The following is a 56,460-nucleotide window of genomic DNA, read 5'->3' as shown; positions in this document are numbered from 1 at the left end:
GATGCGTCACCGCCCATGTCGTGGGCCATGGACATGGGGTGCATGTCTGTGTCGGCTGCACCCATCTCGTCCAGGGACATGTGGTCCAGCGACATGTGGTCCGGGGGCATGTGGTCCCCGGCCATGTGATCCCCGACCATGTGGTCCCCGGCCACGCGGCCACGCCCCGCCAGCTCGAACACCGCGTGCAGCCCGCCCTGGGCGACGACCACGACCGACACGACGAGGGGCAATCCCCGTTCCCGGCCGGCGAGGCACCAGCCCGCGAGACAGGTCGCCGGCGCGCCGGCGACGAGCGTCCACCACGGCACGGCGGCACCGGACATCAGGGTGTGCCCGAGGGCGGCGAGCAGCACGCAGACGGACGCGAACACCGCGGCCCGTATCGCGCGCACGCCCCACCCAGCAGTCATGACGGCCCTCATCCTCGCATCCGGGGCCCACTCGTCAAGGGTGGGTACGCGGGACGCCCCCTCCCCGCACTCACGCCACGGCGGGTGAGACGGGACACATCACGGGGGGACGGAACGACGATGCCGATGCACCAGGCACGAGGCGACGACCACGAACGGCCACACGGACTGAATGGCCGTCACCAGGCGTTCGGCCACTCCGGCGGCCCCGTCGTGCTCCAACTCGATCACGAACCAGGCGGCGCTGCCCAGCATCACGGCGGTCGCCGTGAACGAAGGGGCAGGGCGCAGTCCCCAGGGGGCCGCCGTCCTCCGGTCGGCGGCCAGCACCGGCCACACCGCGAGGAGGGCGAACGCCAGCCCGGTGACCGTTCCATGACGGAGGGAGCCGCCGCTGCTCGGTGGTGGCAGCATCGCCACCACGACCGCCGTGACGCCGCCGGCGCCGAGGGCGAGCCGGCCGGGGAGGGCCGCGGGGCGCAGTCCCAGGGCGGTACAGAGATGGCAGACACCGAGAGCGGCGAACGCCGAGGTCATCACCCAGAACCCTTGCCCATCGTAGGCCGCTAGGACGCTGATGGTCTGGGTGACCGGGTCGTATGCGGACCCTTCGAGGTGCGCCGCGATCAGCCAGCCGCCGATCAGCACGACTGGGGCGGATCCGGACGACAGCAGAGCCCACCTAGGCACACGTCGCATTGAATAACCGTAAAGCGCCCTATTCGCCTGATTCGCGACGTACACGCGAAGGGCCGACCGCCCGTGCGCAGGGGGCGGCTCAGTCGTCCTTGGCAGGAGGGACCACGCTGACGTGCCCCTCGGCACCGTCCCACTCCCACAGGTTCACCGGGCCGGGAAGCCCTCGGGGGACGATCACGGCGGGGATCGGTGCGACGGTCGCGAAGGACCGTTCGGCCCCCTGGCCCGGTTCGGGGGCGCCGGCCGGGCCGCGCCACCTTCCCGCCGCCCAGGAGGTGACGGCGGTCCCGAGGCCGGTGGCGGCGGAATCCCGCCGCGTGTCCAGACGCTGGGGGACCGCGCGGCCACTGGCCCGCCACTCCGCGACCAGGGCGGCGTAGATCGAGGGGCGGCCACCGGGAGCGCCGGTGGGCGGCACGACGTATGACAAAGGCGCGGAATCGTTGCCCAGGACACTCCGCGCCGTGTCTCTGTTGTCCATGCCAGAGCAAACGCCTCGGTGTGCGCCGGTGGTACGCGGAATGGCACCGCCACCACCCGGTCGGGTGAGACCGTCGCCCGAATGGCGCACAGGGATCGAGCCATAAGGTGCGGGCCGGGCGCGCACGGCCCGGTCCGAGGCGCGCGTCCCACCCTCTGCCTGTTTGGCGCGCGGGCGCTCACCCCATACGGGGAATTGCGCTCCGCCGTCTGGCCGCGGCACCCGACACCCGGTCCACTGAGGCCTTCACCGGTCACATCGGGAGGCTTGTTTCATGGCACTGACGGAGTGGACGAGATCGATGGAGTGGCTGGCCGCGGCGTCGGAGGACCCCGGCGCGTGCAAGCACGAGTGGCAGAACGGCACCACCGGCGTCACCCTCCTCGCGGCCGGGCGCTTCTGGGACGTGCTGATCGTGCCGGAGGAACTGGGGCTGCGCGTGGCGGACCTGCTGGACGAGTTGCCGCTGCTCGACCGCGGCCCCTGCCTGCTGGACACCCGGCGCCGCCGGGTGGGCTTCCTGCTGCCGCCGGAACCGCGGACCGTGTGGGTCGGCACCGGCGTGCGCCTGCTCGGGGCGGGTACGTGGATCGCCGCTCCCGCCCCGCACTGCCGCTGGGGTGCCCTGCGCTGGCTGATCCCGCCGGACGGCACCGGCACGCTGAACATCCCGGAGGTCATGGAGGTGGCCCTGGAACGCTGCGCGGGCGAGCTGTCCCGCCTCCAGGGCCGTGGCGCTCCGGCCGCGCGGGAACAGGGGCCGGCCGACACCGGAAGGCCGGCCGGCCCCTGCGCGGTGGGACACGGATACCGCTGAACCGTTCCGCGAATGGCTCAGCCCAGGAAGCTCAGGCGTACCTGCCGGTTCGGGTTGTCGCGGTTGGTGTCCACCAGGCAGACCGACTGCCAGGTGCCGAGTTCGAGGCGTCCGCCCACGACCGGCAGCGTCGCGTGGGGCGGCACGATCGCCGGGAGGACGTGGTCGCGGCCGTGGCCGGGACTGCCGTGCCGGTGCTGCCAGCGGTCGTCGGCGGGCAGGAGGGTGTGGAGGGCGGTGAGGAGGTCTTCGTCGCTGCCGGCGCCGGTCTCGATGATCGCGATGCCGGCCGTCGCATGCGGCACGAAGACGTTCAGCAGGCCGTCGCGGCTCCCGGCCGCCTCCCGCAGGAAGGACTCGCAGTCGCGGGTGATGTCCACGACCCGCTCCGAGGAGCCGGAGGCGACGTTCAGGACTCGGGTGGTGAAGGCGTCTGACATGCCGTCCATCCTCGCTCATCGCACCGCCGCGGGGCCCGCGCCCCGGCGTGCGCGGGAAGATCCGGGCCCACCGGGCCGTTGGTCGGGATGTGAACAGCATCGAGGCGGTCGGGACAGTCGACGTGGTGGTCATCGGCGCGGGCCAGGCGGGCCTGTCGAGCGCCTACCACCTGCGGCGCACCGGGTTCGGGCCCGGGCGTGACTTCGTGGTGCTCGACCACTCCCCCGGCCCCGGCGGCGCCTGGCAGTTCCGCTGGCCCTCGCTGACGTACGGCAAGGTGCACGGGATGCACGCGCTGCCCGGCATGGAACTGACCGGCGCCGACCCCGAGCGGCCGTCGTCCGAAGTGATCACGGAGTACTTCGCGGACTACGAGCGGACGTTCGACCTGCGGGTCCGGCGCCCGGTGGAGGTCCGGGCCGTGCGCGAGGGCCCGGACGGGCGGCTGCTCGTGGAGAGCTCGGCCGGGACCTGGGCCACGCGGGCGCTGATCAACGCGACGGGCACCTGGGACCGTCCGTTCTGGCCGCGCTATCCCGGTCAGGAGACCTTCCGGGGACGGCAGTTGCACACCGCGCAGTACCCGGGGCCCGAGGCCTTCGCGGGGCTGCGGGTCGTGGTGGTCGGCGGCGGCGCGTCGGGGACCCAGCACCTGCTGGAGCTCGCGCCGTACGCGGCGGCCACGACCTGGGTGACCCGGCGTCCTCCGGTGTTCCGTGAGGGGCCCTTCACCGAGGATCTGGGCCGGGCGGCCGTCGCACTCGTCGAGGAACGGGTCCGGCAGGGGCTGCCGCCCAGGAGCGTGGTCTCCGTGACCGGGCTGCCACTCAACGAGCCGGTGCGGCAGGGGATAGCCGACGGCGTCCTGGACCGGCAACCGATGTTCGACCGGATCACCCCGGACGGCGTGGAGTGGAAGGACGGACGGCACGTCGCCGCCGACGTCATCCTGTGGGCGACCGGCTTCCGGGCCGCCATCGACCACCTGGCGCCGCTGCGGCTGCGTGAGCCCGGCGGCGGCATACGGGTGGAGGGGACACGCGCGGTCGCCGACCCCCGTGTCCATCTCGTCGGCTACGGGCCGTCCGCCAGCACCATCGGCGCCAACCGCGCGGGCCGTGCGGCGGTCCGGGACATCAGGCGGCTGTTGTCCGGGCAGCCGGTCGCGGCGTGACCGCCGCGCGGCCGGTCACCGGGCCGCTGAAGGGCTGGCCTTGCGCAGCGCGTTGGCCTCGGCCACATTGCGCTGGTGTACTGCGTAGTCGGCCGTGAAGCGCGTGTCGCCGGGCTTGACGGTGACGAAGTACAGCCAGTCGCCGGCGGCCGGGGTGACGGCGGCGCGCATGGCGTCGGCCCCCGGGCTGCCGATCGGCGTGGGCGGCAGCCCCATGCGCTGGTACGAGTTGTAAGGGCTCTCGATCCGGGTGTCCGCCTCGCTCGGGGCGCCGGAGGAACGGTTCAGCGCGTAGTTGACCGTGGAGTCCATCTGGAGCGGCATGCCGCGCGCCAGCCGGTTGAAGACGACCCGGGCCACCTTGGCCATGTCCGCCTTGGTGGCGGCTTCGGCCTGGACGAGGCTCGCGATCGTCACCGCCTGGTAGACGTTCATGGCGTTGCGCTGGGCCCCGGCGGCGATCGGGGCGCCGCTGAACTTCTGGTCGGCCTTGGCGACCATGTCGGCCAGCAGTGCCTCCGGGGTGACCCGGGTGCCGTCGCGCTCCAGCGGATACGTCGCCGGGTAGAGATAGCCCTCGGGGTTGCCGTCGGCCTCGTTCGGCAGTTTGAGGTTCGCCTTGCCGAGGGACTTCTTGGTGCTGCCGGGAGGCAGGGCGAGGGCCTTGTCGACCGCCGCGTAGACCTGGCCGGCGCGCCAGCCCTCCGGGATCACGAGGGAGGTGGGCAGCGCCGGTTCCTCCTCGCCCGTGATCAGCACCGGCACCGCCACGGCGGTGCCGGCCACGACGGCGCCTGCGGCGATGAGGGCGACGCGGCCCCGGCGCGTGAGTCGGATGGTGTTCCGTGACGGGGTGTTCAGGTACATGCGGGAACGGTAACCCGCACAACCTCACAAAAGCGGCATATCGTCACCTCGTCGGCTCCAGTTGCGCGTCCCTGCGGACCAACGCGGCATAGCGGCCGTCACGCGCCAACAGCTCCTCGTGGGTGCCGCGTTCGGCGACGTGCCCCGTGTCGAGGACCACGATCTGGTCGGCGCCCCGAATGGTCGACAGCCGGTGGGCGATGGTGACCGTGGTGCGGTTGGCCGACAGGGCGTCGATGGCCTGCTGGACGGCGTGCTCGGTGCGGGTGTCCAGGGCGCTGGTCGCCTCGTCGAGGATCAGCACCGGCGGGTCCCGCAGGATGGTGCGGGCGATGGCGAGGCGCTGCTTCTCGCCGCCGGAGAAACGGTGGCCGCGTTCGCCGACGACGGTGTCGTAGCCGTCGGGCAGCGCCGCGATGTGGTCGTGGATCTGGGCCGCCTTCGCCGCCGCGTGCAGTTCCTCGTCGGTGGCGTCCGGCTTGGCGAAGCGCAGATTGTCGGCGACCGAGGCGTGGAAGAGGTACGTCTCCTGCGAGACGACGCCCACGGCCCGGGCGAGGGTGTCGAAGTCGAGGTCGCGCACGTCGACCCCGTCGAGGGTGACGCGGCCGCCCGTCACGTCGTACAGACGTGGCACGAGGTGGCCCAGGGTCGACTTGCCGGCTCCCGTGGGGCCGACGACCGCGAGGCTGCTGCCGGCCGGGACGGTGATGTCGATGCCGTCGAGGATCGGGCCGCCCTTGCCGTCGTAGCGGAACTCGACGTCCTCGAAGCGGACCTCTCCCTTGACGCGGTCCAGGTGGACGGCGTCCTCGCGTTCGGTGATGTCGATGGGGAGGTCCAGGTACTCGAAGATGCGCTGGAAGAGCGCGAGCGAGGTCTGGATCTGCACACCGGTGGACAGCAGGCTGACGGCGGGCCGGAACAGGCCCTGCTGGAGCGAGACGAAGGCGACGATCGTGCCGATGGAGACCTGCGGGCCGCCGAACTGGAGCGCCAGGCCGGCGGTCCAGTAGATGAAGGCCGGCATGGCGGCCATGACGATGGTGATGACCGCCATGCGCCAGCGGCCGGCCATGCTGGAGCGCACCTCCAGGTCGACCAGTTGCTCGGACTCGTCGGAGAACGCCTTGGTCAGCGAGTCGGACCGGCCCATGGTGCGGCCGAGCAGGATGCCGCTGACGGAGAGCGACTCGGTGACCGTGGCCGCCATCGCGGCCATCTGCTTCTGCCGCTGGGTGGTGATCTTCTTGCGTTCGTTGCCGACGCGGCGGCTGATCCAGACGAAGACGGGCAGCAGGAGCAGCGACACCACGGTGAGCCGCCAGTCCAGCGCGATCATCGCGACGATCGTGGCGACCACGCTGGTGAGGTTGGAGACCAGGGAGGTGGCGGTGGAGGTGACGGTGGCCTGCATGCCGCCGATGTCGTTGGCGATGCGGGACTGGACCTCGCCGGTGCGGGTGCGCGTGAAGAAGGCGAGCGACATCCGCTGGAGCCGGCCGTAGACGGCGGTGCGCAGGTCGTGCATGACGCGCTGGCCGACCGTGGTGGAGATCAGGGTCTGCAGCACGCCGAAGACGCTGGTGAGGACGGCACTGAGGATCATGCCGAGCGCCAGCAGGCTGAGCAGGCCGGTGCGGCCCTGCGGGATCGCTACGTCGAGGATCTCCTTGAGCAGGAACGGCGTGGCGACGCCGACCAGGGACGAGGCGCCGACGAGCACGCCGACGACCGCGAGGCGGCCCCGGTACGGGCGGAAGAGCCGCAGGATGCGGCGGACCTGCCGCGGCTGCTCGGATGCGGCGGCGGGAGGCGTCCAGGCGGGTTCGCGGTCGGGATGCATGGGCTCCTACGGAGGTGGGCGGGCGAAGACTGACGGAGCTTAGCTCATTGTTACCTATGCTCACAATGAACGTCGTCCTGATATTGTTCCCGTATGACCATGCCCGATGCCGACGGCCCGCTCGCCGAGCAGCTGCTGCGCCTCACCCGCCGGGTGCACCGGATCCAGAAACGGCACCTGAAGGAGTGCGGCGTCGGGATCACTCCGGCGCAGTCCCGTCTGCTGCGCACACTCGCGCACTACGACGCGCCCCCGCGGATGGCCGACCTCGCCGAACGGCTGGAGGTGGTGCCGCGCGCCGTCACGACCCTGGTCGACGGACTGGAGTCGAACGGGAAGGTACGACGGGTCCCGGATCCGACGAACCGGCGGGTCATCCGGATCGAGCTCACCGACGACGGACGCAGCGCCCTGCGCGAGCTGCACCGGGCGCGCCGGTCGGCGGCTGAGGAGATCCTCGCGCCGCTGACGGAGGAGCAACGGTCGGTCCTGGGCGTCCTCCTGGACACCCTGGTGGACGGGGGCACCGGCCACGGGTGCTGAGAAGGACCCGAGGAGCGGGTCGCGTGGGGCGGGGGTGAAGTCGCGGAACCGCGCCTTCACGAGCGTGACGGTGCGGGAACGGCCCGACGGCCGCTCGACCGGGGGCGCGGCGGTGATCCGGCCGTGCCAGTCGCCCCGAACTCGGCGGGTGCGTCGGCGACTTGGATCGCGGGAGCCGGGCTCGCCCCGAGGGGAGTGCCCGCCGGCAGGGTCGCTGCGGTGAGCATCGACATGACCATCCGTCTCGTCATGGCCGTGTTCTACGGCGAGTCGGCCCCCTGCCGCGATGCGGCCTCCCGCGTCAGTGCGAGCGCCTCAGGTCGGCCCTGTCCCCCATCACCACCACAGGATGCCGAGCCGGGTCGAGCGTACGGAGCAGGAACCGCATCGCCGATTCGGACAGACTGACGCAGGCGGACGTACCACTGCCGTGATCCATGTGCAGCCAGATGCTCCCACCCCTGCTCCGACCCTCGGGACGGGTCGGGTCGTTGGGGGGCGTGCCCTTGACCCGGTTGTAGTCGATGGCGATGACGTAGTCGAAGTCGTGCCAGTGCGACTCGGCCCACGAGCGCGGCGCCGCGAACCCCGGCGAACGTGTGTACGGCAGCTTGGCCCCCGGGTCCGCCCGTACGCCGCCCGCGTCGCTCAGCGTGAAGACACCCACCGGGCTGCGGTTGTCGCCCTCGTGGTGGTCGGTGGTCCAGCCCCTCTTGCCGTTGTGCGCGGGCCAACTGTGGACCCGTTCCCAGGTGGAGCCGCGCTTCCCGTAGAACACGACCGTGGCGTCGGGTGAGTCCCTGCCGTCCCCGTAGACCGCCACGACCTGTTCGGACGTCGCGGGAATTCGCGCGTGCCAGCGGTCACCGACTCCGGGGATGCGCGTCACCTCCGCCGCCCCGGCCGAGGGGGTGCGGGTCGCCCTGCCGGCTTCCGCGCCCGCACTGGACCGCGCGCCGTCGCACGCGGTGAGGACCATCAGGAGGAGCGCGGCGGCCGCCGTCGCGGCCACCGCCCGTCGAGTACCGCTGGTGCGCATCGCTCCATCGTCGCACCGCGGGCGGGATGCGGCTGGGACCGGATCCGTGCGGCGCTGCGGAAAACCGTTTGCGCGCGACCACGCCACGACGTCAACCTGTCACGGTTTGCTGCCGCCGTGCGTGGTCGCTCTCCCCGCGCCGGCCCCCCTCCTCTCCCCCCTTCCCTGTCACGAGCCACTGGGACGTCATGCAGATTCAAGACCTTCCGTATCCCGACCCGGGAGTGCCCGACGCCCGCTCCGGTCCCCGCTTCCTGTGGTGGCTCTTCAGGAACCAGCTGGACGGCCAGTTCAAGGCCCTCGCCTGGGGACTGCTCCACTTCCTTTCGGTGTCCGCGCTGCCGTTCTGCGTGGGCGTGGCCGTGCAGGCCGTCGTCGACCGGTCCGGAGGCCGGCTCGCGCTGGCCGGCGGGCTGCTGGCCCTGTGCTGCGCGGGGAGCGCGCTCGGCGACACCTTCCTGCACCGCACCGCGGTCACCAACTGGATCACCGCGGCCGCCCGCGTCCAGCAGGTGCTGGCCCGCAAGGCCGCCCATCTGGGCTCGGCGCTGACCCGGCGGGTCGCCGCCGGTGAGGTCGTGGCCGTCTCGACCGGGGACGTCGAGAAGATCGGCTGGTTCGTCGAGGCCCTGTCGCGCTTCACGGCGGCGGCGGTCACCATCGTCGTCGTCTGCGTCGGTCTCGTCGTCTACCAGCCCGCGCTCGGCGTGGTCGTCGCGGTGGGCCTGCCCGTGCTGGCGCTCGCCGTCCTGCCGCTGCTCCCTCGTGCGACCCGGCGGGCCGACGTCCAGCGCGAGAAGGCGGGCCGTGCCACGGAACTGGCCTCCGACACCGTGGCCGGGCTGCGCGTCCTGCGGGGCATCGGCGGTGAGGAGCTCTTCCTCGACCGCTACCGCGCGGCCTCCCAGGAGGTGCGCCACGCGGCGGTGCGCAGCGCCCGCATGTGGTCCCTGATCTCCGCCATCCAGGTCCTGCTGCCGGGCCTGCTGCTGATCACCGTGGTCTGGTACGGCGTCCGTCTCGCCGGTGAGGGCCGCGTCGACGTCGGGGAACTCGTCGCCGTCTACAGCTCGGTCATGATCCTCACCTACCCGCTGCGGCACTTCGAGGAGATCGCGATGGCGTACTCCTTCTCCCGGCCGTCGGCCAGGCGGGCCGCGAAGGTGCTGGCGCTGGAACGGGCCACCGACACCGGTGGCACACGGGCCGCGACCGAACTGCCGTCCGGTGACCTGTACGACCCGGCGACCGGACTGCTCGCCCCGGCCGGCCGATTCACGGCCGTCGTGTGCGGTGATCCGGACGCCGCCGGACGACTGGCCGAACGGCTCGGCGGACACCCCTCGGAGAAGGGCGAGTCGGTCCTGCTGGGCGGTGTGCCGCTGGACGAGGTGCCGCTCGGCACCGCCCGTACGGCCGTCCTGGTGCAGGACAAGGACCCGGTGCTGCTCTCCGGCACGCTGCGCGACCTCCTCGACGTGCCCCAGTCGGGGGACGTCGGCCCCGAACCGGCGCTGGCCGCCGCCCAGTGCCAGGACGTCCTGGCCGCGCTGGTCCAGGGGTCGGTCGGCGCCGCGGACCCGATGGACGCCCGGATCACCGAACGCGGGCGGTCCCTGTCCGGCGGCCAGCGCCAGCGGCTCGCTCTCGCCCGGTCGCTGGTCACCGACCCGGAGGTCCTGGTCCTGGACGAGCCGACCTCGGCCGTGGACTCCCACACGGAGGCACGGATCGCGCTGGGCGTACGGGAGCTGCGGGCGGGGCGCACCACGGTGGTGTTCACCTCCTCGCCCCTCCTCCTGGACCGCGCCGACCGGGTGGTCCTCCTCCACGAGGGCGAGGTCGTCGCCGTCGGCGTCCACCGCGAACTGCTGCACACCGAGCCCCGGTACCGAGCCGTGGTGACCCGCGAACCCGACGAGGACCGGGACGAGAGCCGGGAGGAGGGCCGGAGCGAGGGCCGGCAGTCGACGGTTCCGGGCGTGCCCGGCATTCCGGCGGGAGCGCGTGCCCCGTCCGCTCTGGAGGACGTCATGAAGGAACTGGACGAGATCGAGGAGTCGGCATGATCGGCGTTGCGCCCCCGGCCTACGACCCGGCGGCCCCGACGACCGCGAACACGCTGCCGGTAGGCGCCCCGGCGACCGTACGCGCCTACGTGGCCGAGTTGTTCCGCCGGCACCGCCGCGCGTTCCTGCTCCTCGTCCTCGTGAACACCGTCGCGGTGGTCGCCTCCATGACGGGGCCCTGGCTGCTGGGCGGACTGGTGGAACGGGTGTCCGACGGCGTCGCCGGGCGCGAACTCCGTCTGGAGCTCACCGTCGGGCTGTTCGTGGCCGCGCTCGCCGTCCAGGCCGTGTTCGTCCGGCAGGTGCGGCTGCGCGGCGCGATGCTCGGCGAGCGGATGCTGGCCGATCTGCGCGAGGACTTCCTCGTCCGGTCGGTCGGGCTGCCGCCCGGTGTGCTGGAACGGGCCGGGACGGGCGATCTGCTCTCCCGGATCACCACCGACATCGACCGCCTCGGCAACGCGATGCGCGAGGCGGTGCCGCAACTCGCGATCGGCGTGGTGTGGGCGGCCCTGCTGCTGGGCGGGCTCGTCGTGACCGCGCCGCCGCTCGCCGCGGCCGTGCTCGTCGCGGTGCCGCTGCTGGTGGCGGGCTGCCGCTGGTACTTCCGGCGGGCGCCCGCCGCCTACCGCTCGGAGGCCGCCGGGTACGCCGCCGTGGCCGCCGCGCTCACCGAGACCGTGGACGCCGGGCGCACGGTGGAGGCCCACCGGCTCGGCGAACGCCGGACCGAACTGTCCGACCTGCGCATCAAGCAGTGGACCGCCTGGGAGCGCTACACCTTGTGGCTGCGGTCGGTGCTGTTCCCGGTCATCACCGTCACCCATGTGACCGTCCTGTCCTCCGTGCTGCTCATCGGCGGGGTGTTCGCCCTCCAGGGCTGGATCGGGGTCGGCCAGCTGACCACGGGCGCGCTGATCGCCCAGATGCTGGTGGACCCGGTCGGGCTCATCCTGCGCTGGTACGACGAGCTCCAGGTGGCTCAGGTGTCCCTGGCCCGTCTCGTCGGCGTACGGGACATCGAGCCGGACGCCGGCGACGCCCGGCTGACGCCGGACGGGCGGGACGTGCACGCGGACCGGGTCCACTTCGGCTACCTGGACGGCGTCGACGTGCTGCGCGAGGTCTCCCTGGAGGTCGCGCCCGGCACCCGGCTCGCCCTGGTCGGCCCCTCGGGCGCCGGCAAGTCCACCCTGGGCAGGCTGCTCGCCGGCATCTACGCGCCCCGGGACGGCCGCGTCACCCTCGGCGGCGCGGAACTGTCCCGCATGCCCGCCGAACGCGTCCGCGCCCATGTGGCCCTCGTCAACCAGGAGCACCACGTCTTCGTGGGCTCCCTGCGCGACAACCTGCTGCTGGCCCGCACCGGCGCGACCGACGCCGAGCTGTGGGAGGCGCTCCGCGCGGTCGACGCGGACAGCTGGGCCCGCGCGCTGGACGAGGATCTGGACACCGAGGTCGGCTCCGGCGGGTTCGCGCTCACCCCGGCCCAGGCCCAGCAGATCGCGCTGGCCCGTCTGGTACTGGCCGACCCTCACACCCTGGTCCTGGACGAGGCGACCTCGCTCCTCGACCCTCGGGCCGCCCGCCATCTGGAGCGGTCGCTTGCCCGGGTCCTCGACGGCCGCACGGTCGTCGCCATCGCCCACCGCCTGCACACGGCCCACGACGCGGACCTCATCGCCGTCGTGGAGAACGGCCGCATCAGCGAGCTCGGCAGCCATGCGGAGCTGGTGGAGGCTGACGGCGCTTACGCGGCGCTGTGGCAGTCGTGGCACGGGTGAGGGGGTGTCTCGAGTAGCCCCGCCCCGGGCGGCTCGGGCGACCCGGGCGTGCACGGCTCGGCCTGGGTGGTCCCGCCTTCGGTGGCTCGGAGGATGACCCGGCACGGGGCGGGCCGACCCCAGGTGGCTCGGATAGCTCGGCCTCGCGTGGCTCGGGTGGGCCGGGCTGCTCGGTTGCGGGCCTGAGGGTCGGCGGGGCCGTGAACCGTGGCCCGCGGCTGCCCCCGCTGACCGCGCTCGGCGTGGGCTCCTCCAGGTGGCGAGGCGCGCCGGCCGCCCGGAGGCCAGCCCTCCCCCCGGGTCGGCACGGCCGTCCCGGCGCCGGGGCTGCCGTCCGCTGCCCGTGCCCGGAAGGCCACAGCCTGGGGCCGTGCCGTTGCGCGGGGGCGAAAAGGGGTGGAAGGCTGGATATCGGCACCGGTTCGGGGAGCACCCGGGAACCTCGCGGTTCGCGTCGGGTGCGCCCTGTGTCCCGCGTCGCGGCGTCACGCCGTCGGCCGCGGTGACACCTCGGGCCCTTCCCCACCACCTGGAGGTACCCGTGAACAGCGCCGATGGATGGGGTGACGACGTCTACCAGCCCAACAACGACGAGCAGCGTGAGGACACGGGTGTCCTCGACGTCGAGGACACCCTGGAGGACGACGGCGTCGACGATCCGCTGGACCGCGGCTGGTCCCCTCCGGAACGTCCCTGGGCGGTGAACCACTACGGCGTCACCGCCGCCGAGGCCCGTCGGGGCGAGCCCCTCGACCTGCGGCTCGCCGAGGAGATACCCGACCTCACCCCCCCGGACGGTGACGACGTGGGGGACGCCAAGGACACGGACGGGGAACCGCTCGACAAGGAGGTCGGGTACAGGCGCTCCGGACGCCTCGTGGCACCGGACGAGGGTGCCCACGAGGACGAGGAGAGCGCGCTCGTCGCCACCGACGTCGGCATCGACGGAGCGGCCGCGTCCGCGGAGGAGGCAGCGGTGCACACCATCGACGGGGACGCCGTGTCCGGCTGACGACGAGCCCGGTCCGTACGGCCCGGTCACCCGCGGTCCCCGTCCCCCGGTGCCCTCATGGGACGGCCCGCACCTCGGCTCCCAGACCTCCACCTCCGGCCCGACGCCGCCACCTGAGGAGTACGCATGCAGCAGGACAAGCACCCCGACTACCACCCGGTCGTCTTCCGTGACCGCGCCGCCGGCTACGCCTTCCTGACCCGGTCCACCGCGACCAGCGAGCAGACCATCGAGTGGGACGACGGCGAGACCTACCCGGTCGTGGACGTCGAGATCTCCTCGGAGAGTCACCCCTTCTACACAGGCAAGGCCCGCACCGTGGACACCGAGGGCCGCGTCGCCGCGTTCGAGCGGCGGTACGGGAGCGGCGGAGCCGGTCAGGGCAGCTGACCCGGCCTCCGGACGGCGGGGCCCGCGACCGGAGGAACGGGGCCGTGGCCCGGTCAGATCACGTTCAGCGCCGCCGCGCCGCCCACGCCGCCCAGGACCATGAACGCCGGCATCAGCACCTTGAGCTCCACCCAGCTGCCGGCCCGGAAGCGCATGAACTTCGGCGGGCCAAGCGGGTACCAGCGCTTGCGTCCCACCGGGATGGGCCACAGGATCGGGCAGCCGGACACCGTGAGCGCGTCCCCGATGTCGTGCACCAGGGCACCCAGCACGACGGGTAGGCCCAGCCACAGGTACTCCTGGCCCGGTGCCGTGAACAGCCAGTTCGAACCGTGGCCCGGCTTGCCGAGGACACCCGCGAGGATCCACGAGCTGGTGGCGGCGAGCAGCCACACCAGCACGTCGGCGCTCGCCCCTCGCGTCGCGCGCCACAGCAGGCCCTCGATGGCCAGCACCAGGTGCACGAAGAGGATCGCCAGCACCGCCCAGCGGTCCCCCTCCAAAGCCAGGGCCGAGGTGCCGCCGCCGATGAGGGCCGCCCACACCCAGGTGTGGGTCAGTGTGCGGTGGCCGCCCGAGCGCCGGGGGTCGCCCGGCTTCTTCGTGCCCTTGTAGATGGCGTACGACAGCTTGTCGATGATCTCGCAGAGCCAGCGGGACAGCGGTCCGAAGGCCCGCGAGATGGTGGCCGCCTTGTGGTCGAGGTCGGGTGCCAGCGCGGCTCCGGCGCAGATGAGCGCACCGGTGAGGAGCACCGGCCACGGCATCCCGTGGCCCGTCGCAGCGGCGGCCGCTCCGACGCCGAGCCAGGCGGCGGCCCCCGACAGTGAGTGTGCTGGTCCCATCATGGCCGTAGCCCGCCCCATTCCTCGTGTGCCGCTGTCCAGTTGACCGAGTCCGCTGACCTGCGGTCGGCGACACAGCGTAGCGTTCGCGATCTTCGTCTCCGCAGCCGATTCCCCTGTGCGGGCACCGGGCAGGCAAGATGGGTGGGTGACCCTCATCGATCAGCTGCCGACGACCGCCGACCCCGACGCCCTCTACGAAGCCTTCGAGTCGTGGGCCCGGGAGCGTGGTCTCACGCTCTACCCCCATCAGGAGGAGGCGCTGATCGAGGTGGTCTCCGGCGCGAACGTGATCGTGTCGACGCCCACCGGCTCCGGCAAGAGCATGATCGCGGCGGGCGCCCACTTCGCGGCGCTGGCCCGTGACGAGGTCACCTTCTACACCGCGCCGATCAAGGCACTGGTCTCGGAGAAGTTCTTCGAGCTGTGCAAGCTCTTCGGCACGGAGAACGTCGGGATGCTGACCGGCGACGCGTCCGTCAACGCCGACGCCCCCATCATCTGCTGCACCGCGGAGGTGCTCGCGTCGATCGCGCTGCGCGACGGCAAGCACGCCGACGTCGGCCAGGTCGTGATGGACGAGTTCCACTTCTACGCGGAGGGGGACCGCGGCTGGGCCTGGCAGATCCCCATCCTGGAACTGCCGCAGGCCCAGTTCATCCTGATGTCGGCGACGCTCGGCGACGTCTCGATGTTCGAGAAGGACCTGACCCGGCGCACGGGCCGGCCGACCGCCGTGGTCCGCTCGGCAACCCGGCCGGTGCCGCTCTCCTACAAGTACCGCCTCACGCCGCTCACCGAGACGCTGACGGAACTGCTGGAGACCAAGCAGGCTCCGGTCTACATCGTGCACTTCACACAGGCGCAGGCCGTGGAGCGGGCGCAGGCGCTGATGAGCATCAACATGTGTACGCGCGAGGAGAAGGACCAGATCGCCGAGCTGATCGGCAACTTCCGGTTCACCACCAAGTTCGGCCGGAACCTGTCCCGGTACGTCCGGCACGGCATCGGCGTCCATCACGCCGGCATGCTGCCGAAGTACCGGCGTCTGGTGGAGAAACTGGCGCAGGCCGGACTGCTGAAGGTCATCTGCGGCACCGACACGCTCGGCGTCGGCGTCAACGTGCCGATCCGCACGGTGCTGTTCACGGCCCTGACCAAGTACGACGGCAGCCGGGTCCGTACGCTGCGCGCCCGCGAGTTCCACCAGATCGCGGGGCGCGCCGGGCGGGCCGGCTTCGACACGGCGGGCTTCGTGGTGGCGCAGGCACCCGAGCACGTCATCGAGAATGAGAAGGCCCTCGCCAAGGCCGGCGACGATCCGAAGAAGCGCCGCAAGGTCGTCCGCAAGAAGGCCCCGGAGGGGTTCGTCGGCTGGACGGAGAACACCTTCGAGAAACTGATCACCTCGGAGCCGGAGCCGCTGACGTCCCGCTTCCGGGTCACGCACACCATGCTGCTCTCGGTGATCGCCCGTCCCGGCAACGCGTTCAAGGCGATGCGGCACCTGCTGGAGGACAACCACGAGCCCCGCAAGCAGCAGCTGCGGCACATCCGGCGCGCGATCGCGATCTACCGGTCGCTGCTGGGCGGCGGCATCGTCGAGAAGCTCGACGAACCGGACGCCACCGGCCGCGTCGTCCGGCTCACGGTCGACCTCCAGCAGGACTTCGCGCTCAACCAGCCGCTGTCGACGTTCGCGCTGGCCGCGTTCGAGCTGCTGGACCCGGATTCGCCGTCGTACGCCCTGGACATGGTGTCGGTCGTGGAGTCCACTCTGGACGATCCGCGGCAGATCCTCGTCGCCCAGCTGAACAAGGCGAAGGGCGAGGCCGTCGCCGCGATGAAGGCGGACGGCGTGGAGTACGAGGAGCGCATGGAGAGCCTGCAGGACATCTCGTACCCCAAGCCCCTGGAGGAGCTGCTCTTCCACGCGTACAACACGTACCGCAAGAGCCACCCGTGGGTCGGCGACCACCCGCTGTCGCCGAAGTCCGTCGTGCGGGACATGTACGAACGGGCCATGTCCTTCACCGAGTTGGTGTCGTTCTACGAGCTGGCCCGGACCGAGGGCATCGTGCTGCGCTACCTCGCCAGCGCCTTCAAGGCCCTCGACCACAACATCCCCGACGATCTGAAGTCCGAGGACCTGCAGGACCTGATCGAGTGGCTCGGGGAGATGGTGCGCCAGGTCGACTCCAGCCTGCTGGACGAGTGGGAGCAGCTCGCCAACCCCGAGGTGATGACCGCGGAGGAGGCCCAGGAGAAGGCCGACGAGGTCAAGCCGGTCACCACCAACGCCCGTGCCTTCCGGGTCCTCGTCCGCAACGCCATGTTCCGGCGCGTGGAGCTCGCCGCGCTCGACCAGGTCGAGGAACTGGGCGAGTTGGACGCGGAGTCCGGCTGGGACGCCGAGGCCTGGGGCGAGGCGTTGGACAAGTACTGGGACGAGTACGACGACCTCGGCACCGGGCCGGACGCCCGCGGCCCCAAGCTCCTGGTGATCGAGGAGGAGCCGGCGAACCGGCTGTGGCGGGTGCGTCAGATCTTCGACGACCCCAACGGCGACCACGACTGGGGCATCAGTGCGGAGGTCGACCTCACGGCATCCGACGCGGAGGGCCGCGCGGTCGTCCGTGTCACCGACGTCGGCCAGCTGTGACCTCAGGAGAGACACACCCATGACGACCAACCCGGCGGAAAGCCTCGTCGACCTGCTCGACCTGGAGCAGATCGAGGTCACCATCTTTCGCGGCCGCAGTCCGCAGGAGTCCTTGCAGCGGGTCTTCGGCGGCCAGGTGGCCGGCCAGGCGCTGGTCGCCGCCGGACGCACCACCGAGGGCGACCGCCCCGTGCATTCGCTGCACGCGTATTTCCTGCGCCCGGGGCGTCCCGGTGTGCCGATCGTGTACCAGGTCGAACGGGTCCGGGACGGCAGGTCGTTCACGACCCGCAGGGTCACCGGAGTGCAGCAGGGCCGCACGATCTTCAATCTCACCGCCTCCTTCCACAAGCCCGAAGAGGGAAGCTTCGAGCATCAGTTGCCGCCGGCCCGCGAGGTCCCGGCGCCCGAGTCGCTGCCGACGGTCGCGGACGAGATCCGTGAGCATCTCGGCGCGCTGCCGGAGCAGTTGGAGCGGATGGCCCGGCGCCAGCCCTTCGACATCCGCTACGTCGACCGGCTGCGCTGGACCGAGGACGAGGTCAAGGGCGCCGAACCGCGCAGCGCGGTGTGGATGCGCGCGGTCGGACCGCTGGGCGACGACCCTCTGGTGCACACCTGCGCGCTGACGTACGCCAGCGACATGACGCTCCTGGACGCCGTGCGTATCCCGGTCGAGCCCCTGTGGGGTCCGCGGGGCTTCGACATGGCGTCGCTGGATCACGCCATGTGGTTCCACCGGCCCTTCCGGGCGGACGAGTGGTTCCTCTATGACCAGGAGTCACCGATCGCGACCGGCGGACGGGGACTCGCCCGGGGCCGGATCTACGACCGGCAGGGCCGTCTGCTGGTGTCGGTCGTCCAGGAAGGGCTGTTCAGGGCGCTTTAGCCGCGGCAGGCCGGCGGCGGAACCGGCCCAGGAGCCCGCGCGGTGCCTTCGGTCCTCCCACCGGGGGTGCGAGGGGCCGCGGCCGGGCGGGAGCCCGTCGTGGCGTGGGGAGCGGTGCGGGCCGCGCCTCCCGCGCCTCCCGTACGAGCGCGGTCAGCTCGGTCCTCAGCAGACCGACCTCGTCCGCGTCGTCCGCCGTCATGATCCGCTCGGCGATGCGCGCGGTGGGGGATCCCGGGGCACCGGTCACCGGGGGCCCTGGCCGGAAGCGGTTCAGATGGGACCGCTCGAAGGGGTCGGGGACGGCCGTCGCGATCTCGGCCGGGTCGAGGAACGCGGCGAACGCTCCGGCCCTCCCCCACAGGCCGTCGGACTGGCGGAGCAGGAACCCGCGGTGCCGCCCCCGCCAGTTGCGCGGCCGCAGGTCGACGCCCGCGGCCAGCAGGGCCCGCGGACCCTCGGGCATCCGGCGGGCTTTCAGGAGCGGGACGTTCTCCTCGTCGGCGGCGAACCGGCTCAGCTCTTCGGCGAGGTACAGCCAGACGACCGCGCGGTACCGGTTGAGGTACCACGTGGTGGGGACGACCAGGCCCAGGCGGGCGAGTCGGGTGAACCGGCCGGCGGGTACGTCCAGGAGCCGCGCGGCCTCGGCCGTGCCCACGACCTCGACCCGGGCCAGCAGTGACTCCGGGAATCCCTGCGCCGAGCGCACCCGGTCGATCTCGGACCGGGTGACGCGGCGGCCGCCGCCCCCTCCCTCGTCGGGAACCGTCCGGATCAGACCGAGGTGCACGGCGAGGTCCAGATCGCTTCGCCGGAGCCCGAGGTCCCGCGCCGCGCGGCTCGGTGTGAAGGGACGCCCGTGTGGTGTCGTGATGGTGTCGCCAGACATGCTGTGTCTCCCCCGTGGAGTCGATCGGTCACGCTCGGTGCGTGCGTCGTGACAGAAATGTAGCCCGGTCGCCGCCCGTCGTGGCGGGCCTGTGGACAACTCCGTCGGGGTGGACGAATCAGCAGGTCAGAGGTCTGTGAAAGGGGCGACGTCGGGCAGCCGCGCATCCACGTCGAGATGTTCGCCCACCCGGTTGACGAGCAGGGTCATCTCGTAGGCGATCTGGCCGATGTCGCCCTCCGCGCCGCTGAGCACGCACAGGCAGCTGCCCGACCCGGCGGCGGTCACGAACAGGACGGCGTCGTCGAACTCGATCATCGTCTGGCGGACCCTGCCCGCGCCGAAGTGCCGTCCCGAGCCCTTGGCCAGGCTGTGCAGTCCGGACGAGACGGCGGCGAGGTGCTCGGCGTCCTCCCGCCTCAGCCCCCTGCTCGCTCCGGTCACCAGCCCGTCGTTCGACAGCACCAGCGCGTGCCGCACGTGATCGACGCGTTGTGTCAGGTCGTCCAGCAGCCACCCGAGCTTCTGGTTCTGCGCCATGGTCCGGTCTCCCCGTGTAGATGAGTCCTCCGGCACGGAGGAACTCTTCGACACCATTGCGGACCATCCGGCCCCCGGGCAAGGAGGATGAGGGCATGGCGAAGAAGATGACCGAGGACGAATGGCGGGCGTTCGTCTCGCAGGGCACCCGCTCCGGAAAACTCTCCACGGTGCGGGCCGACGGCAGCCCGCACGTGGCACCGATCTGGTTCCTGCTGGACGGCGACGAGCTGGTGTTCAACACCTCCGCGTCCAGTGTGAAGGGCCGCAACGTGGTCCGTGACGGCCGGGTGGCGCTGTGTGTGGACGACGACCGTCCGCCGTACGCCTTCGTGGTGATCCAGGGCCGCGCGCGCGTGTCGGAGGATCTGGACGAGTTGAAGCACTGGGCCGGGCGGATCGGGGCGCGCTACATGGGTGAGGAGCGCGCCGAGGAGTTCGGGGCCCGCAACGGCGTGCCCGGCGAACTCCTGGTCCGCGTCGCGATCGACAAGGTGCTGGCGGAGCGCGACGTCGCCGACTGATCCGGCGTCGTGCGCGGCCGGGACCGGGCGGGCCGGTCAGCCCACGGAGTCGAGCAGCCGGGCGGTGTGCATCCGCCCGGCGTACTCGACGAGGCGGATCAGTACCTCTTTCCCCGAGTCGCGGTCCCGGGCGTCGCAGATCACCACCGGTGTCCCCTGGTCCAGGTCCAGGGCGCGGGCGACGTCCTGGACGCCGTACGCCCGGGCGCCGGGAAAGCAGTTCACGGCCACGACGAACGGGATGTGCCGGTGCTCGAAGAAGTCGACGGCGGGGAAGCAGTCCTCCAGTCGGCGGGTGTCCGCGAGGACGACGGCGCCCAGGGCGCCCTGGGACAGTTCGTCCCACAGGAACCAGAAGCGGTCCTGGCCCGGGGTGCCGAAGAGGTAGAGGGACAGGCCGGACCGGATGGTGATCCGCCCGAAGTCCATGGCGACCGTCGTCGTGACCTTGTGGTCCACGCCGTCGGTGTCGTCCACCGACTGCCCCACCTCACTGAGCAGTTCCTCGGTGCGCAGCGGCTTGATCTCGCTGACCGCGCCCACCAGGGTCGTCTTGCCCACGCCGAACCCGCCGGCGACAAGGATCTTCAACGCCAGGGCGGACGTGTCGCCGTCGAAGGCGTCGGAGTGCTCGGAGACCATCGCTCACTTCTCTCTGGAGTGCCGGCATAGGTCGACGTCACTGCGCGAAGTCAGCATCATGACAACGGCCTCTCCTCTTCGTGGGGTTGGATCGCTTTTTGCCCGATGCGACCGTCTCGTACCTGTTCGATGTCCGTACGGGTGCACGCGGGGGGCCGTAGGGACCGCCTGGGTTCGGAAATCTCGCGCCCCGCCCTCCCGTCTCCGTCCGGCGGCTACAGCGCACGCAGGCCCTCGATGACCTCGCGCAGGATGCGTTCGTCGGGCAGGTGGGCGGGGGGTACCGGACGGCTGACGGTGACCCGCCCGCGTTCCAGCAGGTCGCCCAGGAGCACCCGGACCACGCCGACGGGCAGGTCGGCGCCCGCCGCCAGTTCCGCGACCGACTGGGTCTCCGGCCGGCACAGTTCGATCAGGGCACGGTGTTCCGGCCCGAGGGTGCTGTCGTCGTCGGTGCCGGGTGCGGCGGTGGACAGGGTGACGAGGGCGATCAGGTCGAACTTCACCCCGTTGGGGCCGGGTCTGGTGCGTCCGCCCGTCATCGCGTACGGGCGCACCAGGGGCCCGGCCTCGTTGTCGTACCACTGGCTGCCCTGCTCGCGCCGGGTGTCCGGGTCTTGCGTGTTCATCTGCGCCGGCCGCCCTTCCGTCTCATCCCCCGGCGGGCGGCCGGGTGGTGGTGCGGGTCGGGGTGTGAAGGTGCTCGCCGACCCGTTTGACCATGCGTGCCATCTCGTAGGCCACCAGACCGATGTCGGCGGTCACCGCGGTCAGGACGGCGAGGCAGGAGCCGTCGCCCGCCGCCGCCACGAAGAGGAAGGCGTCGTCCATCTCGACCATGGTCTGGCGCACTCCGCCGACCCCGAAGTGGCGGCCGGTGCCCTTGGCCAGCGAGTGGAACCCGGAGGCGACGGCGGCGAGATGCTCGGCGTCGGAGCGGCGCAGATCGGACGACGAGCCCACCGCGAGCCCGTCGTTGGAGAGCACGACGGCGTGCCGCACCTCGCTCACCCGTGTCACCAGGTCGTCCAGCAGCCAGTCGAGTTCGCCGGACCGGCCGGCGGCCCTCATGCTCGGGTCCGGGATCATGCGAAATCTCCTTCGCTGCCGTCGTGGCGTTCTGCGGGATCGGTTGGGGTACCACGGCCGGACGGCCTGCCACCGCCGCGCGCCCACCCGTCGCGGTACGCGGCCATGCGGTCCCTGACGACTTCGGGGGTGCGCCCGTGGTCGGGCCGTTCCGCCGGTGCGGTCCGCGCGGGGTCGTCGGCGTGGCGTTCGCGCAGCTGGGGCGCGAGGCTCGCCTGCCGGACCCGGCGTGGCAGGTCGTCGGTGACGCCGGAGTCGTCCGGGGGCCGGTGAAGTCGCAACGTCGTGACTCCGGGGGGTGAGGTGCGGGTCGGCTCGGGCGCGGGTGGCGCGGGCGCCATCAGGGCGGGGCGTTCGGCGGTGGTGGGCACGGACTCCTGGCGCCGTTCCGTGACGGGCACGCGCGCGTAGTCGTGTTCGGCGGGCCGCTCGGCGCCGGCCGCGTCGTGGCTGGAACGTTCCGCCGGGCCGTCGTGCAGCAGGGCTGTGGGCAGCAGCACCACGGCGGTGGTGCCGCCGTACGGCGAGGTGCTCAGGTGCACCTTGATGCCGTGCCGGGCGGCGAGCCGGCTGACCACGAACAGGCCGAGCCGGTCGCTGTCGAACAGGTCGAGCGCCTCGGACTGCTCGATGCGCCGGTTGGCCTCGGCCAGGGCCTCCTTGCCCATCCCGAGGCCGCGGTCCTCGACCTCGACGGCGTACCCGTTGCCGACGGGTTCGCCGGTGACGCGCACACGCGTGTGCGGGGGCGAGAACTGTGCCGCGTTCTCGACGAGTTCGGCCAGGAGGTGGGTGAGGTCGGCGACGGCCGCGCCGAGGACGGACGCCTCGGGAAGCTGCCGTACCTCGACGCGCGCGTAGTCCTCGACCTCCGAGACGGCCGCGCGCACCACGTCGGTGAGGGAGACCGGCATCCGCCACGCTCGCCCCGGAGCCGCACCGGAGAGGATGATCAGGCTCTCCGCGTGGCGCCGCATGCGCGTGGTGAGGTGGTCGAGCCGGAAGAGGTCGCCCAGTTCGTTCGGGTCGTCGCTGCGCCGCTCCATGCTGTCCAGCAGGGTCAGCTGGCGGTGCACGAGGACCTGGCTGCGGCGGGCGAGGTTCACGAAGATCCCCGAGACGCCGCTGGCGAGTTCGGCGCGTTCCACGGCCGCCCGCAGGGCCGCACGGTGCACGGTGTTCAGGGCCTCGCCGACCTGTCCGGCCTCGTCCTCGGCCGGCGGCCCGGGCGGCGCCTCGCTGCGGACGTCGATCTCCTCACCGGCGCGCAGTCTCCGCATGGCCTCGGGGAGTTTGTGCCGGGCGATCTCCAGAGCCGTGTCCCGCAGGGTCACCAGTTCCACGACGAGTCCGCGCCCGATGCGCACGGAGATGACGAGCGAGGCGGCGACGGCGAGCAGACCGAAGAGCACGGCGGCGCCGGCCGGGGTGAGCAGCCCCCGGGTGAACGGGTCGGCGCGGCCCGCGACCGCGCGTCCGGCGTCCTGCTGGATGGTGCGCATCGCGCCCTGCACGCGTGCGTGTGCCGCGCTCCAGCCGGCTCCCGGACCCGCGTCGGCCGTCGGCGCGGGCGAGCCGGGCCGGGTGGCGGTGACCGTGTCCTCCAGGGCGGTGACGGCCGCGTAGTCGTCGCCGGTGGCGAGCCGCCGCCAGGCCGCGCGCTGGGTGCCGCGCAGATCGGCGACGGCGGAGCCGGTGAGGGTACGGCGGGTGCTGACGGCGCCGGTGAACAGCCTCAGCCGCGTGCCGTCGAGGCGTCCGGCGAGGCGAGCACTGTCCAGCACCGCCTGTTCCTGGGCGAGCGCCTCTCCCGCGCGGGCGAATTCGAGCAGCACGCGCGCGTCGGAGCCGAGTTCGGCGTCCTGGACGCCGGTCAGCGCGCCCAGCACGGCGAAGGCACTCTCGATGGTCCCCGTGTACTGCCCGTACGTCCCCTGCCAGCCGGAGCGTCGGTCGAGGACGTCGTCCCGCACCACGCTCAGCCGCTCCGCGCCCGTCACGAAGGTCGTGAGCCGCGGGGCCACCCCGGTGGGGAACTCCTCGCCGTCGGCGACCGTGTTGCGCTCCCCGAGCCGCAGCTTCGCCACCGCCTCGCGGCTGTCCTCCGCCAGCCTCCTGTAGTCCGCAGCACGGCCTGCGGACGGATCGGTCGCGTACCGCACCGCCGCCGTGCGTTCGGCCTGGAGCGCGGCCACGGCGGCGGTGACGGGGTCCCTGATCGCGTCGTCCACGCGCTGGAGCTGGCGCAGCCGGGCGACGTCCTGCGCCGTGGTGACGGTGGCGAAGGCCCACAGGGCCAGCAGTGAGACGACCGGGACCATCAGCAGGCAGACGACCTTGGCGCGGACCGTGCGGGGACGCAGGGCGCGCGGGGGCGCGGTGTCGGAACTCGCGCCCGGTGAGTCCTCCGGGCCTTCGTCGGCCGGCGGTCCGGCGTGTGCGCGGCGTCCTCGCACGGGAGGCGGGGACGGGGCTCCGGCGTCGGCTGCGGTGCTGCTACGGGGGGTACGCATGGCCTCCTCGATCGGGAGTGGTTCGGGGACCTGCTCCGGTGGGCCGCGCGGGCCCCACGGGCTCGGTCAGCCGGTGGTCCGTCCCACGGCGCGCGGGGCAGGCGCGGGCGCCTCACGTCCCCCGGCGGCGGGCGACAGCGCGACGAAGGCGGAGGTCAGGAAGAGGTAGGACCCGAGGCCGACGGCGAGGGGGAAGATGAACTGCATCGCCGTGGCCCCGGGCAGAACCCCGCCGGCCGGGACGACGTCCACACGGACCGCGAGCATCCCGGTGTAGTGCATGCTGCTGACCGCCGCGCCCATGATCAGGGAGGCGACGGCGACCGCGACGGGGGACTTGATGTTGAGCGCGGCCCACAGCGCGGCCGTCGCCGCGGCGACGGCGATCAGGACCGAGAGCCCGACGAGGGCGGGGTCGTAGGTGATGTCGCCGTTGAGCCGTACGGCGGCCATGCCCAGGTAGTGCATGCTCGCCACACCGATCCCGGTGGCCAGGCCGCCGAGGAACAGCGCGCGCGTCCGGTCCTTGCTGTAGCCGACGGCGAAGACACCGCCGCAGACGACGGCCATGGCGACGAGGAGGCTCAGGACGGTGAGTGGCACGTCGTAGCGGATGTCGGTGCCGCTGACGCTGAAGCCCAGCATGGCCACGAAGTGCATGGTCCAGATGCCGGTGCCGATCGCCGAGGCCGCGGTGACGAGCCAGTTCCGGCGGGAACGGCCGGTGGCGCCGAGCGCGCGCACGGTGCACCGCAGTCCCAGCGCGGCGCCCGTGCACGCCATCACGTACGACAAGGCGGGGGTCAGCCAGCCGAGGGCGGCGTGGTCCAGGTGTCCCATGGCCCCGGGACGCTAGCCGGGGCACGGGAGCACGAAGGGGGCGCATTTCGAAAGGTGTTGGAATATGACCCGGAGATGCGCCGGAACGACCGCATGGAGCTCGAACGTGTGCACAGCGGCGTCACTCGTGCTGGTGAGGGATCATGCGGGGCATGAGCGACGACCACACAGACGTGCAGGAGTTCTTCACCGCCCGCGCCGCCCACTGGGACAGCCGGTTCCCGGACGACGGCCCCGCCTACGCGGCGGCCGTCGCCGCGTTGGGACTGGGCGAGGGCGACCGTGTGCTCGACGCGGGCTGCGGCACCGGCCGCGCTCTGCCGCCGCTGCGCGCCGCCGTGGGCACCTCGGGTGTGGTCCTGGGCGTCGATCTCACCCCGGCCATGCTGGAGGCCGCCGCGCGCGCCGGACGCGACCGCGACGGGCGGTTGCTGCTTGCCGACGTGGCCGCCCTGCCGCTGCGGCCGGGATCGGTGGACGCCGTGTTCGCGGCGGGGCTCATCGCGCACCTGCCGCATCCGGCGGACGACCTGCGCGAGTTGGCCAGGGTCGTGCGGCCCGGCGGCGCGCTGGCCCTCTTCCATCCGATCGGCCGGGCGGCGCTGGCGGCCCGGCACGGCCGCCGGCTCACCCCGGACGACCTGCGCGCCCAGGCGAACCTGCGGCCACTCCTGGCCGGCTCCGGGTGGCACATGACGTCGTACGTCGACGAGGACGACCGCTTCCTGGCCCTGGCGACACGGACGTCCTGACCTCTCGGGGGCGGCCGGCCCGGAGGCGCGCCCGGCGGCCCCAGGCGGCGGCGAGGCCCCCTTATGCGGCGGCGACCGCAACTCCTACTTTGGGATCGTCGGATGAGCGTTCGCGCCCGTCGTCACGTTCGTTCGTCTCCACTCTCGATCGCCTTGCACGGTCATTCGTCCTACAGGGGGAAGGTGCCCACATGTGGACCAGGCTGCGCGAGTCGTGCGCCAGAGTCTTCCGCTCCTTGCGTCTGGAGCCGGACAGCGGCAAGGACTCCGGCACGCACAATCTGTTCGAGGCCGCCGCCGTGTACGTCTCGGCGCGCGCGGCGGACGACCAGGAGCGGATCGACGAGGCCAGCGGCTGGGTGTCTCCGGAAGCCCTGTCCTTCGGAGTGAGCGAGCTGGCCTGCCGGGCCGTCCTCACGCTCGCCCGCGAGCGCGAGGAGTCCCCGCAGGCCGTCGCGCGAGCGCTCCTGGGGCTCCCTACCGCGTGACATAGGCCGCGCCATGGGTGCCGTTCGCGGTCGATTTCGCCCCGTGCGGCCGGAAACCTGCAGGCCCGGGGTGTCTCGGAGTCGTGACAAGGGGCTTGCGGGCGCACTAGGGTGCGCGCCGATGGACGAACCGATGGGGAGGCTGGGATGGCCGGGACGGACGAGGAGGCCGTCGCCGCCGCGGACGATGCGCTCTATGTGCTCACGGCGGTGCTGCTGACGCCCGCGAAGTTCCCGAGCGTGCTGGGCGACGACTATCCGGAGGCCTGCGCGGCGCTCGGACTGGCGCCTCTCGCGGATGGCTACGGCTTGGTGCTCGGCCAGGACGGCGACGGTGCCCGGTGGACGGTGGTCATCGACGACGTCTCCCTGGTGGCCGTGGCCATCGCGTCCTGGGACTGCGGGATGGAGTACGACCTGTCGCCGGACGAGCGCACGGTCGTGGCCGCCCTTCCCGGCTGGCCGCTCGCCGTCGCCGTGGCCGCCCCGAACGTGCCCGCACCGCACGACCCGGACCCCGAGATCGCGGACGGCCCGCCGCTGGCACCGCCCGACACGAGCGTGTGGGGACCGGCCCAGCGGCGGCTCGGCGCCGACGAGATCGCCCTCCAGTGGGCGATGTGGCGGGAGCAGATCGACGACGACGCCTTCGCCGCGGCCGGAAGCCCTGCCGCCGCCACCGGGGCGCCGAAGGAGAGCGAGCAGGACGAGGAAGGCGAGCGGAGCGAGGGCGAACCCGCCGCGCAGGGAGGCCACAGCGGTATCCGGCGGGTGCTGGCCGAGGCACGCGCGTACGTGGACTCCCCGCCGCCCCTGGGCCGCGTCCGCTCGTCCTTCGCCTCCGGCGACGCCCGCACCCTGCGGGCGGACGGCCCCGGCTGGTCCCTCGTCGCCCGGACGGACGACATCGCGTTCGTGCTGCTGGACGACGAGCCCGGCGAGGTCCTGCCGGTGGGCCGCGGACCGGAGCTGCCGGGGCTGCTGGAGGCGCTCGACAAGATGGCGGTACGCCCGAGCTGAGCCTGCTGACGCGCTGACGCACGGCCCTTCCGCCGGCGGGACGTCATGCGTGCGCGTCGTCCAGCGGTGGCATCCGCCTGCCGAATGCGGACAGGACCGATCCCCTGTCGTGGGGACCCATTCGGCAGCGGCGTTCCATGTGGTGCCAACCCATGGATGAGGCGGAGCCCGGACCGCACCATGGGGCAGCCCTCGAGGCTTGCTTCCCTCATGTGCTCGTCCCCCTTCCGCCAGGAGTGCTGCCATGCGCCTGACCAGAGCTGTTCCGTTTCTCGCCGCCACCCTGCTGGCCGCGGCCCTCGGTGGCCCCGGCCCCGCCGCGGCCGCGACGGGGGGCGAGCAGCACTGCGCCCGCCAGGACCGCCTGCGGGTACCGGGTGCCGCCTTCCAGCAGGCCGCGTGTCTCGCGGATCTGACCACGACGGGCCTCGCCGGTACGCCGTACACCGACATGGCCGACCAGGCCGGGCTGACGGCCCGTGGCACCCGGACACCGTCCGGGGTCCCCGGGGTCCAGGTCGACGGCTACTTCCCGGACTCCTCCCGCTTCAACACCACGCACGGCTGGAACCATGACGCGCAGTTCGTGATCCGGCTTCCGGACCGCTGGAACGGCGGCCTCGTGGTGACCGGGGCGCCGGGGACCCGCAAGCAGTACGCGACGGACACGGCGATCTCCGACCAGGTGCTGGCGCAGGGATACGCCTACGCGGCGACCGACAAGGGCAACAGCGGCGCCGACTTCTACCGCGACGGCCGCCGCCCCGGCGACGCGATCGCCGAGTGGAACAGACGCACCACCGAGCTCACGCGTGCCGCACGCAAGGCCGTGGCCCAACGGTACGGCCAGGCTCCCCGCCGGACGTACATGACCGGCATCTCCAACGGCGGGTACCTCACCCGCTGGCAACTGGAGAACCACCCCGAGCTCTACGACGGCGGCGTCGACTGGGAGGGCGCTCTGTGGACGGCGCACGGCCCCAGTCTCCTCACCTCCCTGCCGACCGCCGTGGCACGCATGCTCGGCTCCGCACGCGACGAGGACCTGTACGCGGCCGGCTTCGCGCGCGGCTCCGAATTCCTGTGGCCCTATCACGAGCGGGTGTACTGGGGTGTCACGCAGAAGATCTACCGCGCCGAGTTCGACCCCACGTACGATCCGGCCTGCCCGGGAGCCTCGGCCGGCACCACGGCTGAGGAGATCCTGGCACCCTGCGCCTCCGACGCCTCCTATGACTACGCCTCCCGGCCCGCCTCCGTGCATCGCGCCGTGGCCCGTGTCGCCCTGAGCGGACGCATCGGCCGCCCCCTGATCACCCTGCACGGCGATCTGGACACCCTGCTGCCGAAGGCCGCCGACTCCGACGTGTACGCGCGCATGGTCGACGGACGCGGACGGAGCCGGCTGCACAGCTATGTCACCGTCGTCGGCGGCACGCATGTCGACGGCCTGTACGACACCTATCCGGACCGGCTCCGCCCGATCCTGCCCTGCTACCGGTCCGCCTTCGACAAGCTTGTCTCGTGGGTGGAGCGAGGCGTGCGTCCGCCCGCGGACCAGACGGTCGCGAAGCCCGTGGACGGCGACGTGGTCAACTCCTGCGCGCTGTAGCTGCCTGGTCCGCCGCCGGCAGGGGGCCGGTCAGCGACCGAGCTCCTTGCGGGTGGCGCGGCGCAGCCTGCGCCGCTGTGACGGGTCGAGCGTGAGGTAGGCGGCGGCCGGCACTCCCAGCACTATCAGGAGCGCCGCCCACCAGGGCAGCCAGATCAGCAGGATGAGGCCGACCGCCACTCCTCCCGCGGCGATCTTCGCGTTCTTCGACATGTGCGTCGCCTCCTTCGCGGCCACTGCCGCTCTCTGACCTGAGAACGGGTCCGTGCGTCCGGCAGTTCCACACCGCACCCCTGAGACGACCCTGAGGTGCGACCCCTCATGGTCGGGAATGGTCGGGCCGGTCCGCGGTCGCCGCGGAGCCGTCTCGACGCTCCTCGACCACCTGGGCACTCGAGTCGGCCACCGATCAGACCGGTGACCTGGATCACAAGATGACCGTACCCGCCGGGCGGACGGATCGTGTACTCTCGGCGACTCGTCTCCGAGTAGTCAAATTTGAGGAGTGCTGCTCAGTCGTGCCGACGCTTCCTGAGGCAAAGGCGACGTCATCCGACCTCCCCGATCCGTCGTCCTGCAACATCGTCTTCCTCCCGGGCGCTCCCGCCCGCGCGGGTCGCGTCGCCTTCTGGCGGACCGGCGGCGGCACCGTACCCCGCCTCCCGCACGGAAGCGTCGAGGAGCTGTCCGTCGTCGTACCCGGCGAGAACGGCGTGCAGCCGGCCAAGGTGCCGACCCTGCTGCTACCCGTCCGTGCCGCGCTGCCCGTGCTCACACGCGCGCGTACGTCACCGCGGGCCGGCCGGGCCGGCGTGTTCTGGGGCACGGCGACCGTCCTGGCTCTGCACGTCGTGGCCCGCGGTCTGCTGCTGCCCGGACTCTCGGCCGAGGACCACGACGCCTGGCGGGCGGGGCCGCTGCACCCCGAGGACGTCGAGCGCGTCCGTCTCCTCGCCGCCGCGATGCCGCCCGAGGCGCACGCGGTGCCGCTGCCCGGCGAGGAACCGCTGAGGCTGCCGGACCCCGAGCACCTGGTCCGGGCCTTCCTGGACGCGGTCGCCGACGCGCTGCCGCGCTCTCCCGCGGCGCCGCTCGTCACCGGCGGTCCCGCGTATGCGGCCACGTCACCACAGCACCTGCCGGGACTCCGCGCCTGGGCCGCCGACGTCGCGGCCGGCCACGACGCGGGCGTACGGCTCTCCGTACGAGTGGAGTTCACCGGTGCCGACGGGACGGACAGGGCGTCCGAGGACTCACCGGCGCCGTCCTTCCGGGCCGTGCTCCAGGTGCACGGCGTGAGCGATCCGACGCTGGTGGCCGACGCGGTGGAGGTGTGGAGCGGGTCCGGCGCGTTCGAGCCCCGCGCGCGTATGGACACGCTGCTGGCACTGCGCCGCGCCGCCCGGGTCTGGGCTCCTCTGTCGCCACTGCTGTCCGCGGCCGTCCCGGACGCCGTCGACCTCTCCGACGACGAGGTGACGGACCTGCTGCGGGACGGCGCCCACCGGCTGTCGGGGATCGGCGTCGAGGTGCACTGGCCGAGGGGCGTCGCCCGTGAGCTGACCATCGGCGCGGTGATCGGCCCGTCGGACGACACGGCCCGGGCCGGCGCGCTCACCTCCGGCGCACCGTCGTTCCTGTCCTCCGACGCGCTGCTCTCCATCGACTGGTCGTTCGCCCTGGGCGACCAGCGGCTCACGCGCGAGGAACTGGACCGCCTCGCCGAGGCGAGCCGCCCCGTCGTGCGCCTGCGCGACCAATGGGTCCTCGTCGATCCTCGGGAAGTGCGGCGAGCCCACGCGCGCGAGAGCCGCGAACTGGCGCCCATCGACGCGCTCGGCGCGGCCCTGACCGGGTCGATCGAGGTCGACGGCCGCCAGGTGGAGGTGCGCTCCACGGGCTGGCTGACCGCGCTGCGGGAACGTCTCGCGGACCCCGAAGGACAGGAGCAGGTGGACCAGCCGTCCGCCCTCGCCGCCACGTTGCGCGACTACCAGCGGCGGGGCCTGAGCTGGCTGGCCCGGATGACGTCCCTGGGACTCGGTTGCTGTCTGGCGGACGACATGGGTCTGGGCAAGACGATCACGTTGATCGCGCTGCACCTGCACCGGCAGGGCGACCCCGCGTCGGCGGGACCGACGCTGGTGGTCTGCCCGGCGTCCCTGATGGGCAACTGGCAGCGCGAGATCGAGAAGTTCGCGCCCGGCGCGCGCGTGCGCCGCTTCCACGGTGCGCGGCGCGACCTCGCCTCCGTGACGCAGGGCGAGTTCGTGCTCACCACGTACGGCACGATGCGTCAGGACGCGCCCGGGCTCGCGACGCTCCCCTGGGGCATGGTCGTCGCCGACGAGGCCCAGCACGTGAAGAACCCGTACTCGGCGACCGCGCGGGCGTTGCGTTCCATCGGCGCACGCGCGCGCGTGGCCCTCACGGGCACCCCGGTCGAGAACAATCTCTCGGAGTTGTGGGCGATCCTCGACTGGACGACACCGGGTCTGCTGGGCCGCCTCGGCGCATTCCGCGGACGGTACGCCGACGCGGTCGAGGGCGGTCAGGACCCGGCGGCCGGGCAACGCCTCAGCCGCCTCGTCCGGCCCTTCCTGCTGCGCCGCCGCAAGTCCGACCCGGGGATCGCGCCGGAGCTCCCGCCGAAGACGGAGACGGATCGCACGGTGTCGCTCACCGCGGAGCAGGCGGGCCTGTACGAGGCCGTGGTCCGGGAGGCCCTCGCGGCGATCGCCGGTGCCGACGACATGGCGAGGCGCGGTGCGATCGTGAAGCTGCTGACGGGTCTGAAGCAGATCTGCAACCACCCGGCGCAGTACCTCAAGGAGGAACGGCCGCGGATCGCCGGACGGTCCGGGAAGCTGGAGCTGCTCGACGAGTTGCTGGACACCATCCTCGCGGAGGAGGCGAGCGTGCTGGTCTTCACCCAGTACGTCGGGATGGGACGCCTGATCGAACGGCACCTGGCGGCTCGCGGCATCGCCTCACAGTTCCTGCACGGCGGTACGGCCCTGGCCGAGCGCGAGCGTATGGTGCGTCGCTTCCAGGACGGTGACGTGCCCGTCTTCTTGCTGTCGCTGAAGGCCGCCGGCACCGGGCTGAACCTCACACGCGCCGAGCACGTCGTGCACTACGACCGCTGGTGGAACCCGGCGGTGGAGGCTCAGGCCACCGACCGTGCGTACCGCATCGGCCAGAGCCGGCCGGTACAGGTGCACCGGCTGATCACGGAGGGCACCGTCGAGGACCGCATCGCCGGCATGCTCAGCCGCAAGCAGGCGCTGGCGGACGCCGTGCTCGGCGCGGGTGAGGCGGCCCTGACGGAGCTCACGGACGCGGAACTGGCCGATCTGGTGGAACTGCGAAGGGGCATCCGATGACCGGGCACGAGGACGCGACGGCCGGGCACGGCGCCGACGTGGAGCGCACCTTCGCCGCGTTCCCTCCCGCGCGTGGGAGGGGGTTCGCCGTCACCTGGTGGGGGCAGGCCTGGCTGACGGCGTTGGAGGAGTCGGCACTCGACCTCCAGCAGCTCAAGGCGGGGCGCAGGCTCGCGCGGGCGGGCGCGGTCGGTGCCGTGTCGGTTCGGCCCGGGCGCATCACGGCCATGGTGCGGGGCCGCGACCGGGCGGTGCACCGGGCGGACGTCCTGGTGGAGCCGCTGACGGAGCGCCAGTGGGACCGTTTCCTGGACATGGCGGTCGAACGGGCGGGTCACGTGGCCGCCCTGCTGGACCGTGAGATGCCCCCGCTCCTGGTGGAGGACGCCTCGGTCACGGGGATCGACCTGCTGCCCGGAATGGGCGACCTGGAACCCGAGTGCGCCTGCGACGCCTGGGACCACTGCGAGCACACGGCCGCCCTGTGCTACCAGGTGGCACGGCTGCTGGACGAGGACCCCTTCGTCCTGTTCCTGATGCGCGGGCGCGGTCAACGGGCCCTCCTGGCCGACCTCCAGGCCCGCGGCGACACGGCATCCACCGGCGAGGTGCGGGACTCCTCCGCCTCCCGCGCGCGGCCAGGAGTGGACGCCGCCGAGGCGTACGCGACCGGCGACATCCTGCCGCCGCTGCCCGCCCTGCCCGGACTGCCCGCGGACCCGGGGGTGCCGCCCTCACTGGACACCGAGACCGCGCCGGACGCGGACGTCGCCCCCGAGGCCCTGGAGATCCTGGCCGCCGCGACGGCCGTCGAGGCGCACCGCATGCTCGCGCAGGCGCTTCGGGACACGCCGCGGAGCCCGTCCGCGGCCCCGGAATTGACGCTCGCCCAGGACGCGGTACGCCTGGCCGCGGGCACCTCGGACACACGCGTGACCGAGCGGCTGGCCGACGGTTCGGGGCGCGGGCGCGATGGGCTGGGCGTGGCCGTACGCGCGTGGCGGCTCGGTGGTGAGGCCGCCCTGTGCGTGCTCGATGAGAAGTGGCGGGTGGAGGGCGAGACACTGGCACGCGCGTGTACCGCCCTGGAGACCGCGTGGGACGAGGACGAACGGCCGCCGCTGCGGCGCGACGGGAACCGGTGGACCGTGGACGGCTCCCCCGGTCAGCTGCGCCTGGGACGGGACGGACGCTGGTGGCCCTACCGGGAGGAGGCGGGCCGGTGGGTGCCCGCGGGAGCGCCCGCGCATGATCCGGCGACGGCACTGGCCGCCGCCGAACCCGACAGCGTCGCTCACCGGCCCGACGGCACCCGGGCGAGCGAGGGCACCTGATTACGGCAACGCGTCCTCCAGCGACGGCAGGAGCGATTCGAGACCGCTCGGGAACCCGCTCGGCACGTCGGTCGGGAACCCGCTCGGCAGATCGGTCGGGAAGCCTGACGGGAGCGAGGTGGGCAGCTCGCTGGGCAACTTGCTCGGGATGCTCAGCGACGGCCGTGGCGAGGGGTTCGTGCTGGTGCCGGACGGCGAGCCGTCATCGGGTGTGTCGTCGCCGTTCCCCCTGACCAGCAGGACGGCCGCCACCACGGCGGCGACGGCGACCACGGCGACGAGCAGGAGGACGAGCGGATTGCGTGGGCGCCTGGGACCGCCGCCACCGTACGGGGGCGGACCGCCGCTGCCGTAGCCGTCGGCGGGCGGGCCGAAACCGCCCGGTGGGGTGTGACCGGGAGGCGGTCCTGGCGGCTGAGGGGGTACGGGTGGCGTGGCCATACCGTCAAGGGTGGCAACGCCGCGGGCGATCCGCGACCCCTGTAAGGGAGTTGGGACCGCTCCGGGCCACGGATCTCATGGTTCCGGAACAATCCGCTCGGTGCGTGGCCGCGTCCGGACGGCCACCCCGGCACCGTGTGCGCACCGCCTGTCGGGGGACGGGCGGTGCGCACGCACACGCGCGTGGTCAGCCGCGGGCGCTCAGCAGGTGGTCCATCGCGAGCTGGTCGAGGCGTTCGAAGGCCATCCCGCGCGCGGCGGCCGCGTCGACGTCGAACTCCTCGAAGGCGGCACGGTCGGCGAGCAGGCCCTTGATGCCGTCCGCAGCCGTCGGCTGGGCGAGCTCGTCCAGCCGGGCGGCGCGCAGGGCCTCCTGAACCTCCGGGTCGGCGCGGAAGGCCGTGGCGCGCTCCTTGAGGATCAGGTAGTTGCGCATGCAGCCCGCGGCCGACGCCCACACGCCGTCGAGGTCCTCGGTCCGCGGCGGCTTGAAGTCGAAGTGCCGGGGACCGGTGTAACCGGCGCTCTCCAGGAGGTCGACCAGCCAGAAGGCCGAGCGCAGGTCGCCGGCGCCGAAGCGCAGGTCCTGGTCGTACTTGATGCCGGACTGGCCGTTGAGGTCGATGTGGAACAGCTTGCCCGCCCACAGCGCCTGGGCGATGCCGTGCGGGAAGTTGAGCCCGGCCATCTGCTCGTGGCCGACCTCGGGGTTGACGCCGTACAGCTCGGGGCGCTCCAGGCGCTCGATGAACGCCAGCGCGTGGCCGACGGTGGGCAGCAGGATGTCGCCGCGCGGCTCGTTCGGCTTGGGCTCGATGGCGAACTTGAGGTCGTAGCCCTGGGAGATGACGTACTCGCCGAGGAGGTCGAACGCCTCCTTCATGCGGTCGAGCGCGTTCCGCACGTCCTTGGCGGCACCGGACTCGGCGCCCTCGCGGCCGCCCCAGGCGACGTAGGTCTCGGCACCGAGCTCCACGGCCAGGTCGATGTTGCGGATCGTCTTGCGGAGGGCGTAGCGGCGCACGTCGCGGTCGTTGGCCGTGAAGGCGCCGTCCTTGAAGACGGGATGGGTGAAGAGGTTGGTCGTCGCCATGGGCACCTTCATGCCGGTGGCGTCGAGGGCCTCGCGGAAGCGCTTGACGTGCGCCTCGCGCTCGGTGTCCGAGGACCCGAAGGGGATCAGGTCGTCGTCGTGGAAGGTGACGCCGTGGGCGCCGAGCTCGGCCAGACGTCGCACCGTCTCGACCGGGTCGAGGGCACTGCGGGTGGCGTCGCCGAACGGGTCTCGTCCCTGCCAGCCGACGGTCCACAAACCGAAGGTGAACCTGTCCTCGGGGGTGGGCTGGTAGCTCATGACGCGGCTCCTTGCTTACTGACGACTGCTTGAACGACTCGCTACGACTATTTCGTCATGGCGGTTTACAAATTAGTATGCGAACGCGCCCCTGGGAAGGGACACGATGTCCCCGAAAGGGCCGGATCCGGGTCGCCACGCGCCGGACAGCCACGAAGCAGCAGGTCAGAGAGCCGCAGAGCCGCGGAAAAGGGAGAGCCCGATGTCAGCAGCCGAGGGTCCGCTCGTCGTCGGCGTGGACACGTCCACCCAGTCCACCAAGGCGCTGGTCGTCGACGTGTCGACCGGGCGGGTCGTCGCGAGCGGCCAGGCGCCGCACACCGTCACCTCGGGTGCGGGCCGGGAGAGCGACCCCCGCCAGTGGTACGACGCGCTGTGCGAGGCCCTGCGTCAGTGCGGTGAGCCCGCGCGCGAGGCGGCCGCCGTGTCGATCGGCGGTCAGCAGCACGGCCTGGTCACGCTGGACGAGCGGGGCGAGCCGGTCCGTCCGGCCCTGCTGTGGAACGACGTGCGCTCGGCGCCGCAGGCCGAGCGCCTGACGAATGAGCTGGGCGGCGCGAAGTTCTGGGCGGACCGGACGGGCTCCGTCCCGGCGGCCTCGTTCACGGTGACGAAGTGGGCGTGGCTCGCCGAGCACGAGCCGGAGTCGGTGCGTGCCACCCGGGCCGTGCGCCTGCCCCACGACTACCTCACCGAGCGCCTGACGGGTCAGGGCACCACCGACCGGGGCGACGTCTCCGGCACGGGCTGGTGGGCCTCGGGGACGGAGACGTACGACGCCCAGATCCTGGAGCACGTCGGGCTCGACCCGGCGCTGCTGCCGCGCGTGGTGCGGCCCGGCGAGGTCGCGGGCACCGTGCGCGACAGCCACGACCTGCCGTTCTCCAAGGGCACCCTGGTGGCGCCCGGCACCGGTGACAACGCGGCGGCGGCGCTGGGTCTCGGCCTGCTCCCCGGCACGCCCGTCCTGAGCCTCGGCACGTCGGGCACCGTGTACGCCGTGTCGCGGCGGCGTCCGGCGGACCCCACCGGCACGGTGGCGGGCTTCGCCGACGCGCACGGCGGCTGGCTGCCGCTGGCCTGCACGCTGAACTGCACGCTCGCGGTCGACAAGGTCGCCGCCCTGCTGGGCCGCGACCGGGAAGCCGTGGAACCGGTCTCGGGCCTCACCTTCCTGCCCTTCCTGGACGGCGAACGCACGCCGAACCTGCCGCACGCGTCGGGCCTGCTGCACGGTCTGCGCCACGACACGACCGGCGGCCAGCTCCTCCAGGCGGCCTACGACGGTGCCGTGCACGCGCTGCTGGGCGCCCTGGACCTGGTGCTGGACGAGGACGCGGACCGTTCGGCACCGCTGCTGCTGATCGGCGGGGGCGCCCGGGGCACGGCCTGGCAGCAGACCGTCCGCCGGCTCTCGGGACGCCCGGTCCAGGTACCCGAGGCCAAGGAGCTGGTCGCGCTGGGTGCCGCCGCCCAGGCGGCCGGGCTGCTGACCGGCGAGGACCCGTCCGCGGTCGCCCGCCGCTGGGACACCGCGCGCGGGCCGGTGCTGGACGCCGTGGAGCGGGACGACGAGACGCTGGCCCGGATCAGCGGGGTACTCTCCGACGCGGCCCCGCTGCTGGAGCGGAGCCCCGAGGCGCACTGAGGAAGACGGAGGCATGACCGCACCGCTGCACGAGGTCAACCCGGCGGGCGCCGGGCGCGCGCTGCCCGACACCCAGCAGGGCATGCGCCGCCGCAATCTCGCCCGGGTGATGCACACGGTCAGCGCCGACGGGCCGCTCTCGCGCGCGGCCGTGGCCACCCGGATCGGGCTGACCCGCGCGGCGGTCTCCACACTGGTCGACGAGCTGATCCGCTCGGGTCTGCTGGAGGAGCTGGGCCCCGAGCGACCCGGCCGGGTCGGCCGTCCCGGGTCGGCCCTCGCGGTCAGCGCCCACGGGCCGGCCGGGATCGGCGCGGAGGTCGGCGTGGACCATCTCGCCGTCTGCGCCGTCGACCTGCGCGGCGAGGTACGGGCCCGGGCCGTGCGCCATACCGCGAACCGGGGCCGGGCCGCCGAGCCGGTGCTCGCCGAACTCGGCGAACTCGTGGACCAGATCGTCGCGGAGGCGGGCCGCGAGGGGCTGTGGCCGGCCGGTCTGGCCGTGGCCGTGCCGGGTCTGGTGGCCCGCGACGCCCGGACCGTCGTCCGCGCCCCCAACCTCGACTGGCGGGACACCGACCTGGGCGACCTGCTCACCACCGACCTCCCCCTCACGGTGGGCAACGAGGCCAACTTCGGCGCCCTCGCCGAACTGTGGCTGGGCGACGGCACACCGCAGGACTTCCTGCACGTGTCGGCGGAGATCGGTATCGGCGCCGCGGTCGTCGTGGACGGATCGCTGCTGCACGGGACGCGCGGATTCGCGGGCGAGCTGGGGCACATGCCCGTCCAGCCCGAAGGACCCGCGTGCCCCTGCGGTGGTCGGGGCTGCCTCGAGCAGTACGCGGGTGAGGAGGCGGTGCTGCGCGCGGCCGGGCTGGAGCCGGGTGAGGACCGGGTCGGGCTGCTGGCGGAACGGGCCGCCGACGGGGACGAGGCCGTGCGGGGCGCGCTGCGCGAGGCGGGCACGGCGCTCGGCATCGCGCTGACGGGCGCCGTCAATCTGCTCGACCCCCGCACGGTGGTGCTCGGCGGCGCCCTGGCCGCACTCGCGCCGTGGCTCCTGCCGTCGCTGGAGTCGGAACTGGACCGGCGGACCGCGGGCCCCGCCTGTCCCGTGTCCGTGTCCCGGCTGGGTCCCGAGGGGCCTCTGCTGGGGGCCGCGCACGCGGTCGTGCGGGCGGTGCTGGACGACCCGGCCTCGGTGGCCCAGCGGGCCTGATCCCGGCTCAGGCGGACCGAGTTCACTCACGTGAGTGAGCGAGTTGTCCACAACTCCCGGGCGGTCCACGGAAATACGGCCGGGCCTTCTGCCTGCTGGTCCGGGGCGTACCTTGATTCACATGCCGTCCGCCCCAGCCCGGCCCCAGGTCACGGCCGGCGTCGGTCCCCTCCGTCCCTCCCTCGGCCCACCTCTCCTTCTTTGAAAGGCGGTTCACGTCGTGGAGCGCGTACGCACCCACCTCAGCAGACGTCACGTCCTGCAGGGGACCGCACTCGCCGCCGTCCCTTACGTCCTGCTTCCCGTGCCGCGAGCCGGTGCGCGTGTTCCCGGACCGGACCAGCCGTCCGCCGAGTGGCGGCCGGCGGGCGGGGGCACCTACACCCTCGCGCACCCGGGGACGGCCCGCACGATCGACCGGGTGATCATCCACATGACACAGACCATGTACCGCAAGACCCTGTTCCTCTTCGAGGCCGGGCGGAAGAAGGTGTCCGCGCACTACGTCGTCCGGTCCGCCGACGGGCACACCTCGCAGTGTGTCCGCGAGTCCGACATCGCCTGGCACGCGGGGAACTGGCAGTACAACGAGCGCAGTATCGGCATCGAGCACGAGGGGTGGGTGGACGAGCCGTCCTACTTCACCGACGTGATGTACGAGAGCTCCGCCCGGCTCACTGCCGCGATCTGCGCCCGGCACGGGATACCCAGGGACCGCACGCACATCATCGGGCACCACCAGGTGCCGGGCAGCGACCACACCGATCCCGGGCCGTACTGGGACTGGGCCCGCTACATACGGCTGGTCAGGGCCGCCTGAGAGTCTGTACGGCCGCGCCGCCGGGACATCGATCGAGTGAGCACCGTCGAAGAGGTTGTCGGCGCGCCTACCCGGCGTGACGATGTCCCCAGCCGCATCGCCGTCCGGGAGGCCGAATTGTCCGATCCGTGGGTGGCCCTGGAGCCGGGGACCGACCCTGCCGAACGTGTCCGAGTGCTGCGTCGCGCCCATGAGACCTTCACCGCGGTGGGCACCGTGCCCAGACCGGTGCGTGCCGTGGTGGCGGACTCGTGGCGGCGTTCCGCGCGGGCCGGAGTCGGACCGGACGGCACGGCGAGCGTGGAGCTGGTGGACGGCGACCTCGGCGCCTACCGGGCGGAGCATCCGCTGGCGCGGGTGATGCCGTTGTTCCGGGAGCTGATGGGCACGTTCGCCGCCGACGGCGAGCATCTGCTCGCGGTGTGCGACGCGCACGGCAGGCTGCTGTGGGTCGAGGGGCATCCGGCGACCCGGCGCAAGGCGGACCGGATGAACTTCGTGCCGGGTGCGCGCTGGGCGGAGACCGCCGTGGGGACGAACGCGCCGGGGACGGCGGTCGCCGTCGGCCGTCCGGTGCAAGTGTTCGCGGCGGAGCACTTCATCCGCCGGGTGCAGCCGTGGACGTGTGCGGCGGCGCCCGTGCACGATCCGCGTACCGGGCGGGTCCTCGGAGCAGTGGACATCACGGGTGGGGACGGGCTCGCCCATCCGCACAGTCTCGGTTTCGTGCAGGCGGTCGCGCGGGCGGCGGAATCGCATCTGGCGCTGCTCGGCCCCCAGGACGACCCGGTCGGTGCGCCCGAACTGACCGCGCTGGGGCGGGACGAGGCGCAGCTCCTGGTCGGCGGCCACAGGATCAGGCTCAGCCGGCGGCACAGCGAGATCGTGGTGCTGCTGGCACGGCATCCGGAGGGGCTGACCGGCGACGAGCTGCTGTGCGCCCTGTACGAGGACGAGTCGGTGACGCCGGTGACCCTGCGCGCCGAACTGGCCCGGTTGCGCCGGACGTTGGGACCGTCGCTGCTGGGTTCGCGGCCCTACCGGCTGATGGTGCCGCTGGAGTCGGACGTGGCGGTCGTCGAACGCCGGCTGGAGGCGGGCGCGGTCACGGCCGCGGCGACGGCGTACGCCGGTCCGCTGCTGCCGGGCTCGCAGGCACCGGCGGTGGTTCGGCTCAGGCGCCGCCTGTCCGACGGTCTGCGGACGGCGCTGATCGCCCGCCGCGACCCGGACCTGCTGGCCGACTGGGCACACGCGCCATGGGGCGAGGACGACCTGGACGTGTGGCGGGCGCTGGCGGCGGTCCGGCCGACACCGGCCGTACGGTCGCGGCTGGCCGCGCTGGAGCGCGAACTGACCGCCGGACCCGTGTGGGAGCACCGTTCGCCGGGGTGAGCGGCGCCGTGGGCGCGGCGGCGCACGCAACCTGGTTGCAACCTCGCCGCTCCTAGCCTCGCGGTGCGAGCTGCCCGACGGCGGGCAGCGCTTCATCAGGAGGCAGAGCAAGATGACCCGTTACGCGGCGCCCGGCACCGACGGCGCGATCGTCTCCTACCAGGCGCGTTACGACCACTTCATCGGCGGTGAGTACGTGCCGCCGAGCCGGGGGCAGTACTTCGAGAACCCGTCGCCGGTGACCGGTCAGCCGTTCACCGAGATCGCGCGGGGCACGGCGGAGGACGTGGAGCGGGCCCTCGACGCGGCGCACGCGGCCGCTCCGGCGTGGGGCCGTACCTCGGTCGCCGAGCGGGCCGGGATCCTGCTGAAGATCGCCGACCGTATGGAGGCCAACCTGGAGCGGCTGGCCGTCGCCGAGAGCTGGGAGAACGGCAAGCCGGTGCGGGAGACGCTGGCGGCCGACATCCCGCTGGCCATCGACCACTTCCGCTACTTCGCGGGCACGATCCGGGCGCAGGAGGGGACGCTCGGCGAGGTGGACGACGACACGGTGGCGTACCACTTCCACGAGCCGTTGGGCGTGGTCGCGCAGATCATCCCGTGGAACTTCCCCATTCTGATGGCCACGTGGAAGCTGGCGCCGGCGCTGGCCGCGGGCAACGCGGTGGTGCTCAAGCCGGCCGAGCAGACCCCGGCGTCCATCCACTACTGGCTCAGCCTGGTCGCCGATCTGCTGCCGCCCGGCGTGCTGAACATCGTCAACGGCTTCGGTGTGGAGGCGGGCAAGCCGCTGGCGTCCAGCCCCAGGGTGGCCAAGGTGGCGTTCACCGGCGAGACCACCACCGGCCGGCTGATCATGCAGTACGCCTCGGAGAACATCACGCCGGTGACCCTGGAACTCGGCGGCAAGTCCCCGAACATCTTCTTCGACGACGTCTGGTCGGCCGCCGACGACTTCCGGGACAAGGCGCTCGAGGGCTTCACGATGTTCGCCCTCAATCAGGGCGAGGTCTGCACCTGCCCGTCCCGGGCCCTGGTGCAGCGTGGCGCGTACGCGGAGTTCATGGAGGCCGCGGTCGCGCGGACGGAACAGATCAAGACCGGTCACCCGCTGGACACGGACACGATGATCGGCGCGCAGGCGTCCAACGACCAGTTGGAGAAGATCCTCTCCTACCTCGACATCGGCCGGCAGGAGGGGGCGAAGGTCCTCACGGGTGGTGAACGCCTGGAGCACGAGGGTGAGTTGAAGGGCGGCTACTACGTCCAGCCGACCATCTTCGAGGGCGACAACCGCATGCGGATCTTCCAGGAGGAGATCTTCGGGCCGGTCGTGTCGGTGACGTCGTTCGACGACTTCGACGACGCCATCAAGATCGCCAACGACACGCTGTACGGTCTCGGTGCGGGCGTGTGGACCCGGGACGTCAACACCGCGTACCGCGCGGGCCGGGCCATCCAGGCGGGCCGCGTGTGGACGAACTGCTACCACGCGTATCCGGCACATGCCGCGTTCGGGGGCTACAAAGGCTCCGGGATCGGCCGCGAGACGCACAAGATGATGCTGGAGCACTACCAGCAGACGAAGAACCTCCTGGTGTCGTACTCGCCGAAGAAGCTGGGCTTCTTCTAGACGCAGAAGAAGGGCGCCTGACCAGGGCAGACGCCCGGCAGGCGCCCTTCTCGGCGCACATCTGTGCAGCGAGTCGTCAGAGGTCCTGACGAATGCCTTGGACGTGTCGGTGTGCGATGAGGCAGGTCGCGAGACCGAATGGGCCTTCATGAATGTCGTCGCGTCGTTCCCACCGGACGCGACGGCATCGGAATCCATGGAGCCGGGCAAGGGTGCACGGCGCCCGGCAGCGCTCCGTCACCGGGTGTCGCGCGGGCGAGGGGCCTACGGTGGGAGATGGTCCCGGTGTCGGCCCCGCCGACCGGCCGGTGGTTCACGCCGGGGGCGGAAGGAGGCACGAGATGTCCGATGCGACACGGGACACCACGGCCCGGCGTGTGCGGCATTTCATCGACGCCGGATATCCCGACGCCGGGCCCGTCGAGGCGGCGGTGGAGGGAGCCGTCTACCGACTCGGGGACGGAACGGTGGCCAAGGTGTGGGAGCGCCGACGGGGATCCGAACTGCGACGGATGCAGCGTTTCTACGCCGATGCCGCGGCGCGCCTGCCGTTCGGCACCCCGGAGATCCTCGCCGTCGAGGACATCGACGATGTCCCGATGACCGTGGAGCGGGAGCTGACCGGCGAGCCCCTGGCGGGCAAGATCCGCACCGACGACCCGGACGAGGTGCTGCCCGAAGCGGTCGACTGCCTGGTCGGCGTGCTGCGCGCCCTCGCGGACGCCCATGACGTCGACGAGGTCAAGCACCTTCCTGTGCTGGACGAGGAACGCCCGCTGTGGGAAGGCCACACCACTTTCGGATCGGCCCTGGCGGACCTGGTGGACCGGCGGGTCAGCCGGTGCGCGGACCGGCTCTCCACGCATGTCCGGGACTTCGACGACACGCGCGCCCGGCTGCTTGGGAAGCTGCGCTCGCTGCCCCGTACCGACGAGGCGGTCGTCCACGGTGACGTCTTCCCGGAGACCGTGCTGGTGGACGACGATCTGCGGCCGCTCGCCCTCGTGGACTACGGCTTCCTGTCCACGGGCGGGGACCCCCGGTTCGACGCCGCCGTGGCCGCGGCCATCTTCCCTGCGGGCACCGAGCGCGCCCCGGAGATCACCCGGCAGCTCACCACGCGGTTCGCCGACGAGTTCGGCTACGCGGTCGACGACCTCCTGCTGTACCGGGCCGCCTATGCTATGGCCACGAGCGACGCCTTCGCGCCGGGCGGCGGTGACGAGCACTTCGACTGGTGCGTCACCGTGCTCGAGGACCCGGCCGTCGCCGAGTCCCTGCACCGGTGACGCACCGTGGGCAGCCGGTCAGCACGGATGAGTGGGTGTTCAGGTTCGCCGTCTCGGCCGTCGCCCCGTGCCGGCGATCACCGTGTGACCTGCGCGTGCCGGTCGCGTTCATCGGTCGTGCGAAAGATCATCACGTGCGGCCACCGGATCTGGTGTGCTTCGGGATCGGCGTCGTCGGTAGCGTGACCATCTGCCGCACCGACGGTCCATGTGTCCGACTGGTCCGAGCGACGGCTTCCGGTTGATGGTGATGAGGCTGCAATGAGTGAACTGACGAAGCCCGCGGTCGACGTTCCGGAGGGTGACGCTCCTACCGAGCTGACCACCCGGGACCTGGTCGTCGGGGACGGGGCTGAGGTGAAGCCGGGCATGGTGGTCAGAGTCCACTATGTCGGGGTGACATTCGAGTCCGGGAAGGAGTTCGATGCCTCCTGGGACCGCGGTCAGCCGTTCAAGTTCGCCCTGGGCAGTGGCAAGGTCATCAAGGGCTGGGACCGGGGAGTCAGAGGCATGAAGGTCGGCGGTCGGCGCGAGATCATCGTTCCCCCGCGTCTCGGCTACGGCAATCAGTCGCCTTCGCCGTTGATCCCGGCGGGCTCGACCCTGGTCTTCGTGGTGGACCTGCTGGACTCGTATTCCCGCACAACCGGGTGGAGCAACGCCCAGTGACCCTCCTCCCCTGCGGCGTGCCGCGTCGTCCGCCGGGGTGGGCACCTCCGTGCTCCTCGCTGTCGCTCCTGCTTCCTCCTCCGCAGCGTCCGAACGGTTCCGCTGCGACTCGTTGACCGCCGCTCGTCGCACTGCCGATCACAGCGCCGGCCCGAGAATGCCTCGCCCAGCAGCAACACATTGCGCAAGCCGAGGGCGCCTGCTCGGGTCGGAGGGCCCGCAGGCGCCCTCTCGCGCCACGGCTTGGCGCTGGGGCCGCTGTCAGGACGGTGGTTCGGCGACAGGCTCCAGCGCCCACCGCCCGGCTCGCCCCGGCCGCCTCGCGGCCCACCGGATACAGTGCGCGGGACGGCAGCCCGGTGGGAGGGGACGCGTGACCGACACCAGCAACATCCGATCCGCCGACGGTGAGGCGCCCGCCCCGAAGCCGAGGCGCCTGCTGCACCGCGTGATGCGCTACCTCCCCGCGATCGCCCCCGTCCTGCTGTGGGCCGTGCCGTGCGTCGTGCTTCTGCACACCGGCCAGCACTGGCCGCTGCCCGTCACCCTCGCCGGCACCGCCCTGTTCGTGCTCGGTCTCGCCGCCATGCCGGTGGCCATGGCGCGCGGTCACGGGCGGCGTCAGCAGGACCGCGCCGCCATCGTCGGCGACACACTGTTGGGCGGCAGCTGGGTGCTGTTCACCTGGTCGCTTCTGCTCGGCGTGCCGCTGCGGATCCTTCTGGCCGTGGCCGGCGTCGGCGACGGACAGGACCGGGCCCGGCTCGTCACCTGCGCCGTCCTCGGCGTCACCGCCGCCCTGCTCGCCTGGGGGTACGCCGAGGCCAGGCGCGTGCCCCGCGTGCGGCAGGTCGAGGTTCACCTGCCCCGGCTGGGCGCCGGGTTGGACGGCCTGCGGGTCGCTCTCATCACCGACACCCACTACGGCCCCCTCGACCGCGCCCGCTGGTCCGCGCGGGTCTGCGACACGGTGAACGGCCTCGAAGCCGACCTGGTCTGCCACACCGGCGACATCGCGGACGGCACCGCCGCCCGCCGCCGTGCCCAGGCGGCCCCGCTCGGAACCGTGCGGGCCACCCGGGCCAAGGTGTACGTCACCGGCAACCACGAGTACTACAGCGAGGCTCAGGGCTGGGTCGATCTGATGGACGAGCTGGGCTGGGAGCCGCTGCGCAACCGCCATCTGCTGCTCGAGCGCGGCGGCGACACCCTGGTGGTCGCGGGGGTGGACGACGTCACCGCCGAGTCGTCCGGACTGGCCGGCCACCGTGCCGACGTGGCCGCGGCCCTGGAGGGCGCCGACCCCGGCCTGCCCGTCCTGCTGCTGGCGCACCAGCCGAAGTTCGTGGACCGGGCGGCGGCCGCCGGTGTCGACCTCCAGCTCTCGGGGCACACGCACGGCGGTCAGATCTGGCCCTTCCATCACCTGGTCCGGCTCGACCAGCCCGCCCTCGCCGGTCTCAGCCGGCACGGCACCAGGACCCACCTCTACACGAGTCGCGGCACCGGCTTCTGGGGCCCGCCCTTCCGGCTCTTCGCCCCCAGCGAGATCACCCTGCTCGTGCTCCGCTCCCCGGACCCGGCCGCCTCCGCGTAGCCCGCGGTGTCAGAGGGGCGCCGGTTCCCGGTGCTCCGTCAGCATCCGCACGTGGAAACGGGCTTCGGCCCGTTCCTGCCGGGCCGGGCAGCATGTCGCCCTGGAATCCGCCCCCGACGGCCCCCGTTCCTGGAGTGCCTCGCGCAACGCGCCCTCGAACGCCCTGTGCTGGGCGGGGCGTCCAGGTGACGCAGGATCACCCGCTCCCAATGGCCCCATGAGGCAGGGCCGTTCGGCGTGGACGGACGCCGGTCAGGGGGCTCGGCTCCTTTGGGGCCCCGGAAAACGGGGCAGCCAGGCGGCCGGCTGACGCCGGCCGCCTGGCTGACTGCCGCGATGCGGGGGTTCGCTCAGAAGGCGCTGTTGTTGCAGCCCATCGACGAGCCGAGGTGGGTGTTCTGCGCGCCCGAGTCGCCCTCGCCGTTGAGGCCGTTGCCGAGGACGCCGTTGAGCAGGCCGACGACACCGAGGACGTCGATGTTCAGGTCGTGCGACTTGCACTCGGTGCTCTGCTGGACCTTGTAGGCGCTGCCCTGCGGGCCGTCGGCGTGGGCGGTGCCGGCAGCGAGGAAGCTGACGCTGCCGAGAGCGGCGACCATGACGGCAGCCTTGCGAAGCTTGAGCATTTGATCTCCGATGGAGCGAGGTGGATGCGAAACGTGAGAGTGTGACCCCTCACGATTTACGGAGATTAGTGAGAAATGTCCTGAATTGCCTTTTGGCGCGCCGTGTCAGAGGAAGGACGCCAGCCCCTCCAGCAAACGGTCCACCTCCTCGGCGGTGTTGTACGGCGCGAGACCCACACGCAGCGCGGGGTCCGGCAGTTCCAGCGCGGTGAAGGGCTCATGGGCGTAGAACGACCCGGCGGGGGCCACCACATCGCGCGCCGCCAGATGGGACTGCGCCGCGCGGGCGTCGCGTCCCTCCAGGGTCATCAGCAGGGTCGGAGTGCGGTCGGCCGCCTTCGTGTGGACGGTCACCGCGTCGCCGAGACCGCGCAGCCCCTCCTCCAACCGGGCGCTCAGCACGGTCTCGTGCGCGTGCAGCGAGGCCAGCGAGTACGCGAGCCGCTCCCGGCGCGTACCCTCGGCCGCGGGGTCCAGCACGGCGAGGAAGTCCACGGCCGCCGTCGCGCCCGCCAGCGTCTCGTACGGCAGTGTGCCCAACTCGAAGCGCTCCGGCACCGCGTCGGAGGACGGCAGGAGCTTGTCCGGCCGCAGTGTCTCCAGCAGTTCGGGATCGCCGGCCAGTACACCGCAGTGCGGGCCGAGGAATTTGTACGGTGAGCAGACGAACAGATCGGCGCCCAGCGCCGGGACGTCCACGAGGGCGTGCGCGGCGTAGTGCACGCCGTCCACGTAGACCAGCGCGCCGGCCTCGTGGGCCAGGTCGGCGATCCGGCGGACCGGAGGCTTGGTGCCGAGCACGTTCGAGGCGGCCGTCACCGCGACCAGCCGGGTGCGGGAGGACAGCGCGCGCTCGAACGAGGCCAGGTCGAGCTCCGTGGTGTCGTCGTCCAGTTCGATCCAGCGCACGGTCACCCCGGCCCGCTCGGCGGCCTGGATCCAGGGGCGGACGTTGCAGTCGTGGTCCAGGCGGCTGACGATGATCTCGTCGCCGGCCGTCCAGCCCTTGGCCAGGTGCCGGGAGAAGTCGTACGTCAGCTGGGTGGCGCTGCGCCCGTGGACGACGCCGTGCGCGGGCACGGCGAGCAGGTCCGCGTAAGCGGCGCGGAACTCCGCGACGGCGCGCTCCGCGTTCAGCTCCGAGGGGCTGACCGCGCCCCGGTTGGACAGCGGTCCGGTCAGCGTGGCCGCGATGGCCTCGGCGACGGGCCGCGGGGTCTGGGTCCCGCCCGGACCGTCGAAGAAGGCCAGCCCCTGCCGGAGGGACGGGAAGTGGGCCCGGAGAGCGGTCAGGTCGATGGCCATGGTCTCGGCTTTCGGGAGCGACGGGAGCGGTCTGCCGGCGGATGCCGGAGGGGTCCGTGACGCCGTGTCGTCCGCCCGTGCGACAGCCCGGACGCCGCGGACACCCCCTAGACTCTGGCACCCGGTGGCACGACACGTAAAGCGATGGATCACGAAGTGAGAGTTCACGAATCATGAGGGGTCGGATGCTCGTGCGAGGCGGCGCGTCATGAAGAACCAGCCGGATCTGAAGCTGCTGTCCACGCTCCTGGCCGTGGTCGAGCACGGCTCCATGGCCGCCGCGGCGGCAGCGCTCGGCTATGTGCCGTCCGCGGTGTCGCAGCACATCGCCGCCCTGGAACGCGACCTGGGTGTCGAGCTGCTGGTCCGCAGGCCGGGCAGCCGGCTGATCCTCACCGCCGCCGGCCGGTCGCTGGCCCGCGCGGCCGGGGAGCTGTTCGAGGCGACCGCCCGCTTCCGTGACACCGCCGACGGCATCGCCCGCCGGGACGTCGCCGAGTTGCGCGTCGGCGCGTACCCCAGCGCGGTGAGCCATCTGTTCCCCGACGTGCTGTCCGCGCTACGGCCCCGGGAGCGGGGCGTCCAAGTACGGCTGATCATCGTGGAGACGCACGCGGGGCTGCCCAGGGTCCGGTCCGGCGACCTCGACCTGCTCATCGCCTACCGGTACCTCCCGGAGGACCCCCCCGTCGCGTCCGCCGAGCTGGCCCTCACCTCGCTCGGCCACGAGCCCCTCGTCCTCGTCGCGGGTCGGCGACCCGGTCGCCGCCCCCTCGCCCTGGAGGACTGCCTGGACCGGGAGTGGACGTCCGGCCCGGCGACCAGTCCCGACCGGCGGCTGCTGCACCGCTGGGCAGGTGAGCTGGGCATCTCGCCGGAGGTGACGCTGGAGACGGAGGATCTGCACAGCATGCTGGCGATGATCCGGGCGGGCCTCGCCGTGGGCTGGATCCCGGCCACCCTGATCGCCGGGGAGCGCGGCGACGAGGGCGTCCAGCGCGTGGTGCTGCCGTCCGGCTCGGCGCCGCTGTGCCGGGAGGTCCTGGCAGTGAGCCGGCCCGGCACCCGGCCCCCGGTGGCCGACGAACTGGTCGCGCTGCTGACGCGGGCGCTGCGGGGCATCAGGGCGTAGCGCCCCCTAGGGGGCAGCCGTGTCCCGGAGATATTCCGTGGCCGCGTCGAGCAGCCAGTCCGTCAGGTACCCGGCGTACGACGAGCGGACCAGCACCCGGAGTCCGGCCCGGTGCGGCTCACGGGCGACCAGGACGACCTGGGTGCGGCCCAGTGTCGTCCGGGCGCACCGGCCGGGGCCGAAGACGCGCGGGTGCAGGTCGAGGGCGCAGCCGTGGGACAGCAGGTCGCGGGCGCGGGGCCCGGAGACGAGGAGGGTGGTGTGCTGTGCGGAGACGTCGACCACGGACACGGGCTCGTCCCCCGCGGCGTCCCGGATGCGGCGCTCCAGCCGCCGCTCGCCACCGGGCGGCGCCACCAGCAGCCACTCGTCCGGCCCCAGCCACAGCGCGGTCAGGTCCCCGGACCGGCCGACGGTGTGGGGCTGGACGGGGAGGTGCAGGTCCAGGGCCAGTCCCACGGCCCCGGCCGCCGCGCCCTTCGGGTCGAGGCGTACGTCCAGCAGGGTGAGGAAGGGGATCTCGGCCAGCCGGACCGCGCCTCGGGAAGCACGGGTGGCGGCGGCCAGGCGGTGCCTGTGTCCGGCCAGGGGGCTACGCGGGGCGGGGTCAGCCATCGCGACGGGCTCCCTCGGGGTCGTAGAGGACGGGGTGGACGACGGTCACCGGGACCAGCCGGTCGCCGACGGGCGCGAACAGCCGCTCCCCGACGCGTTCGCGGCCGCCCTTGACCAGGGCGAGCGCGAAGGTGCGGCCCAGGGCGGCGCTGCGGTAGCTGGAGGTGACGTGGCCGAGGGTCGGGGCCGGCGGGGCCGGCAGCACACCGTCCGCGATCAGGTGGGTGCCTTCGGGGAGGAGGGTGTCGCGGTCGTCGGGCAGGACGCCCACCAGGTGCTTGCGGTCGGGGCGGACGGTGTCGGCGCGGGTGTGGGACCGCTTGCCGACGAAGTCGCGCTTCGTGCGGGACACCACCCAGTGCATGCCGAGGTCCTGCGGGGTGACGGTGCCGTCGGTATCCTGCCCGATGACCGGGTAGCCCTTCTCCGCCCGCAGCACGTGCATGGTCTCGGTGCCGTACGGGGTGATCCCGTACGGGGCGCCGGCCCGGTGCACGGCCTCCCAGACGGTGAGCGCGTGCCACGCGGGCACGTTGATCTCGTAGGCGAGTTCGCCGGAGAAGCTGATCCGGCACACCCGGGCCTCGACGCCCGCCACGGCCGCGTCGCGCCAGGCCATGAAAGGGAAGTCCTCGGCGCCGACGGCGAGGCCGGGTGCGAGGGCGGCCAGCACCGCGCGGGACTCCGGGCCGACCAGGGCGACCGTCGCCCACTGCTCGGTCACGGAGGTGCAGTAGGCCTTCAGCTCCGGCCACTCCGTCTGCAGCCACTCCTCCATCCAGTCCAGGACGGCGGCCGCGTTGCCGGTGGTCGTCGTGACGAGAAAGCGGTCCGGGGCGAGGCGGGTGACCGTGCCGTCGTCGAAGACCATGCCGTCCGGGCGGCACAGGACGCCGTAGCGGATCACGCCGGTCCGCAGGGTGCTGATCAGGTTGGTGTAGAGCCGGTCGAGGAGGACGCCGGCGTCCGGGCCCTGGACGTCGATCTTGCCGAGGGTGGAGGCGTCCATGAAGGCCACGCCCTCACGGGCCGCCCGGCACTCGCGCAGCACGGCGGCCGTCATGTCCTCGCCGTCGCGCGGGTAGTACCAGGGCCGCTTCCACTGGCCGACGTTCTCGAAGAGGGCGCCGTGCGCGGCGTGCCACGCGTGCAGCGCGGTGGTGCGGACCGGGTCGCGCAGGGCGCCCCGGTCACGGCCGGCGAGGGCGGCGAAGGACACGGGGGTGTAGGGCGGGCGGAACGTGGTCGTGCCGAGGTCGGCGACGTCGACGCCGAGCAGTCCGGCGACGACGCCGCTCGCCAGGACGCCGGACGTCTTGCCCTGGTCGCCCGCGGTGCCGGCGGTGGTGTAGCGCTTGGTGTGCTCGACGGAGCTCAGCCCGGCGCCGGTGGCGCGTGCCAGGTCGGCGACGGTGACGTCCCGTTGGAGGTCGACGAAGCGCGGGCCGGGGTCGTCGCCGGGGACGTCGTACACCTCCATCGGTGGCGTCGGGCGCGGTTGCGGGGCGGGCCTCGGCAGGCGCGGGGACGTGGGCGGGTGCCCCTCGGCCCGGACGGCCCGGGCTCCCGCCGCCGCGCCGTGCCGCAGGGCCGCCGCCAGGTCGAGCACGCCGCCGGCGGCGCCCACGACCTCGACGGCCTGCCGTGTCCGGTCGGGGACGAAGCCGCCCAGCGCCGGGTCGTGGCGGAGGGTGCCGCCGGACTGGCTGAACAGGTGCACGACCGGGTTCCAGCCGCCGGAGACGAGCAGCAGGTCGGCGGTGAACCGGCGTCGTGCGGCGGGGCGTTCGCACGCGGCGACGGTGACGGCGGTGAGACGTGCCGTGCCGTCGGTGCCGGTGACGGCGTGCCCGGTCAGCACCTCGATGCCGGCCTCTCTCGCGCGGGCGGCCCACTCCCCCGCGTCGGGCCGGGTGTCGAGGACGGCGGCGACGCGCACACCGGCCGCCGCGAGGTCGAGCGCCGCCGGGTAGGCGGTGTCGTTGGTGGTGAGGACGACGGCCTCGTGGCCCGGCAGGACGCCGTACCGGTTGACGTACGTACGGGCCGAGGCGGCCAGCATCACACCGGGGCGGTCGTTGTCGGGGAAGGCGAGCGGGCGTTCGTGGGCGCCGGTGGCGAGGACGACGCGGCGGGCACGGACGCGCCACACCCGTTCGCGGGCGACGTGGGCGGGGGCGGCGGCGCCGAGGTGGTGGGTGCGGCGCTCGACGGCGAGGAGGTGGTTGTCGTCGTAGTACCCGAAGACGGTGGTGCGGGTCAGGACGCGTACCTCGGGGGCGTGTCGGAGGTGGGCGGTGACCTCATGGACCCAGTCGAGGTGGTCGCCGGTCCCGAGGAGGCCGCCCCCGGGCTCCGGCCGGTCGTCCGCGAGGACGACCCGGGCGCCGCTGTCCGCCGCCGCGGCGGCCGCCGCGAGCCCGGCCGGGCCGGCGCCGACGATCAGCAGGTCGCAGTGGGCGTGCACGGCGTCGTAGCGGGCGGGGTCGGGGGTGGCGGCGAGGCGTCCGCGGCCGGGGAGGCTGCTCGCGACGAGGCCGTCGTACAGCTCGACGGTCGTGGCGGGGAGCATCGGTTCGGGGAAGGGCTCCTCGATCTGGACGAGCGCGTTGGGCTCTTCGACACCCGCGGAGAAGATGCCTCGGGGGCGGCCGAGCTTGATGCTGGTACCGGTGCGGACGACGCCGTTGGCGAGGAGGGCGGAGGCCAGGCTGTCGCCTCGGCAGCCCTGGTACACGGTGCCGTCGAAGGTGAAGGTGAGGGGGGTACCGCGGTCGGTCCGGCCTCGGGTCGCGTGGCGGGAGGAGTGATCCAGGGCGGCCTCGGCAAGGGGCTGTGCCCGTGGGGCCGGTCCCTGAAGGGGTGTGTCCTCGAGAGGCCGGCAGGCCGGGACACTCGGCCTCGGTTCGAGCGCCTGCGGACGCTCCTCGCCCGGGCGGTACACCGCCAGGATCTCGTTCGTCGACGTGTCCCGGACCGCGTGGAACCAGCGCCGGCAGCCCGCCGTGTGCATCCAGCGTTCGGCGGACGGGCCTTGGGGGTTGTCGCGGAAGAAGAGGTGGCGGGCCCACTCCTCGTCGGTCAGGGCGGCCGGGTCCTCGGGGTAGGGCACATGGGCCTGGCCGCCGTGGTGGAACTCGGCCTCGTCGCGGGGCCCGCACCACGGGCAGGGGATCAGCAGCATGCGTCGGCTCCCCCTAGTGGGCCACGGCGGCCGCGCCGTGCTCGTCGACGAGCGCGCCGGTGGTGAATCGGTCGAGACAGAACGGGACGTTGAGGGCGTGCGGCCGGTCGTGGGCGATGGTGTGCGCGTAGACCCAGCCGACGCCGGGGGTGGCCTTGAACCCGCCGGTGCCCCAGCCGCAGTTGAGGTAGAGGCCGCTGACGGGCGTGAGGCCGACGATGGGCGAGGCGTCGGGGCTGACGTCGACGATGCCGCCCCAGGTGCGCAGGACGTGGGCGCGGGCGAACACCGGGAAGAGTTCCAGGGCCGCCGCCATCTGCTCCTCGATGATGTGGAAGGCGCCCCGCTGGGTGTAGGAGGGGTACGCGTCGATGCCGGCGCCCATGACCAGCTCGCCCTTGTGGGCCTGGCTGACGTACACGTGGACCGCGTTGGACATGACGACCGTGGGGTGGACCGGTTCCAGGAGTTCGGACACGAGCGCCTGCAACGGGTGGCTCTGCAGCGGGAGTTCGATGCCGGCCAAGGCCGCGAGGACGGAGGTGTGGCCCGCCGAGCACAGGGCGACCCGGCCCGCCGCGACCGGCCCGAGGTTCGTGCGGACGCCGGTCACCCGGCCGTCGGTGATGTCGATGCCGGTGACCTGGCAGTTCTGGATGATGTCGACGCCCGCCGCGTCCGCCGACCGGGCGAGGCCCCACGCCACATGGTCGTGCTTGGCGATGCCCGCGCGGGGCTGGTAGGTGGCCCCCAGGACCGGGTGGCGGACGTCGGGTGAGGTGTCGACGATCGGGCAGACCTCCTTGACGCCGTCGGCGTCGAGCCATTCCGCGTCGACGCCGTTGAGGCGGTTGGCCTCCACGCGGCGCACGCCGTCGCGGACGTCCTGGAGGCTGTGCGCCAGGTTCAGCACGCCCCGCTGGGAGAACAGCAGCGGGTAGTCGAGTTCGTCCTCCAGCCCCTCCCACAGCCTCAGCGCGTGCTCGTAGATGCCGGCGCTCTCGTCCCACAGGTAGTTGGAGCGGATGATCGTGGTGTTGCGGGCCATGTTGCCGCCCGCGAGCCAGCCCTTCTCCAGCACGGCGACGTCGGTGATGCCGTGGTTCCTGGCGAGGTAGTGGGCGGTGGCCAGACCGTGCCCCCCGCCGCCGACGATCACCACGTCGTACGCCCTTTTCAGGTCGGGGGTGCGCCAGAGCCGGTCGGGGTGCTCGGGGAGGCCGGCGCCCGGGGTGCGGGGGCTGCTCATGGATGCTCCGTCCGCCGGAGGGGACTGCGAGGGGGTGCGCTCATCCCCGCAGCCGGGACATGGCCGGGTCGAACAGCGGCTCCTCGGCCACGACCGCGTCGACGCGCCGGCCGAAGTAGCCGATGTGCAAGGCCGTGCCGGGGACGGCGAGTTCGGCCGGGAGCCACGCGTAGGCGATGCCGGTGCCGACCGTGTAGCCGTACCCGGCGCTGGTGACGTGGCCGACGGGGCGGTCGCCGTCGTACACGGGTTCCTTGCCCATCACGACCGACCGCGGGTCGTCGACGGTCAGGCAGGTCAGCCGGCGCCGGACGGCGGTCCTGCGGCGTTCCAGCGCGGCCTTGCCGATGAAGTCGTCCTTGTCGGTTCTGACGGCGAAGCCGAGACCGGCCTCGTAGGGGTCGTGCTCGAAGGTCATGTCGGTGCCGAAGGCGCGGTAACCCTTCTCCAGGCGGAGGCTGTTGAAGGCGCCCCGGCCCGCGAGGACGCCGCCGAGGGGTTCGGCGGCCCGCCACAGGGTGTCCCACAGGCGCAGCCCCAGGTCGGCCGTGGTGTACAGCTCCCAGCCGAGTTCACCGACGTACGACAGCCGCATCGCCGTCACCGGGACGCTGCCGACGTGGGTGCGCCGGGCGCGGAAGTACTTCAGGCCGGCGTCGGAGAAGTCGTCGTCGGTGAGGGGCTGGAGGACGTCCCGGGCGAGCGGGCCCCACAGGCCGACGCAGCAGGTGCCCGGTGTGATGTCGCGGACCTGGGCGGTGCCGTCGGCGGGGAGGTGGCGGGTGATCCAGTCGAGGTCGAGGTTGCCGTTGACGCCGACCTGGAAGAGGTCGCGGCCGAGGCGGGCGACGGTGATGTCGCCGCGGATGCCGCCGTCGTGGTCGAGGAGGAGGGTGTAGGTGACCGAGCCGGTCGACTTGGCGACCCGGCCGGTGCACAGGCGCTCCAGGAGGGGGGCGGCGCCGGGGCCGCTGACCTCCAGCCGTTTGAGGGCCGTCATGTCGTACAGGGCGACGGTCTCGCGGGTGGCCTGCGCCTCGGCGCCGACGACCGGCGACCAGTGGCGGGCCGCCCAGTCGTTCGGCCTGGGGATCGAACGGCCTTCGAGGAGGCGGGCGTTGGACTCGTACCAGTGCGGGCGTTCCCAGCCGTTCGCCTCCAGGAAGAACGCGCCGTGCTCCCGCTGGCGGACGTGGAAGGGGCTGGTGCGCAGGGGGCGCGGGTCCCCGGACGGCTGGAGCGGGTGGAGGATGTCGTACACCTCGACGAAGTTGCGGCAGTCACGGGTCAGCACGTACTCCGGTGCCAGCTGGTGCGGTTCGAAGCGGTTGACGTCGCATTCGTGCAGGTCGAAGGATGAGCAGTGGCCGTCGACGAGCCATTCGGCCATGGCCCGGCCGACGCCGGCGCTGTGGGTGACCCAGACGGCCTCGGCGACCCAGAAGCCCTTGACGTCCAAGGACTCCCCGAGGAGCGGGAAGTTGTCGGTGGTGAAGGAGAAGAGGCCGTTGACCCCCTCCTCGACCTTCGCCTCCCGGGTGGCGGGCAGCAGGGCGCGGGTCTCGGTCCAGGCCGGTGCGAAGTCCTCCTCGGTGAAGGCCAGGACGGACGGCATCCCGCCGGCCTCGTCCACGGGGAGGATGTCGTCGGCGCTGACCGGCATCGGGCGGTGCCCGTAGAAGCCGATGCCGAGGCGGTCGAAGCGGTCGCGGTAGTAGAGGTCGGCGTCCTGGTGGCGCAGGATCGGGTGGACCGCCTCCTCGGTCCGGCCGGCGAGGGCGGGGACGGGCCCCGTCCAGGCGAGCTGGTGGGCGAGCGGGGTCAGCGGCAGGTTCATCCCGGCCATGCGGGCGATGCGCGGGCCCCAGATGCCGGCGCAGCACACCACGATGTCGGCGCCCAGGTCGCCGTGGTCGGTGCGGACTCCGGTGATCTCGCCGTCGGCGATGCGGAGGTCGAGGACCTCGTGCCGGTCGAGGACGCGTACGCCGCGCGCGCGGGCGCGGCGGAGCTGGGCCTCGACGGCGAGGACGGCCCGGGCGAGGCCGTCGGTGGGCACGAGGAGTCCGCCGAGGACGCGGTCGCGGTCGAGCAGCGGGTGCCGGGCGACGCATTCGTCGGGGTCCAGCAGCCGGGCCTCGACGCCCCAGGCCGTGATCCAGCCGTGCCGGCGCCGCAGTTCGGCCAGCCGCTCGGGGCCGGTGGCCACTTCGAGGCCGCCGACCTGGAGGAAGCAGGGCGTGCCGTCGACGTCGAGGGAGCTGAGCTTGTCGACGGTGTAGCGGGCCAGGTGGGTCATGGTCTTCGAGGGGTTGGTCTGGAAGACCAGGCCGGGGGCGTGCGAGGAGGAACCGCCGGTGGCGGGGACGGGGCCCTGGTCGACGACGGTGACCTCGGTCCAGCCCCGGGCGGAGATCTCGTCGGCGAGAGCCGCTCCGACGACGCCCGCTCCGATGATGACCACTCGAGGTCCCGCCATCGCCGCACCTCCGCTCGAGTTGCTTCGTGCGCAACGTGCCTCGGGTCGCGCAACTCAATGTGCCCGCCGGGTCCAGGGGTGTCAAGGGGGCCGGGTGACGGCGCGGAACGGCTCCGGGAAGCACGAAGGCCCGGTGGGCGGCGCGGGTGGCGCCCCCGGCCCCCCGCCCGCCCCCAAGGGTAAAAGAGGCACCGGG

At 72.7% G+C, this 56,460-nt stretch carries 49 protein-coding genes (1 of these 49 running past the window's edge); 25 read left to right on the top strand and 24 right to left on the bottom strand.

Annotated elements, in window-relative coordinates; translation table 11 throughout:
• The 3 genes from ACFRAC_RS04440 to ACFRAC_RS04430 all read right to left on the bottom strand — a co-directional run.
• Nucleotides 1–413: the 5' portion of a hypothetical protein gene (locus tag ACFRAC_RS04440; RefSeq protein WP_382920492.1), read on the bottom strand. 262 nt of this gene lie to the left of the window's left edge; the window shows 413 of its 675 coding nt (coding positions 1–413); the start codon lies at nt 411–413; its stop codon lies off the left edge, out of view.
• Between the two features lie 99 nt (nt 414–512).
• Nucleotides 513–1,112: a DUF998 domain-containing protein gene (locus ACFRAC_RS04435; RefSeq protein ID WP_382920489.1), complete on the bottom strand. Its 600-nt coding sequence runs from the start codon at nt 1,110–1,112 to the stop codon at nt 513–515.
• Nucleotides 1,113–1,191: 79 nt separating this feature from the next.
• Nucleotides 1,192–1,593, bottom strand: coding sequence for a hypothetical protein (locus ACFRAC_RS04430; protein WP_382920486.1), 402 nt, complete (start codon nt 1,591–1,593; stop codon nt 1,192–1,194).
• 274 nt (nt 1,594–1,867) lie between these two features.
• Here ACFRAC_RS04430 and ACFRAC_RS04425 point away from each other — a divergent pair, with 274 nt between their 5' ends.
• Nucleotides 1,868–2,410, top strand: a complete 543-nt coding sequence (locus tag ACFRAC_RS04425; protein WP_382920483.1) for a hypothetical protein — start codon at nt 1,868–1,870, stop codon at nt 2,408–2,410.
• A 17-nt stretch (nt 2,411–2,427) separates the two neighbouring features.
• On the opposite strand, the gene ACFRAC_RS04420 is transcribed toward ACFRAC_RS04425, so the two are convergent.
• Nucleotides 2,428–2,850: a secondary thiamine-phosphate synthase enzyme YjbQ gene (locus ACFRAC_RS04420; protein ID WP_382920480.1), complete on the bottom strand. Its 423-nt coding sequence runs from the start codon at nt 2,848–2,850 to the stop codon at nt 2,428–2,430.
• A gap of 89 nt (nt 2,851–2,939) precedes the next feature.
• Here ACFRAC_RS04420 and ACFRAC_RS04415 point away from each other — a divergent pair, with 89 nt between their 5' ends.
• Nucleotides 2,940–4,025 (top strand): NAD(P)-binding domain-containing protein, encoded by a 1,086-nt coding sequence (locus ACFRAC_RS04415; protein WP_382920477.1) that lies wholly within the window; start codon nt 2,940–2,942, stop codon nt 4,023–4,025.
• A gap of 15 nt (nt 4,026–4,040) precedes the next feature.
• On the opposite strand, the gene mltG is transcribed toward ACFRAC_RS04415, so the two are convergent.
• Complete coding sequence (gene mltG, locus ACFRAC_RS04410; protein WP_382920474.1) at nt 4,041–4,892, bottom strand: endolytic transglycosylase MltG; 852 nt, start codon at nt 4,890–4,892, stop codon at nt 4,041–4,043.
• A gap of 43 nt (nt 4,893–4,935) precedes the next feature.
• Nucleotides 4,936–6,738: an ABC transporter ATP-binding protein gene (locus tag ACFRAC_RS04405; RefSeq protein ID WP_382920470.1), complete on the bottom strand. Its 1,803-nt coding sequence runs from the start codon at nt 6,736–6,738 to the stop codon at nt 4,936–4,938.
• Between the two features lie 93 nt (nt 6,739–6,831).
• On the opposite strand from ACFRAC_RS04405, the gene ACFRAC_RS04400 reads away from it, so the two are divergent.
• Nucleotides 6,832–7,281 carry a MarR family winged helix-turn-helix transcriptional regulator gene (locus tag ACFRAC_RS04400; protein WP_382920467.1) on the top strand — a complete coding sequence of 150 codons (450 nt, stop codon included), beginning with the start codon at nt 6,832–6,834 and terminating at the stop codon, nt 7,279–7,281.
• 301 nt (nt 7,282–7,582) lie between these two features.
• Here the strand turns inward: ACFRAC_RS04400 and ACFRAC_RS04395 are convergent, their stop codons facing one another.
• Nucleotides 7,583–8,320 carry a hypothetical protein gene (locus tag ACFRAC_RS04395; protein ID WP_382920464.1) on the bottom strand — a complete coding sequence of 246 codons (738 nt, stop codon included), beginning with the start codon at nt 8,318–8,320 and terminating at the stop codon, nt 7,583–7,585.
• 188 nt (nt 8,321–8,508) lie between these two features.
• Here ACFRAC_RS04395 and ACFRAC_RS04390 point away from each other — a divergent pair, with 188 nt between their 5' ends.
• The 4 genes from ACFRAC_RS04390 (at nt 8,509) to ACFRAC_RS04375 (ending at nt 13,575) form a co-directional block, all read left to right on the top strand.
• A complete protein-coding gene (locus tag ACFRAC_RS04390) occupies nt 8,509–10,389 on the top strand; it encodes an ABC transporter transmembrane domain-containing protein (RefSeq protein WP_382920461.1) in 1,881 nt (626 codons plus the stop codon).
• Nucleotides 10,386–12,173, top strand: a complete 1,788-nt coding sequence (locus tag ACFRAC_RS04385) for an ABC transporter ATP-binding protein (RefSeq protein WP_382920458.1) — start codon at nt 10,386–10,388, stop codon at nt 12,171–12,173. Before ACFRAC_RS04390 ends, ACFRAC_RS04385 begins: the two co-directional genes overlap by 4 nt.
• 541 nt (nt 12,174–12,714) lie before the next feature.
• Complete coding sequence (locus ACFRAC_RS04380; RefSeq protein WP_382920455.1) at nt 12,715–13,185, top strand: DUF5709 domain-containing protein; 471 nt, start codon at nt 12,715–12,717, stop codon at nt 13,183–13,185.
• 126 nt (nt 13,186–13,311) lie between these two features.
• Entirely contained in the window at nt 13,312–13,575 is a 264-nt protein-coding gene (locus ACFRAC_RS04375) for a type B 50S ribosomal protein L31 (protein ID WP_361345910.1), read from the top strand.
• Nucleotides 13,576–13,628: 53 nt separating this feature from the next.
• Here the strand turns inward: ACFRAC_RS04375 and ACFRAC_RS04370 are convergent, their stop codons facing one another.
• Nucleotides 13,629–14,423, bottom strand: coding sequence for a metal-dependent hydrolase (locus ACFRAC_RS04370; RefSeq protein ID WP_382920451.1), 795 nt, complete (start codon nt 14,421–14,423; stop codon nt 13,629–13,631).
• Nucleotides 14,424–14,568: 145 nt separating this feature from the next.
• On the opposite strand from ACFRAC_RS04370, the gene ACFRAC_RS04365 reads away from it, so the two are divergent.
• Both ACFRAC_RS04365 and ACFRAC_RS04360 read left to right on the top strand, forming a co-directional pair.
• On the top strand, nt 14,569–17,082 hold the full coding sequence (locus tag ACFRAC_RS04365) for a DUF3516 domain-containing protein (protein ID WP_382920448.1): 2,514 nt from the start codon (nt 14,569–14,571) through the stop codon (nt 17,080–17,082).
• A 19-nt stretch (nt 17,083–17,101) separates the two neighbouring features.
• Complete coding sequence (locus ACFRAC_RS04360; RefSeq protein ID WP_382920445.1) at nt 17,102–17,971, top strand: acyl-CoA thioesterase; 870 nt, start codon at nt 17,102–17,104, stop codon at nt 17,969–17,971.
• Here ACFRAC_RS04360 and ACFRAC_RS04355 read toward each other — a convergent pair.
• Both ACFRAC_RS04355 and ACFRAC_RS04350 read right to left on the bottom strand, forming a co-directional pair.
• Entirely contained in the window at nt 17,958–18,863 is a 906-nt protein-coding gene (locus ACFRAC_RS04355; RefSeq protein WP_382920441.1) for a DUF6397 family protein, read from the bottom strand. The two genes, ACFRAC_RS04360 and ACFRAC_RS04355, sit on opposite strands and share 14 nt — an antisense overlap.
• Nucleotides 18,864–18,989: 126 nt before the next feature.
• Nucleotides 18,990–19,403, bottom strand: a complete 414-nt coding sequence (locus ACFRAC_RS04350) for a roadblock/LC7 domain-containing protein (RefSeq protein WP_382920438.1) — start codon at nt 19,401–19,403, stop codon at nt 18,990–18,992.
• A 95-nt stretch (nt 19,404–19,498) separates the two neighbouring features.
• Here ACFRAC_RS04350 and ACFRAC_RS04345 point away from each other — a divergent pair, with 95 nt between their 5' ends.
• Entirely contained in the window at nt 19,499–19,927 is a 429-nt protein-coding gene (locus tag ACFRAC_RS04345; RefSeq protein ID WP_382920435.1) for a PPOX class F420-dependent oxidoreductase, read from the top strand.
• 36 nt (nt 19,928–19,963) lie between these two features.
• On the opposite strand, the gene ACFRAC_RS04340 is transcribed toward ACFRAC_RS04345, so the two are convergent.
• The 5 genes from ACFRAC_RS04340 to ACFRAC_RS04320 all read right to left on the bottom strand — a co-directional run bounded on the left by ACFRAC_RS04340 (nt 19,964) and on the right by ACFRAC_RS04320 (nt 25,011).
• The gene (locus ACFRAC_RS04340; protein ID WP_382920432.1) at nt 19,964–20,569 is read right to left on the bottom strand and encodes an ATP/GTP-binding protein; all 606 of its coding nucleotides are present in this window, start codon (nt 20,567–20,569) and stop codon (nt 19,964–19,966) included.
• 215 nt (nt 20,570–20,784) lie between these two features.
• Nucleotides 20,785–21,198 carry a DUF742 domain-containing protein gene (locus tag ACFRAC_RS04335; RefSeq protein ID WP_382920430.1) on the bottom strand — a complete coding sequence of 138 codons (414 nt, stop codon included), beginning with the start codon at nt 21,196–21,198 and terminating at the stop codon, nt 20,785–20,787.
• Nucleotides 21,199–21,220: 22 nt separating this feature from the next.
• Nucleotides 21,221–21,658: a roadblock/LC7 domain-containing protein gene (locus ACFRAC_RS04330; protein WP_382920427.1), complete on the bottom strand. Its 438-nt coding sequence runs from the start codon at nt 21,656–21,658 to the stop codon at nt 21,221–21,223.
• Entirely contained in the window at nt 21,655–24,171 is a 2,517-nt protein-coding gene (locus ACFRAC_RS04325) for a nitrate- and nitrite sensing domain-containing protein (RefSeq protein WP_382920424.1), read from the bottom strand. The genes ACFRAC_RS04330 and ACFRAC_RS04325 overlap by 4 nt, the downstream gene beginning before the upstream one ends.
• Before the next feature lie 66 nt (nt 24,172–24,237).
• A complete protein-coding gene (locus ACFRAC_RS04320) occupies nt 24,238–25,011 on the bottom strand; it encodes an MHYT domain-containing protein (protein ID WP_382920422.1) in 774 nt (257 codons plus the stop codon).
• Between the two features lie 152 nt (nt 25,012–25,163).
• Between ACFRAC_RS04320 and ACFRAC_RS04315 the strand changes: the two genes are divergently transcribed.
• The 4 genes from ACFRAC_RS04315 (at nt 25,164) to ACFRAC_RS04300 (ending at nt 28,883) form a co-directional block, all read left to right on the top strand.
• Nucleotides 25,164–25,763, top strand: a complete 600-nt coding sequence (locus tag ACFRAC_RS04315; protein WP_382920419.1) for a class I SAM-dependent methyltransferase — start codon at nt 25,164–25,166, stop codon at nt 25,761–25,763.
• A gap of 191 nt (nt 25,764–25,954) precedes the next feature.
• Nucleotides 25,955–26,251, top strand: a complete 297-nt coding sequence (locus ACFRAC_RS04310) for a hypothetical protein (protein ID WP_382920416.1) — start codon at nt 25,955–25,957, stop codon at nt 26,249–26,251.
• A gap of 147 nt (nt 26,252–26,398) precedes the next feature.
• Entirely contained in the window at nt 26,399–27,271 is an 873-nt protein-coding gene (locus ACFRAC_RS04305) for a hypothetical protein (RefSeq protein WP_382920414.1), read from the top strand.
• 244 nt (nt 27,272–27,515) lie between these two features.
• Nucleotides 27,516–28,883, top strand: a complete 1,368-nt coding sequence (locus ACFRAC_RS04300; protein ID WP_382920412.1) for a tannase/feruloyl esterase family alpha/beta hydrolase — start codon at nt 27,516–27,518, stop codon at nt 28,881–28,883.
• Between the two features lie 30 nt (nt 28,884–28,913).
• Here the strand turns inward: ACFRAC_RS04300 and ACFRAC_RS04295 are convergent, their stop codons facing one another.
• A complete protein-coding gene (locus ACFRAC_RS04295) occupies nt 28,914–29,096 on the bottom strand; it encodes a hypothetical protein (protein ID WP_053751218.1) in 183 nt (60 codons plus the stop codon).
• Nucleotides 29,097–29,401: 305 nt separating this feature from the next.
• Between ACFRAC_RS04295 and ACFRAC_RS04290 the strand changes: the two genes are divergently transcribed.
• Entirely contained in the window at nt 29,402–32,269 is a 2,868-nt protein-coding gene (locus ACFRAC_RS04290; protein WP_382920408.1) for a DEAD/DEAH box helicase, read from the top strand.
• A complete protein-coding gene (locus ACFRAC_RS04285) occupies nt 32,266–33,603 on the top strand; it encodes an SWF or SNF family helicase (protein WP_382920405.1) in 1,338 nt (445 codons plus the stop codon). The genes ACFRAC_RS04290 and ACFRAC_RS04285 overlap by 4 nt, the downstream gene beginning before the upstream one ends.
• Here ACFRAC_RS04285 and ACFRAC_RS04280 read toward each other — a convergent pair whose 3' ends face one another.
• Both ACFRAC_RS04280 and xylA read right to left on the bottom strand, forming a co-directional pair.
• On the bottom strand, nt 33,604–34,044 hold the full coding sequence (locus ACFRAC_RS04280; RefSeq protein ID WP_382920402.1) for a hypothetical protein: 441 nt from the start codon (nt 34,042–34,044) through the stop codon (nt 33,604–33,606).
• 187 nt (nt 34,045–34,231) lie between these two features.
• A complete protein-coding gene (xylA, locus tag ACFRAC_RS04275) occupies nt 34,232–35,398 on the bottom strand; it encodes a xylose isomerase (RefSeq protein ID WP_382920399.1) in 1,167 nt (388 codons plus the stop codon).
• A 202-nt stretch (nt 35,399–35,600) separates the two neighbouring features.
• On the opposite strand from xylA, the gene xylB reads away from it, so the two are divergent.
• The 8 genes from xylB to ACFRAC_RS04235 all read left to right on the top strand — a co-directional run bounded on the left by xylB (nt 35,601) and on the right by ACFRAC_RS04235 (nt 45,674).
• Nucleotides 35,601–37,046 (top strand): xylulokinase, encoded by a 1,446-nt coding sequence (gene xylB, locus ACFRAC_RS04270; RefSeq protein WP_382920396.1) that lies wholly within the window; start codon nt 35,601–35,603, stop codon nt 37,044–37,046.
• Nucleotides 37,047–37,059: 13 nt separating this feature from the next.
• Nucleotides 37,060–38,268, top strand: coding sequence for an ROK family protein (locus ACFRAC_RS04265; protein WP_382920393.1), 1,209 nt, complete (start codon nt 37,060–37,062; stop codon nt 38,266–38,268).
• 220 nt (nt 38,269–38,488) lie between these two features.
• Nucleotides 38,489–39,088 carry an N-acetylmuramoyl-L-alanine amidase gene (locus tag ACFRAC_RS04260; protein WP_382920390.1) on the top strand — a complete coding sequence of 200 codons (600 nt, stop codon included), beginning with the start codon at nt 38,489–38,491 and terminating at the stop codon, nt 39,086–39,088.
• Nucleotides 39,089–39,205: 117 nt separating this feature from the next.
• On the top strand, nt 39,206–40,483 hold the full coding sequence (locus tag ACFRAC_RS04255; protein WP_382920387.1) for a GAF domain-containing protein: 1,278 nt from the start codon (nt 39,206–39,208) through the stop codon (nt 40,481–40,483).
• A 112-nt stretch (nt 40,484–40,595) separates the two neighbouring features.
• On the top strand, nt 40,596–42,119 hold the full coding sequence (gene adh / locus ACFRAC_RS04250; RefSeq protein ID WP_382920384.1) for an aldehyde dehydrogenase: 1,524 nt from the start codon (nt 40,596–40,598) through the stop codon (nt 42,117–42,119).
• 341 nt (nt 42,120–42,460) lie between these two features.
• On the top strand, nt 42,461–43,408 hold the full coding sequence (locus ACFRAC_RS04245; protein ID WP_382920381.1) for a phosphotransferase family protein: 948 nt from the start codon (nt 42,461–42,463) through the stop codon (nt 43,406–43,408).
• Nucleotides 43,409–43,669: 261 nt separating this feature from the next.
• Complete coding sequence (locus ACFRAC_RS04240; RefSeq protein ID WP_382921126.1) at nt 43,670–44,077, top strand: FKBP-type peptidyl-prolyl cis-trans isomerase; 408 nt, start codon at nt 43,670–43,672, stop codon at nt 44,075–44,077.
• 373 nt (nt 44,078–44,450) lie between these two features.
• Entirely contained in the window at nt 44,451–45,674 is a 1,224-nt protein-coding gene (locus ACFRAC_RS04235) for a metallophosphoesterase (protein ID WP_382920378.1), read from the top strand.
• 350 nt (nt 45,675–46,024) lie between these two features.
• Here the strand turns inward: ACFRAC_RS04235 and ACFRAC_RS04230 are convergent, their stop codons facing one another.
• Nucleotides 46,025–46,300, bottom strand: a complete 276-nt coding sequence (locus tag ACFRAC_RS04230; RefSeq protein ID WP_361345975.1) for a hypothetical protein — start codon at nt 46,298–46,300, stop codon at nt 46,025–46,027.
• A 105-nt stretch (nt 46,301–46,405) separates the two neighbouring features.
• On the bottom strand, nt 46,406–47,605 hold the full coding sequence (locus ACFRAC_RS04225) for a cysteine desulfurase-like protein (protein ID WP_382920375.1): 1,200 nt from the start codon (nt 47,603–47,605) through the stop codon (nt 46,406–46,408).
• Nucleotides 47,606–47,813: 208 nt separating this feature from the next.
• Here ACFRAC_RS04225 and ACFRAC_RS04220 point away from each other — a divergent pair, with 208 nt between their 5' ends.
• Complete coding sequence (locus tag ACFRAC_RS04220; RefSeq protein WP_382920372.1) at nt 47,814–48,737, top strand: LysR family transcriptional regulator; 924 nt, start codon at nt 47,814–47,816, stop codon at nt 48,735–48,737.
• A 6-nt stretch (nt 48,738–48,743) separates the two neighbouring features.
• Here the strand turns inward: ACFRAC_RS04220 and ACFRAC_RS04215 are convergent, their stop codons facing one another.
• The 4 genes from ACFRAC_RS04215 to ACFRAC_RS04200 are packed head-to-tail and all read right to left on the bottom strand — an operon-like array spanning nt 48,744 to nt 56,264.
• Complete coding sequence (locus ACFRAC_RS04215) at nt 48,744–49,352, bottom strand: sarcosine oxidase subunit gamma (protein ID WP_382920369.1); 609 nt, start codon at nt 49,350–49,352, stop codon at nt 48,744–48,746.
• A complete protein-coding gene (locus tag ACFRAC_RS04210; protein WP_382920366.1) occupies nt 49,345–52,536 on the bottom strand; it encodes a sarcosine oxidase subunit delta in 3,192 nt (1,063 codons plus the stop codon). Before ACFRAC_RS04210 ends, ACFRAC_RS04215 begins: the two co-directional genes overlap by 8 nt.
• Before the next feature lie 13 nt (nt 52,537–52,549).
• Entirely contained in the window at nt 52,550–53,785 is a 1,236-nt protein-coding gene (locus ACFRAC_RS04205; protein WP_382920363.1) for a sarcosine oxidase subunit beta family protein, read from the bottom strand.
• Between the two features lie 40 nt (nt 53,786–53,825).
• Nucleotides 53,826–56,264 (bottom strand): FAD-dependent oxidoreductase, encoded by a 2,439-nt coding sequence (locus tag ACFRAC_RS04200; RefSeq protein ID WP_382920360.1) that lies wholly within the window; start codon nt 56,262–56,264, stop codon nt 53,826–53,828.
• Nucleotides 56,265–56,460 lie beyond the last annotated feature (196 nt).

The organism is Streptomyces sp. NPDC056628, from assembly GCF_042792555.1.
GTDB lineage: Bacteria > Actinomycetota > Actinomycetes > Streptomycetales > Streptomycetaceae > Streptomyces.
Note: the sequence above shows the minus strand (reverse complement) of the source record. Positions and strands in the feature narration are given on the sequence as shown.

Coding starts and splice junctions, on each gene's coding strand:
- ACFRAC_RS04435 (WP_382920489.1), bottom strand. CDS start 1,112: ATGCGACGTGTGCCTAGGTGGGCTCTGCTGTCGTCCGGATCCGCCCCA.
- ACFRAC_RS04430 (WP_382920486.1), bottom strand. CDS start 1,593: ATGGACAACAGAGACACGGCGCGGAGTGTCCTGGGCAACGATTCCGCG.
- ACFRAC_RS04425 (WP_382920483.1), top strand. CDS start 1,868: ATGGCACTGACGGAGTGGACGAGATCGATGGAGTGGCTGGCCGCGGCG.
- ACFRAC_RS04420 (WP_382920480.1), bottom strand. CDS start 2,850: ATGTCAGACGCCTTCACCACCCGAGTCCTGAACGTCGCCTCCGGCTCC.
- mltG (WP_382920474.1), bottom strand. CDS start 4,892: ATGTACCTGAACACCCCGTCACGGAACACCATCCGACTCACGCGCCGG.
- ACFRAC_RS04405 (WP_382920470.1), bottom strand. CDS start 6,738: ATGCATCCCGACCGCGAACCCGCCTGGACGCCTCCCGCCGCCGCATCC.
- ACFRAC_RS04400 (WP_382920467.1), top strand. CDS start 6,832: ATGACCATGCCCGATGCCGACGGCCCGCTCGCCGAGCAGCTGCTGCGC.
- ACFRAC_RS04395 (WP_382920464.1), bottom strand. CDS start 8,320: ATGCGCACCAGCGGTACTCGACGGGCGGTGGCCGCGACGGCGGCCGCC.
- ACFRAC_RS04390 (WP_382920461.1), top strand. CDS start 8,509: ATGCAGATTCAAGACCTTCCGTATCCCGACCCGGGAGTGCCCGACGCC.
- ACFRAC_RS04385 (WP_382920458.1), top strand. CDS start 10,386: ATGATCGGCGTTGCGCCCCCGGCCTACGACCCGGCGGCCCCGACGACC.
- ACFRAC_RS04375 (WP_361345910.1), top strand. CDS start 13,312: ATGCAGCAGGACAAGCACCCCGACTACCACCCGGTCGTCTTCCGTGAC.
- ACFRAC_RS04370 (WP_382920451.1), bottom strand. CDS start 14,423: ATGATGGGACCAGCACACTCACTGTCGGGGGCCGCCGCCTGGCTCGGC.
- ACFRAC_RS04360 (WP_382920445.1), top strand. CDS start 17,102: ATGACGACCAACCCGGCGGAAAGCCTCGTCGACCTGCTCGACCTGGAG.
- ACFRAC_RS04355 (WP_382920441.1), bottom strand. CDS start 18,863: ATGTCTGGCGACACCATCACGACACCACACGGGCGTCCCTTCACACCG.
- ACFRAC_RS04350 (WP_382920438.1), bottom strand. CDS start 19,403: ATGGCGCAGAACCAGAAGCTCGGGTGGCTGCTGGACGACCTGACACAA.
- ACFRAC_RS04345 (WP_382920435.1), top strand. CDS start 19,499: ATGGCGAAGAAGATGACCGAGGACGAATGGCGGGCGTTCGTCTCGCAG.
- ACFRAC_RS04340 (WP_382920432.1), bottom strand. CDS start 20,569: ATGGTCTCCGAGCACTCCGACGCCTTCGACGGCGACACGTCCGCCCTG.
- ACFRAC_RS04335 (WP_382920430.1), bottom strand. CDS start 21,198: ATGAACACGCAAGACCCGGACACCCGGCGCGAGCAGGGCAGCCAGTGG.
- ACFRAC_RS04330 (WP_382920427.1), bottom strand. CDS start 21,658: ATGATCCCGGACCCGAGCATGAGGGCCGCCGGCCGGTCCGGCGAACTC.
- ACFRAC_RS04325 (WP_382920424.1), bottom strand. CDS start 24,171: ATGCGTACCCCCCGTAGCAGCACCGCAGCCGACGCCGGAGCCCCGTCC.
- ACFRAC_RS04320 (WP_382920422.1), bottom strand. CDS start 25,011: ATGGGACACCTGGACCACGCCGCCCTCGGCTGGCTGACCCCCGCCTTG.
- ACFRAC_RS04315 (WP_382920419.1), top strand. CDS start 25,164: ATGAGCGACGACCACACAGACGTGCAGGAGTTCTTCACCGCCCGCGCC.
- ACFRAC_RS04310 (WP_382920416.1), top strand. CDS start 25,955: ATGTGGACCAGGCTGCGCGAGTCGTGCGCCAGAGTCTTCCGCTCCTTG.
- ACFRAC_RS04305 (WP_382920414.1), top strand. CDS start 26,399: ATGGCCGGGACGGACGAGGAGGCCGTCGCCGCCGCGGACGATGCGCTC.
- ACFRAC_RS04300 (WP_382920412.1), top strand. CDS start 27,516: ATGCGCCTGACCAGAGCTGTTCCGTTTCTCGCCGCCACCCTGCTGGCC.
- ACFRAC_RS04295 (WP_053751218.1), bottom strand. CDS start 29,096: ATGTCGAAGAACGCGAAGATCGCCGCGGGAGGAGTGGCGGTCGGCCTC.
- ACFRAC_RS04285 (WP_382920405.1), top strand. CDS start 32,266: ATGACCGGGCACGAGGACGCGACGGCCGGGCACGGCGCCGACGTGGAG.
- ACFRAC_RS04280 (WP_382920402.1), bottom strand. CDS start 34,044: ATGGCCACGCCACCCGTACCCCCTCAGCCGCCAGGACCGCCTCCCGGT.
- xylA (WP_382920399.1), bottom strand. CDS start 35,398: ATGAGCTACCAGCCCACCCCCGAGGACAGGTTCACCTTCGGTTTGTGG.
- xylB (WP_382920396.1), top strand. CDS start 35,601: ATGTCAGCAGCCGAGGGTCCGCTCGTCGTCGGCGTGGACACGTCCACC.
- ACFRAC_RS04265 (WP_382920393.1), top strand. CDS start 37,060: ATGACCGCACCGCTGCACGAGGTCAACCCGGCGGGCGCCGGGCGCGCG.
- adh (WP_382920384.1), top strand. CDS start 40,596: ATGACCCGTTACGCGGCGCCCGGCACCGACGGCGCGATCGTCTCCTAC.
- ACFRAC_RS04245 (WP_382920381.1), top strand. CDS start 42,461: ATGTCCGATGCGACACGGGACACCACGGCCCGGCGTGTGCGGCATTTC.
- ACFRAC_RS04240 (WP_382921126.1), top strand. CDS start 43,670: ATGAGTGAACTGACGAAGCCCGCGGTCGACGTTCCGGAGGGTGACGCT.
- ACFRAC_RS04230 (WP_361345975.1), bottom strand. CDS start 46,300: ATGCTCAAGCTTCGCAAGGCTGCCGTCATGGTCGCCGCTCTCGGCAGC.
- ACFRAC_RS04225 (WP_382920375.1), bottom strand. CDS start 47,605: ATGGCCATCGACCTGACCGCTCTCCGGGCCCACTTCCCGTCCCTCCGG.
- ACFRAC_RS04220 (WP_382920372.1), top strand. CDS start 47,814: ATGAAGAACCAGCCGGATCTGAAGCTGCTGTCCACGCTCCTGGCCGTG.
- ACFRAC_RS04215 (WP_382920369.1), bottom strand. CDS start 49,352: ATGGCTGACCCCGCCCCGCGTAGCCCCCTGGCCGGACACAGGCACCGC.
- ACFRAC_RS04210 (WP_382920366.1), bottom strand. CDS start 52,536: ATGCTGCTGATCCCCTGCCCGTGGTGCGGGCCCCGCGACGAGGCCGAG.
- ACFRAC_RS04205 (WP_382920363.1), bottom strand. CDS start 53,785: ATGAGCAGCCCCCGCACCCCGGGCGCCGGCCTCCCCGAGCACCCCGAC.
- ACFRAC_RS04200 (WP_382920360.1), bottom strand. CDS start 56,264: ATGGCGGGACCTCGAGTGGTCATCATCGGAGCGGGCGTCGTCGGAGCG.